This is a genomic window from Verrucomicrobium sp. (assembly GCA_028283855.1).
Lineage (GTDB): Bacteria > Verrucomicrobiota > Verrucomicrobiia > Methylacidiphilales > GAS474 > GAS474.
Genome location: JAPWJX010000001.1, coordinates 168,741 through 223,010, shown reverse-complemented (window position 1 = coordinate 223,010; position 54,270 = coordinate 168,741). Strand labels below are relative to the sequence as shown.

At 64.8% G+C, this 54,270-nt stretch carries 60 protein-coding genes (2 of these 60 running past the window's edge); 28 read left to right on the top strand and 32 right to left on the bottom strand.

Annotated features, from left to right (window positions below):
- The 13 genes from PW734_01115 to PW734_01055 form a co-directional block, all read left to right on the top strand.
- Positions 1 to 363, top strand: the 3' portion of a protein-coding gene (locus tag PW734_01115) for a hypothetical protein (protein ID MDE1169803.1). It extends 222 nt beyond the left edge of the window; 363 of the gene's 585 nt are visible here — the last part of the coding sequence; the start codon falls outside the window, past its left edge; its stop codon occupies positions 361 to 363.
- A 151-nt stretch (positions 364 to 514) separates the two neighbouring features.
- Positions 515 to 1,564: an acyltransferase gene (locus tag PW734_01110; protein MDE1169802.1), complete on the top strand. Its 1,050-nt coding sequence runs from the start codon at positions 515 to 517 to the stop codon at positions 1,562 to 1,564.
- 60 nt (positions 1,565 to 1,624) lie between these two features.
- Entirely contained in the window at positions 1,625 to 2,170 is a 546-nt protein-coding gene (locus tag PW734_01105) for a hypothetical protein (protein MDE1169801.1), read from the top strand.
- 83 nt (positions 2,171 to 2,253) lie between these two features.
- Positions 2,254 to 2,754 (top strand): hypothetical protein, encoded by a 501-nt coding sequence (locus PW734_01100; GenBank protein ID MDE1169800.1) that lies wholly within the window; start codon positions 2,254 to 2,256, stop codon positions 2,752 to 2,754.
- A 61-nt stretch (positions 2,755 to 2,815) separates the two neighbouring features.
- Entirely contained in the window at positions 2,816 to 5,221 is a 2,406-nt protein-coding gene (locus PW734_01095) for a hypothetical protein (protein MDE1169799.1), read from the top strand.
- Positions 5,218 to 5,499 carry a hypothetical protein gene (locus PW734_01090; protein MDE1169798.1) on the top strand — a complete coding sequence of 94 codons (282 nt, stop codon included), beginning with the start codon at positions 5,218 to 5,220 and terminating at the stop codon, positions 5,497 to 5,499. Before PW734_01095 ends, PW734_01090 begins: the two co-directional genes overlap by 4 nt.
- Positions 5,500 to 5,570: 71 nt before the next feature.
- On the top strand, positions 5,571 to 5,804 hold the full coding sequence (locus PW734_01085; protein ID MDE1169797.1) for a hypothetical protein: 234 nt from the start codon (positions 5,571 to 5,573) through the stop codon (positions 5,802 to 5,804).
- Positions 5,805 to 5,923: 119 nt separating this feature from the next.
- Complete coding sequence (locus tag PW734_01080; GenBank protein MDE1169796.1) at positions 5,924 to 6,418, top strand: YrhA family protein; 495 nt, start codon at positions 5,924 to 5,926, stop codon at positions 6,416 to 6,418.
- Positions 6,415 to 6,984 (top strand): hypothetical protein, encoded by a 570-nt coding sequence (locus tag PW734_01075; protein ID MDE1169795.1) that lies wholly within the window; start codon positions 6,415 to 6,417, stop codon positions 6,982 to 6,984. Before PW734_01080 ends, PW734_01075 begins: the two co-directional genes overlap by 4 nt.
- Positions 6,985 to 7,002: 18 nt before the next feature.
- A complete protein-coding gene (locus tag PW734_01070) occupies positions 7,003 to 7,191 on the top strand; it encodes a hypothetical protein (protein MDE1169794.1) in 189 nt (62 codons plus the stop codon).
- A gap of 4 nt (positions 7,192 to 7,195) precedes the next feature.
- Complete coding sequence (locus tag PW734_01065; protein MDE1169793.1) at positions 7,196 to 7,651, top strand: hypothetical protein; 456 nt, start codon at positions 7,196 to 7,198, stop codon at positions 7,649 to 7,651.
- Entirely contained in the window at positions 7,651 to 8,196 is a 546-nt protein-coding gene (locus tag PW734_01060) for a superinfection immunity protein (GenBank protein ID MDE1169792.1), read from the top strand. The genes PW734_01065 and PW734_01060 overlap by 1 nt, the downstream gene beginning before the upstream one ends.
- Positions 8,197 to 8,260: 64 nt before the next feature.
- Positions 8,261 to 8,788, top strand: coding sequence for a hypothetical protein (locus PW734_01055; GenBank protein ID MDE1169791.1), 528 nt, complete (start codon positions 8,261 to 8,263; stop codon positions 8,786 to 8,788).
- Between the two features lie 63 nt (positions 8,789 to 8,851).
- Here PW734_01055 and PW734_01050 read toward each other — a convergent pair whose 3' ends face one another.
- The 8 genes from PW734_01050 to PW734_01015 form a co-directional block, all read right to left on the bottom strand.
- On the bottom strand, positions 8,852 to 9,328 hold the full coding sequence (locus PW734_01050) for a hypothetical protein (GenBank protein MDE1169790.1): 477 nt from the start codon (positions 9,326 to 9,328) through the stop codon (positions 8,852 to 8,854).
- Between the two features lie 31 nt (positions 9,329 to 9,359).
- Positions 9,360 to 11,846 carry a hypothetical protein gene (locus PW734_01045; GenBank protein MDE1169789.1) on the bottom strand — a complete coding sequence of 829 codons (2,487 nt, stop codon included), beginning with the start codon at positions 11,844 to 11,846 and terminating at the stop codon, positions 9,360 to 9,362.
- Positions 11,843 to 14,485: a DUF87 domain-containing protein gene (locus PW734_01040; protein MDE1169788.1), complete on the bottom strand. Its 2,643-nt coding sequence runs from the start codon at positions 14,483 to 14,485 to the stop codon at positions 11,843 to 11,845. The genes PW734_01045 and PW734_01040 overlap by 4 nt, the downstream gene beginning before the upstream one ends.
- A 2-nt stretch (positions 14,486 to 14,487) precedes the next feature.
- Entirely contained in the window at positions 14,488 to 14,787 is a 300-nt protein-coding gene (locus tag PW734_01035) for a hypothetical protein (protein ID MDE1169787.1), read from the bottom strand.
- A 27-nt stretch (positions 14,788 to 14,814) separates the two neighbouring features.
- Positions 14,815 to 15,474 (bottom strand): hypothetical protein, encoded by a 660-nt coding sequence (locus tag PW734_01030; GenBank protein MDE1169786.1) that lies wholly within the window; start codon positions 15,472 to 15,474, stop codon positions 14,815 to 14,817.
- Between the two features lie 100 nt (positions 15,475 to 15,574).
- The gene (locus PW734_01025; GenBank protein ID MDE1169785.1) at positions 15,575 to 15,940 is read right to left on the bottom strand and encodes a TrbC/VirB2 family protein; all 366 of its coding nucleotides are present in this window, start codon (positions 15,938 to 15,940) and stop codon (positions 15,575 to 15,577) included.
- Positions 15,941 to 16,125: 185 nt separating this feature from the next.
- The gene (locus PW734_01020; protein MDE1169784.1) at positions 16,126 to 17,616 is read right to left on the bottom strand and encodes a hypothetical protein; all 1,491 of its coding nucleotides are present in this window, start codon (positions 17,614 to 17,616) and stop codon (positions 16,126 to 16,128) included.
- A 6-nt stretch (positions 17,617 to 17,622) separates the two neighbouring features.
- Positions 17,623 to 18,300, bottom strand: coding sequence for a hypothetical protein (locus PW734_01015; GenBank protein MDE1169783.1), 678 nt, complete (start codon positions 18,298 to 18,300; stop codon positions 17,623 to 17,625).
- Between the two features lie 170 nt (positions 18,301 to 18,470).
- Here PW734_01015 and PW734_01010 point away from each other — a divergent pair, with 170 nt between their 5' ends.
- Entirely contained in the window at positions 18,471 to 19,253 is a 783-nt protein-coding gene (locus tag PW734_01010; protein MDE1169782.1) for a sigma-70 family RNA polymerase sigma factor, read from the top strand.
- Between the two features lie 3 nt (positions 19,254 to 19,256).
- Here the strand turns inward: PW734_01010 and PW734_01005 are convergent, their stop codons facing one another.
- From PW734_01005 to PW734_00995, 3 genes are all read right to left on the bottom strand, one after another.
- Positions 19,257 to 20,369, bottom strand: a complete 1,113-nt coding sequence (locus tag PW734_01005; protein MDE1169781.1) for a hypothetical protein — start codon at positions 20,367 to 20,369, stop codon at positions 19,257 to 19,259.
- Positions 20,370 to 20,464: 95 nt separating this feature from the next.
- On the bottom strand, positions 20,465 to 20,998 hold the full coding sequence (locus tag PW734_01000; protein ID MDE1169780.1) for an ATPase, T2SS/T4P/T4SS family: 534 nt from the start codon (positions 20,996 to 20,998) through the stop codon (positions 20,465 to 20,467).
- The gene (locus tag PW734_00995; GenBank protein ID MDE1169779.1) at positions 20,988 to 22,514 is read right to left on the bottom strand and encodes an ATPase, T2SS/T4P/T4SS family; all 1,527 of its coding nucleotides are present in this window, start codon (positions 22,512 to 22,514) and stop codon (positions 20,988 to 20,990) included. Before PW734_00995 ends, PW734_01000 begins: the two co-directional genes overlap by 11 nt.
- A gap of 111 nt (positions 22,515 to 22,625) precedes the next feature.
- Between PW734_00995 and PW734_00990 the strand changes: the two genes are divergently transcribed.
- The 3 genes from PW734_00990 to PW734_00980 are packed head-to-tail and all read left to right on the top strand — an operon-like array spanning position 22,626 to position 25,533.
- Positions 22,626 to 23,387, top strand: coding sequence for a hypothetical protein (locus PW734_00990; GenBank protein ID MDE1169778.1), 762 nt, complete (start codon positions 22,626 to 22,628; stop codon positions 23,385 to 23,387).
- Entirely contained in the window at positions 23,384 to 24,346 is a 963-nt protein-coding gene (locus PW734_00985) for a hypothetical protein (protein MDE1169777.1), read from the top strand. Before PW734_00990 ends, PW734_00985 begins: the two co-directional genes overlap by 4 nt.
- Positions 24,343 to 25,533 (top strand): S41 family peptidase, encoded by a 1,191-nt coding sequence (locus tag PW734_00980; GenBank protein ID MDE1169776.1) that lies wholly within the window; start codon positions 24,343 to 24,345, stop codon positions 25,531 to 25,533. The genes PW734_00985 and PW734_00980 overlap by 4 nt, the downstream gene beginning before the upstream one ends.
- A gap of 7 nt (positions 25,534 to 25,540) precedes the next feature.
- Here PW734_00980 and PW734_00975 read toward each other — a convergent pair whose 3' ends face one another.
- Genes PW734_00975 through PW734_00965 form a run of 3 tightly spaced genes read right to left on the bottom strand, consistent with a single transcriptional unit; the run spans position 25,541 to position 27,365 of the window.
- Entirely contained in the window at positions 25,541 to 25,978 is a 438-nt protein-coding gene (locus PW734_00975) for a hypothetical protein (protein MDE1169775.1), read from the bottom strand.
- The gene (locus tag PW734_00970; GenBank protein MDE1169774.1) at positions 25,978 to 26,745 is read right to left on the bottom strand and encodes a hypothetical protein; all 768 of its coding nucleotides are present in this window, start codon (positions 26,743 to 26,745) and stop codon (positions 25,978 to 25,980) included. The genes PW734_00975 and PW734_00970 overlap by 1 nt, the downstream gene beginning before the upstream one ends.
- A gap of 5 nt (positions 26,746 to 26,750) precedes the next feature.
- Positions 26,751 to 27,365: a hypothetical protein gene (locus PW734_00965; GenBank protein MDE1169773.1), complete on the bottom strand. Its 615-nt coding sequence runs from the start codon at positions 27,363 to 27,365 to the stop codon at positions 26,751 to 26,753.
- A gap of 118 nt (positions 27,366 to 27,483) precedes the next feature.
- Here PW734_00965 and PW734_00960 point away from each other — a divergent pair, with 118 nt between their 5' ends.
- On the top strand, positions 27,484 to 27,750 hold the full coding sequence (locus tag PW734_00960; protein MDE1169772.1) for a hypothetical protein: 267 nt from the start codon (positions 27,484 to 27,486) through the stop codon (positions 27,748 to 27,750).
- 21 nt (positions 27,751 to 27,771) lie between these two features.
- Positions 27,772 to 28,338 (top strand): hypothetical protein, encoded by a 567-nt coding sequence (locus PW734_00955; GenBank protein ID MDE1169771.1) that lies wholly within the window; start codon positions 27,772 to 27,774, stop codon positions 28,336 to 28,338.
- Here PW734_00955 and PW734_00950 read toward each other — a convergent pair.
- On the bottom strand, positions 28,335 to 29,657 hold the full coding sequence (locus tag PW734_00950; GenBank protein ID MDE1169770.1) for an Nramp family divalent metal transporter: 1,323 nt from the start codon (positions 29,655 to 29,657) through the stop codon (positions 28,335 to 28,337). The two genes, PW734_00955 and PW734_00950, sit on opposite strands and share 4 nt — an antisense overlap.
- Before the next feature lie 123 nt (positions 29,658 to 29,780).
- Between PW734_00950 and PW734_00945 the strand changes: the two genes are divergently transcribed.
- Genes PW734_00945 through PW734_00935 form a run of 3 tightly spaced genes read left to right on the top strand, consistent with a single transcriptional unit; the run spans position 29,781 to position 32,858 of the window.
- On the top strand, positions 29,781 to 30,395 hold the full coding sequence (locus PW734_00945; GenBank protein ID MDE1169769.1) for a TetR/AcrR family transcriptional regulator: 615 nt from the start codon (positions 29,781 to 29,783) through the stop codon (positions 30,393 to 30,395).
- Positions 30,392 to 32,008 carry a DHA2 family efflux MFS transporter permease subunit gene (locus tag PW734_00940; GenBank protein ID MDE1169768.1) on the top strand — a complete coding sequence of 539 codons (1,617 nt, stop codon included), beginning with the start codon at positions 30,392 to 30,394 and terminating at the stop codon, positions 32,006 to 32,008. The genes PW734_00945 and PW734_00940 overlap by 4 nt, the downstream gene beginning before the upstream one ends.
- Position 32,009: 1 nt before the next feature.
- Complete coding sequence (locus PW734_00935; GenBank protein ID MDE1169767.1) at positions 32,010 to 32,858, top strand: HlyD family secretion protein; 849 nt, start codon at positions 32,010 to 32,012, stop codon at positions 32,856 to 32,858.
- Between the two features lie 9 nt (positions 32,859 to 32,867).
- On the opposite strand, the gene PW734_00930 is transcribed toward PW734_00935, so the two are convergent.
- On the bottom strand, positions 32,868 to 33,923 hold the full coding sequence (locus tag PW734_00930) for an alkene reductase (protein ID MDE1169766.1): 1,056 nt from the start codon (positions 33,921 to 33,923) through the stop codon (positions 32,868 to 32,870).
- A gap of 97 nt (positions 33,924 to 34,020) precedes the next feature.
- Between PW734_00930 and PW734_00925 the strand changes: the two genes are divergently transcribed.
- Entirely contained in the window at positions 34,021 to 34,335 is a 315-nt protein-coding gene (locus PW734_00925) for a helix-turn-helix domain-containing protein (GenBank protein MDE1169765.1), read from the top strand.
- 7 nt (positions 34,336 to 34,342) lie between these two features.
- Here the strand turns inward: PW734_00925 and PW734_00920 are convergent, their stop codons facing one another.
- The 10 genes from PW734_00920 to PW734_00875 form a co-directional block, all read right to left on the bottom strand.
- Positions 34,343 to 35,731 carry a sugar porter family MFS transporter gene (locus PW734_00920; protein MDE1169764.1) on the bottom strand — a complete coding sequence of 463 codons (1,389 nt, stop codon included), beginning with the start codon at positions 35,729 to 35,731 and terminating at the stop codon, positions 34,343 to 34,345.
- A complete protein-coding gene (locus tag PW734_00915) occupies positions 35,728 to 36,696 on the bottom strand; it encodes a glycosyltransferase family 2 protein (protein MDE1169763.1) in 969 nt (322 codons plus the stop codon). Before PW734_00915 ends, PW734_00920 begins: the two co-directional genes overlap by 4 nt.
- 59 nt (positions 36,697 to 36,755) lie before the next feature.
- Positions 36,756 to 37,697 (bottom strand): NAD-dependent epimerase/dehydratase family protein, encoded by a 942-nt coding sequence (locus PW734_00910; protein ID MDE1169762.1) that lies wholly within the window; start codon positions 37,695 to 37,697, stop codon positions 36,756 to 36,758.
- A gap of 1 nt (position 37,698) precedes the next feature.
- A complete protein-coding gene (gene rfbH, locus PW734_00905) occupies positions 37,699 to 39,195 on the bottom strand; it encodes a lipopolysaccharide biosynthesis protein RfbH (GenBank protein MDE1169761.1) in 1,497 nt (498 codons plus the stop codon).
- A gap of 11 nt (positions 39,196 to 39,206) precedes the next feature.
- Positions 39,207 to 40,322, bottom strand: coding sequence for a CDP-glucose 4,6-dehydratase (gene rfbG / locus PW734_00900; GenBank protein ID MDE1169760.1), 1,116 nt, complete (start codon positions 40,320 to 40,322; stop codon positions 39,207 to 39,209).
- Positions 40,323 to 40,331: 9 nt separating this feature from the next.
- Positions 40,332 to 41,105, bottom strand: coding sequence for a glucose-1-phosphate cytidylyltransferase (rfbF, locus tag PW734_00895; protein MDE1169759.1), 774 nt, complete (start codon positions 41,103 to 41,105; stop codon positions 40,332 to 40,334).
- A complete protein-coding gene (locus tag PW734_00890) occupies positions 41,102 to 43,117 on the bottom strand; it encodes a hypothetical protein (GenBank protein ID MDE1169758.1) in 2,016 nt (671 codons plus the stop codon). The genes rfbF and PW734_00890 overlap by 4 nt, the downstream gene beginning before the upstream one ends.
- 285 nt (positions 43,118 to 43,402) lie before the next feature.
- Positions 43,403 to 45,133 (bottom strand): hypothetical protein, encoded by a 1,731-nt coding sequence (locus tag PW734_00885; GenBank protein ID MDE1169757.1) that lies wholly within the window; start codon positions 45,131 to 45,133, stop codon positions 43,403 to 43,405.
- Between the two features lie 37 nt (positions 45,134 to 45,170).
- On the bottom strand, positions 45,171 to 45,608 hold the full coding sequence (locus tag PW734_00880; GenBank protein ID MDE1169756.1) for an Ohr family peroxiredoxin: 438 nt from the start codon (positions 45,606 to 45,608) through the stop codon (positions 45,171 to 45,173).
- The gene (locus tag PW734_00875) at positions 45,605 to 46,723 is read right to left on the bottom strand and encodes a DNA topoisomerase IB (GenBank protein ID MDE1169755.1); all 1,119 of its coding nucleotides are present in this window, start codon (positions 46,721 to 46,723) and stop codon (positions 45,605 to 45,607) included. The genes PW734_00880 and PW734_00875 overlap by 4 nt, the downstream gene beginning before the upstream one ends.
- A gap of 55 nt (positions 46,724 to 46,778) precedes the next feature.
- Between PW734_00875 and PW734_00870 the strand changes: the two genes are divergently transcribed.
- A complete protein-coding gene (locus tag PW734_00870; GenBank protein ID MDE1169754.1) occupies positions 46,779 to 47,813 on the top strand; it encodes an LLM class flavin-dependent oxidoreductase in 1,035 nt (344 codons plus the stop codon).
- Here the strand turns inward: PW734_00870 and PW734_00865 are convergent.
- Positions 47,779 to 48,177 (bottom strand): response regulator, encoded by a 399-nt coding sequence (locus PW734_00865; protein MDE1169753.1) that lies wholly within the window; start codon positions 48,175 to 48,177, stop codon positions 47,779 to 47,781. The genes PW734_00870 and PW734_00865 overlap by 35 nt on opposite strands.
- On the bottom strand, positions 48,174 to 48,590 hold the full coding sequence (locus tag PW734_00860) for a hypothetical protein (protein ID MDE1169752.1): 417 nt from the start codon (positions 48,588 to 48,590) through the stop codon (positions 48,174 to 48,176). The genes PW734_00865 and PW734_00860 overlap by 4 nt, the downstream gene beginning before the upstream one ends.
- 68 nt (positions 48,591 to 48,658) lie before the next feature.
- Between PW734_00860 and PW734_00855 the strand changes: the two genes are divergently transcribed.
- Positions 48,659 to 49,351: a RibD family protein gene (locus PW734_00855; protein MDE1169751.1), complete on the top strand. Its 693-nt coding sequence runs from the start codon at positions 48,659 to 48,661 to the stop codon at positions 49,349 to 49,351.
- A gap of 5 nt (positions 49,352 to 49,356) precedes the next feature.
- Positions 49,357 to 49,515, top strand: a complete 159-nt coding sequence (locus tag PW734_00850) for a hypothetical protein (protein ID MDE1169750.1) — start codon at positions 49,357 to 49,359, stop codon at positions 49,513 to 49,515.
- Here the strand turns inward: PW734_00850 and PW734_00845 are convergent.
- The gene (locus PW734_00845; GenBank protein ID MDE1169749.1) at positions 49,512 to 50,276 is read right to left on the bottom strand and encodes an SDR family oxidoreductase; all 765 of its coding nucleotides are present in this window, start codon (positions 50,274 to 50,276) and stop codon (positions 49,512 to 49,514) included. The two genes, PW734_00850 and PW734_00845, sit on opposite strands and share 4 nt — an antisense overlap.
- 122 nt (positions 50,277 to 50,398) lie before the next feature.
- On the opposite strand from PW734_00845, the gene PW734_00840 reads away from it, so the two are divergent.
- Both PW734_00840 and PW734_00835 read left to right on the top strand, forming a co-directional pair.
- Positions 50,399 to 51,274 (top strand): AraC family transcriptional regulator, encoded by an 876-nt coding sequence (locus PW734_00840; GenBank protein MDE1169748.1) that lies wholly within the window; start codon positions 50,399 to 50,401, stop codon positions 51,272 to 51,274.
- A gap of 41 nt (positions 51,275 to 51,315) precedes the next feature.
- Positions 51,316 to 51,885 carry a hypothetical protein gene (locus PW734_00835; protein ID MDE1169747.1) on the top strand — a complete coding sequence of 190 codons (570 nt, stop codon included), beginning with the start codon at positions 51,316 to 51,318 and terminating at the stop codon, positions 51,883 to 51,885.
- Here the strand turns inward: PW734_00835 and panE are convergent, their stop codons facing one another.
- The 3 genes in view from panE to PW734_00820 are tightly spaced (each overlapping or abutting the next) and all read right to left on the bottom strand, a layout consistent with a single transcriptional unit that may run on beyond the window.
- Positions 51,886 to 52,812, bottom strand: a complete 927-nt coding sequence (gene panE / locus PW734_00830) for a 2-dehydropantoate 2-reductase (GenBank protein MDE1169746.1) — start codon at positions 52,810 to 52,812, stop codon at positions 51,886 to 51,888.
- Entirely contained in the window at positions 52,809 to 54,071 is a 1,263-nt protein-coding gene (locus PW734_00825) for a sodium:proton antiporter (protein MDE1169745.1), read from the bottom strand. Before PW734_00825 ends, panE begins: the two co-directional genes overlap by 4 nt.
- Positions 54,068 to 54,270: the end of a Tex family protein gene (locus PW734_00820; GenBank protein MDE1169744.1), read on the bottom strand. It continues 2,074 nt past the right edge of the window; 203 of the gene's 2,277 nt are visible here — the last part of the coding sequence; its start codon lies beyond the right edge, outside the window — the gene reads right to left on this strand; its stop codon occupies positions 54,068 to 54,070. The genes PW734_00825 and PW734_00820 overlap by 4 nt, the downstream gene beginning before the upstream one ends.

Below are 54,270 nucleotides of genomic sequence, written 5' to 3'. Positions count from 1 at the left end.
CTCACCGTCCACGATCACCTGCCCGTGGTCAGCTCCTGGGGCAACCGCCGCCAGCAGATGGAAGCGGCCGTCCGCCTGGCCGCCCAAACCCTGCACGCGGAAGGGAAAGCCCCCTCTCCCCACGCCGAAATGTGGGAAATCTTCCGTTTCCGCGATTTCCACCAGCAGATCATGGAGATCGACCGCCTTCAGCGGGAAACCCCCGGCGTCACGCCCATCGACTCCCTCTCCAAGTTCCAGCGCCAGGGAATCCTGGACTACCACCACGCCCTGCAGCAGGCCTCCCCCTCCTTCCAGCGCGCCTCCGGTCCCGCACCGGTCATTCCATTTCCGAAATTGCAGCCTGATCACTCCAGATCCTGATTTCGATTGGGAAAGGGACGCCCGCTTTCAGGCTCACCCCTGCAGGGTTTTCCCCTAACCCGCGCCTAGCAGCCGATATAAAGCTCCTCGACACCTTTCTTCCTAGGTTGCGAGCCGGCCGATAGAGGACTATGACTTTTTGGAAAAGAACATGAACGCGGGCCTTTCTTCCGCAAAGCCAAAGTGGATCTCCTTGCAGCTTGTGCGGGGAATTGCGGCGCTGGCAGTCGTCATTTCCCACCTCCCTTACTGGATCAATGCGGCTACTTGTGATGAGGAAATCGAAAAAACTTTCGTGGTCCGCATGGGCGGAGTGGCTGTCTTCGTGTTCTTTTGCTTGAGCGGCATCGTGATATCCCTTGCCCACGAAAAGGAACTCCACCTATCCACCGTCAAAAAGCGCAGCAAGTTTCTTCCTTTTTGGATCAAACGCTTTTTTCGAATCTATCCGGTCTTTTGGCTGCTCGCCGCAATCAACCTGCTTTTCTTTTCCTGGGGATGGGCAACGCCCGATTCATTCGTGTCCTCCCTTCATTCGGCAACGGACCTCATCAAAGGATTTCTCCTTCTCTCCACCCAAACCCCCTTGGCGCCCGCATGGAGCCTTTTCCATGAACTGCTCTTCTACTGCGTCTTCAGCCTCTTTTTCTTCTCCCGTCGGCTGGGCTTCCTTGCGGCGGGAGGATGGCTAGGACTCACGCTGTTGGCGGCAATCGGCGCCTTGCGCGATCGGCCTTCGCTGAGCCTGTGGCACCTTTATTTCCTCGCGGGCGCCATTCTGGTTCTCCTTCGTTTTCGCATTCGCCTTTCCCCCCTTCAGCGCCGCCTTTGTCTCGCCTCGTTTTGGATGCCTTTGACCTTCGTCGCCCTCTATCCAGGAGAGTCTCTTCCTGCCATCGGCTTTGGCCTCACGGGAGTCATTCTCCTCTTCCTGCCGCTGTTGGAGCATCGGGACATGCCAGAATCCACGTATAACTCCCCATGGCAGCGATTCGGATCGGGGCTGGGAGATATCAGCTACTCCCTCTACCTCGGTCATTTTCCTGTCCAAACCCTGCTTTATCACTTCATGGGCCCTCCTGGGGAAATCTGGAAGATGGCTCTTTACGTGGCCGCTCCCATTACTGTCGCCCTTTTCCTATACAAAACTCTAGAACGTCCCGTCACCGATTACGGTCGCCGGCTTTCCGGTTCATTCTAAGTAGATTCCCTGGAAGCGCTTCGGCACGCGGCCTGCTTATTTATTTCCGAGCAGCCAAAAATGAACAAACGTTCGTGCAAAACGCAATCTGAAATCGATCCCCGCATCGTGGAATTTGCAGGACTTTTCCTGAAATACGATCGGGAACTCGACGCGCAGGAGCGGGAACTCACTAACGGATACGCCAGCCTCGTTGGTTTCGATACTTCCGCGAAAATGGAGGTCGTGAAAGCCCACCGCATCGGGGCTCTGGAAAAGGTCTGTACCGTCCTGGCCCAGCGCGGCATCCCGATGGCCCGTTTTGAGCAGGCCCTGTCCAGCGCCGGGGCCAGCAGCCTGGACATCCGCCGCTTCTGGGAAACCGTGGGCATGGAGGAAACCCAGCGCAAACAGCGCAGCTCCGCCGAGCGCCTCTTCATGCAGGCCGCCGATTCCTTTCTGGGCGCCCACCTCAAAGGCGTCTTCACCCCTTCCAAAGTCTCCACGCTGGAGCCTCAAGCCATCGAGACCCTTCCTCCCCAACGGCTGGCCGCTTCCAAGAAACGGGATAAAGTCGAAAAAGCGGTCCGCCACACTGCCCAGGCCGCCCCCGTCATCACCCCTTAAAGGCCTCCTCCGCCGCCCTCTCCCGGGCGGTTTTTTCGGGTCCTTGACTTTTTACATAAAAATATGTAATTTCTTTGGGTAGAATGGCCGATAATCTAGGCAAGATGATCGACCTGGCCCCTCGGGAAGCGGCGATCGAAAAGAGCCTGGCCAACTGGGCCCGTTTCCATTTGACCCTCGATCGCGCCATCGAAGCCGAGGGAGACGCCGAGGCGCAGGAAACCTACTCCGCCCGCCAACTCTTCGAGTTCGGAAAAGTCCTGGCCTGCCAGACTGCCTGCCCCCTCACCCGCTCCCATTTTGAGCATGCCCTGCGCGCCGCCGGGGCCGAACCGGAGGCCGAAGCCCGTTTTTCCGATCGTTATGCCGAGCTGAAGCTCCAGGTCATCAAAGCCCGCACGCTGGAAACCGCCTGCGCCTACAAGCACACCCGCCGCCGCGCGGAAGAGCGCGTGGCCGCCGCGAAAACCCCGGGCGGCTTTTTCCCCCTTCAGGTCATGGAACAGGCCAAGCGGTGGCTCGTCCGCCGCCCCGCTCCCGTCCTTCCGGCCGCCTCGGACCCGGGCTCTTCTCTCCTTTCTTAGGTTTTTACGTTTTCCGCAGGAGAATACTTCTCTGGCGTTAAACTTGCTTCCGAACGGGGCCATGCCTCAGCCGGATTTGACCCCCGCCTCCCCCTCTCCGCTTAAGGATTGGGCACACCGCTACCTTCAGCAGGATCGCCTGGCGGCCGCCGATCGCCGCCGCTATTTGGAGCCGTTCCTGGCCGATATGCGGGCCACGCCCACCCAGTTCGATGCCGTCCTGGAGACGCAGCGCCCCGCCTTCGAGGCGTGGACCGGCACCAGCATCGTAAAGCGGGACGAGCTGGAGGCGGAGTTCTTCCAGGACACCGTGGCCGGACGCAACCTGCGGAATGACCTTAAATGGGTGAGCCGCTATTTCCTGGCCTTTGACGCCGTGACGGAGGATTCCGACCTGCGCCGCCACTACGTCGACCAAGCCGTCCGCCTGCGGGCGCTGCTGCAGCCCGGCGAGCCGACCTTGGAACAGATCCTTCTGGATCAGGGCGCCCAGCCGGACGAAGTGGCACGCTTCCAGCGCAGCCTGACCCAGCACCCGCTGACCGAGTCCGCCCAGTCCCGCCATGAGCGCGCCGGGGCCAACATCCGCCGCCTCAACTTCTACCAGGAGAAGATGCGGATGATGGGCTTTCTCTCCCTCAACGCCGCGCCGGCCCCCTCTCTCGCCGCCGCGCCGGAGCCGGAAATCGCCCCCGTCCAGGCCACCCTCTTCCCGGCTCCCACGCCCGCCATCCAGCCGCCCACTCGCGCGGAAATCGAGGATCTGCTGAAACTCCACCTCGACGACTTCCTGAAGCTCGACCGCCGCCTTCAGACCGCCTCCGTGCAGGAAGAGATGAGCCCCACTATCCGCGACGCGCGCCGGGAGGAGGAAGCGGGCCGCATTCATTCCCTGGCCGCCTCGTACCACATCGGCTCGGAAGAGCTGAAGGCCTTCTACAAAGCCGCCGGGGCCGAACCGGGAGAAATGAGCCGCTTCGAGTTCGCCCTCGCCTCCGCCATCGCGCAGAAGGGCGTGCCCGCCCCGGTGTCCACGCAATTCCCCACGGTCCAGGAAGCGGCCCTGCGCTACCTTCAGTTTGAGCAGGCTCTGGCCTCAAAGCGGGAGCAGCACCTCGGCGACCTGCTCCAGGGCCATTCCCTTTCCCGCAAGACGCTGGTCGACGCCATCGACGCGGAGCGCCCCGCCTTCCCCGCGCACCGGGAGGAATACGCCGCCCGGATCGACCGGGGAGACGCCCCGCTCACCGCAACCTGGGCGGCCCGGCGGCACCTCCTCAAGGAAGTGAGCCAAAACGAAGAGCGCGTGGAGGAAGCCTCCCGCATCCTCGTGGAAATCCTGGACCCCGCCGGCCACACCTCCGAGGATCTGGAAGCGGCCCTCCAGCAGGAAAACGCCACCCCGGCCCAGCAGGACCACCTTCACGAAGCCCTTGTCACCGCCCAGGTCCGCCTGGCGCAAACCCGCCAAGTCCAAGCGATGCCCGATCATGGCCCGATGCCCTACGGCGTCAGCGCCCCCCAAAACGCCCACATCGAAAAGCTCCTGGCGGAGCGGATCGACAAGCTGATGCGCCTCGACACCCGCATCGAGTTCGACCGGGAGGAAACCTTCCAGCGGGAGGTCCGCGAGCAGAAGCTGACCGCCTACGAATACCGCGCCACCCTCCTGCAGGAACGACGCGCCTTCGACGACAAAAAGCGTGATTGGGAAGGCCTGCAAAAGGAATGGGACAAGGAGCGCCAGCACGACCTGGAGACAACCTACGGCGAGGGCTTCGCCAGCTACCCCGAGCTGAAGCGCAAGTGGATCGCCCGCGAGAACCTGAAGCGGGAGTTCCAGTCCTCCACCTCGCATGAGCGGGAAAACCAGCTCCGCGGCCTGGTCAAGTTCCAGGACTTCTTCCGCGTGCCCCAGCCGATCCTGGAAAAGGTTCTCGACGAGAAAGGCGCCGTGCCCGCCGTGCAGATGCGCATCCTCTCCGGAATGAAGGAAGCCCGGGAAACTCCCGCCATCGTCACCGCGGTGCGCCAGCAGCCGGCCACGGCCTTCGCCGCCAAGTCCGCCGACCAGCTCAGCCTCCCCTCTCCCGCGAAGGACCCAGCCGCGGAGCTGGAGGAATACCGCCTGGAACTCTCCAACCAGCGCCTCGCGAACGAGCATTGGAACCTGCGCAAGAAGCTGACGCTGGAGGAACTCCGTTTTCAGCACGGCTTTGCCGACTGGGCCCGCAGCCAATACACCTCCGCCCAGGCCGAACCTCTCACCCCCGCCCAACAGGCGGCCAAGGCGGAAGTCGACGCCGACATGGCGAAGATCCGCGAAGAAGCCCTGGACGCCGCCGCCAGCGACTTTGCCCACCCGGATGTCTTCAGCCGCCGGATGCGCGTGCTGCACGGAGCCCCCTTCCGCCGTCCGGCCCGCCCGCAGGATTCCGGCCACGAAAAGGAAGGCCTCACGCAGTGACCCCTTTTCAGCACGAGGAGCGCCGCTGGAGCCGCTCCATGACCACCTACATCAAAGGCCTCCAGGCCCAGCGAGCCCGTGAAGCCCGGCTGGACATCGCCCAAAACGGCCCGCGCCCAACCGGCCCGCAGGCGGAGGCCCTGGACAAGGCCGCCGCGGACTTTGCCCAGAATATACGCTCCCATTGGGGCAGCCTCTACGGCAGCGCCCCGTTCGAGCGGCCGCCCCGGAAACAGGCCCCCCCGGGACCCGCGCCGGATCAATCCCAAGAAATTTGAGAAAAAGCGGGTAATGCGCCCGGGAATAGCCGAATAATATTCAACCTCAACCCCAGGAGCGCCTTATGTCGATGCAAGAACCGGTCCGGATCAACGCCCGCAACAATTTTGAAGACGGCTACGCGGAGCCCTACCTTCCCCAGCCCGCCACCCGCATTCCGCAGCCGGAACTCCGCGTCACCCCGCAAACCAACGGCTGGGCCGCCTTGGCCGCCCGGGAAGCCGCCGGCGCCTACGAGTTTTCCCGCGTCCCCGCCGTCACCGACAAGCCCCGCCCTCAGGAGGGCCGGGAAGCCGGCTCCTGATCCTGCGCCAGGCCGCAAAAAAAGCCCGAATCCGCCCTGCCGGTTTCGGGCTTTTTTTTGCATCGTAAAAAATTTTCCAAACCCGGCGTTTGTGCTATAAGAACATTATCGCCAAAGAGATGAGCGAAGGCCCTTCCTACACCCCTTTCCTCGACCTGCTGAACGAGACGCTGCACGAGCAAGGCGGCGCGCTCTACCGCGCAGGCGTTGCGGAGATCGAGGCTTTCCTGCCCCGCGTCCGGCGGCAGCTCGGCGCCGACCTGCCCCCCGATTACGCCCACTTCCTGCGGGAGGCCAACGGCTTCCTTTATTCCGGCTCCTGCTTCTACGCCCTGGATGAGGAGAACGAGGCCGATCAGGAAATCCCCGGCCTCATCGCCAAAAATCTTTCCCTCGGCGTCCTCTTCAAGGCCCGTACGCCCTACCTCATCCTGGGCGAGTCCGATCTCTGGCTCTACGCCCATCACGCGCCCAGCGGCACCTACCACGCGCTGTGGAAGGACCGCCACGAGTCGATCGAGCAGTTTTCCGATTTTTCCGAGATGATGGAGAACGCCCTCAAGGAGGCCCTGGGGATCCCCCTGGACGAAGCCGCCGGAGCCGAGCTGCCATGATGAATCGGACCGGCACGGAAACCCTTTTCCTTTGCGACGCGCGCCACGGCGACGAAGCTCCCGTGGAAAGCCTGCGCGCCCAAGGTCACGCCTTCCTGCCCTCCTCCACCGTGCAGCAGGACCTCCTCCGCCTGGTGGAGGGCGAGGCCGACCTGATCGTCCTGCGCGGCGCGGGCTCCTGGTCTCCCTCCGCCCGGGGATGCCTGGAAGTGCTGGCCGGGCTTAAGGGGGGCTGCGGTTTCGCGGCCGCCGAGGAAGGCCCGGAGGGCTGGTTCCTGCAACCTATCGCCTCCGCCGACGTCGTCACCCTCCTCCGCCAAACCCCCGCCTTGGCCGACCTGAATGATCCCTACGAAGTGCCCCTGCCCTCTTCTTCCCTGCCCGGCAGCTCCTCTCGAGCCATTCCCCTGGGCGGCCTGAGCTACCGCCGCTCCTCCCTCCGGCCAAAGAAGAAGGCGGAAGGGACGGTTTCCGGCGGCGGTCCCAGCCTCGACGACGAGGTGGACAACAAGGACAGCGAAACGGTCTGCGAGCCGATCCTCGTATTCGAGGGGCGCGCCGTCTAGCGCTCCTCCCTCCCCGCCATGAGCCTTTCCTTCACCGTCACCGACGTCTCCGATCCCGTGGAAAAAACGGAGCTGGCCATGGTCGTGGAGCTTTACCGCAGCCTCTCCCCGGAGCAGCAGAAGGAAATCCTCCAGCACCTGCTGGAGGCCTCCATGGAAAACCCGGCCAGCGAGCCGCGGGGCATCTTCTCCCACCTGGAACGCTGAAGCCATGGACGCCAATAGCCCCTACGTCGTCCAGCCGGAGGAGGTCTATATCTGGTCCGACCTGAAGAATTACTTCCGCCAGCGCCTGGGGGCGGAGTTCATGGAAATCCCGGCGCTGCGGCTGGCCCGCTTCGTCTACGCGGAGTTGAACGCCGCGCCCGCCGGCCCCTTCTACCGGATGAAGCAGGAAGACCCCGTCGCCGCGCGGGAACTTTTCGTCGTCTTCGAGCAGGACCGCGCCGCCTCCGTCATCTTGACCTTCAACATCGAGAAGCCCGACGTCGGCTCCGCCGTCTGCGCCTTCTTGCGCCAGAACGGCAGCACGCAGACCCACGTCGACCTGGCCCGCTCCCTGCAAAACCTGGCCCAGGCCTGCCAGGAGCTGCACCACCGCTGGCAGGCCCGCCCCGTCCGTTACGACGTGCCGAACCTGGCCACCCTTTCCAACCCTCCGCACTAATGCTTCCCTTCCTGGCGCAGGCGGCTCCGGCTCACTCCGTCGCCGCCATTCCCATTCCGCACTCGCCCGTCGTCACCCATCCGCCGCCGACGGCTGCGGGCGGCGGCATGCTGGTGGGGATTCTCCTGCTTTGCGCCGTCTATTTCTTCCCCACCATCCGCGCCTGGATGGGCAATCACCCGAAGAAATGGCCCGTGCTCATTCTCAATTTTTTGGGGGGATGGACAATCATCGGCTACTTCGTGGCCCTCAAGTGGAGCGCCCCGATCACGAAGGCAGGCACGGTCCTCCTGTCACCGGAAGCGGCCGCCGCGGCGGCTCCCAATCCCGTCTTCGCGGAAGCGCGCACCGCCCCCTCTCCAGCTCCCGCGCCGCAGCCCATTTACATCACGGTGCCTTCGGCTCCGGCTCCGCCCCCTTCGGAATCCCTTTCCACTCCCAGCCAAGACGATGTGGAAAAATTGGCGAAGCTGGGAGCCCTTTACGAAAAGGGCCTTCTAAGCGCCGAGGAATTCCAGAAGGCCAAGGAGCGGATTCTTTCTTAATGGATCTTAAGGAAAGGCCTCTTCGTTCGGCGAATAGCCGAATTATCCATTAGAGACCTTCTCCATGAAACCCCTCCCCCACGGCACTCAAGGCAAGCCTCTCGATCCCACCCAGCTGAACGAGCTGACGAAACTCCGTAAAATCGGCGAACTGATGGACGATCGGGCCGAAGATCAGCTTCAACGCTTGGAACTTCTCTCTCCGAACGTGGCGCACACCAATCCCGCTTTTCAACAGTTGGCGGAAGCCGTACAGCAGGAACGGTCCGCCCGCCTTTCCCCCACTACCGGCCACACGACGCAGGCGGCGGTGAATCTGGAGCGGTACAATCTTTTGGAAGTTCGCCGGGAAATTTCCGATGCGAAAGTCGAAGCCGAGCGCTTGCATGAGGAAAAGCGGGCTCCGGCCTCCGCCGTTACGGTTTCCTTTTTAACCCATCCTCCCCACCAAAGCGCGGGCCAGGAAAACATCCTGGGCTCGGTACGCCGTTCCACGGAGGTCCGCCGGGAAATCGAGGATCTGGAGGAAGAGGAGGCGCTGCGCCGCCGCCGCAGCCGGGCCCAAGGCGAACAATATTTCGACGCGGCCTAATATTTTCGGGCACGAAAAAGGGGAAGCCTTGAGGGCTTCCCCTTTTTCGTTTTCCCAAAGGAATCAGGGATAAACCGGCACTTCCTGATAGCCGCCGGGATAGGTCACCCCGTTGATGCTGCGGCTGTGGACGTATACGGGGCGGTAAACCGGTTGGAGGGCGGAAACCTGGGAGCGCGGCGCGTTATAGACAGCCTCCCGCTTCCACTGGTCGATCGCCTGCTCGGCACGGGCCATATTGGCACCGTCTTCCATGCCCACGCGGTAGGCCTCTTTCCGTTTGGCGTTGGCAAAGACGTCGAAGCCGATGCCCGCCGCCGCGCCTGCCAAGGCGCCCAGGGCGCCCGCCGTATCGGAATGGCCCATGGCCCGTCCGGCAAAAAAGCCCGCCGCGCCCAGCGCCAAAGGCCCGCCGTATTCGACGCCCGCGTCGGTGATTTGGCTGGTGGTGCTTTGCCGCGAGGCATAAGGCGCGCTGGAACACCCAGCCAAGGCAAGGAGCAAACCGAGGGAGACTATCAGGCGTTTCTTCTGGTCCATGTGGGGGGATTCAAGGAATGCGGTTATGGAGCTACTGGGAAAGGTATTTGGCGCAAAGGGAATCGAACTGGTCGCGATAGCCGCCGGAAGGATCGGCGATCATCTGCTCGAAAAAGACCTGATTGGCGGCGTCGGCGTTCATAAGTTCCTTACGCCAAGCTGCTAGGCGATCGGCGGAACCGTCATTCCCGGCGCTCTGCTTGGCAAGGCCACTCATGATATAAGAGACGGTATTGAGGTCGGAGGCAAACACCTTTTCGAGCTCGTCGGCCCAAATTTTCTGCAATGCTTCGCTCCGGGCGACCAGGTCGGCCGCGGCGGTCCCCTTTCCGGCATAGAGGATGGCGGAGAAGAGGGAGTTGCGCCACGTGTTCCAAATTTCCTTGTTCCGCATCATGTCGACGACCAGGGGGCGCACCTCCGATCCCGCCTGGAGCAGGCTGCGGATAAGCTTGGCGCGGCCCGCCTCCCCGGGGGAATAGCCGCTGAGATTGACCCGGGCGATGCTCTGGTCGACGGGGCCGGGGACCTTCTCGATCGCATCGGCCAGGGCCAGGGCGCCGGCGGAATAGGGATTGCCCAAGAGCGCGCCGCGAGTCAGCTCCTGCTGGAAAGCGGAAACCAGCTCGCTTTCCGGCCGCAGGAACATGGCGCGCCAGATGGGGACCATGGCATCTCCGATGGCCAAGTTGCCGTGTTGGGCCCCGCTAAGACAAGCCTGGATGAAGTTTCCTTGCCGCAATAGGACAATGCTATCCCGTGCGAGAATGCCACCTTTGTCCGGAGGGAGGAATGTGGCCATGTGCCGCCAGGTTAGGTAGGTGTCCACATTCTCCGACCATCCGTTGGTGAGGAGCTGCCGCACACTTTGATTAACCCCCCAGATTTCCAATTCCAGGTGCATGAGGACGGCCGATTGTCCCTCTCCCGTTTGAACCCAGCTCCCCCAAATCTGTTTAAATTTCCCCACCTGCGGGTTGACCGTCTCCGTAGCATGCGCCTGGATAAAATTGAGCCATTGCTGCCCCTCCTCCGCCGTGCGAATGGCACCGTTCTGAATGGCGAAACGCAGGAAGCGCTGCTGTACCATGGCGTCGCCATGCAGCATGGTGCCGCTCCACGCCATCACCATCTGGCTGGAGGATTGCATGGCGGCGGCCATCGCTTTGGAAAAGAAAAGGCTGCTGCGCGGAGCGTCGCTCAAAAGCCAGCGGGCGGCATCCGGATCCTGCTCCAGCACACGGGCCATGCCGCTGCCAAAAGAAAGCCAATCGGAGGCAGTGAGGCGTCCTGCCGCTTTCAATCGTTGAAATTCCCGCGGATCACGTACGACCTGGGAGATCCAATCGGGATGCGGCTGGTTTTGGTCTTCAATCGAGTTATATGCGATCTGAGCAAGGTCCTGCATGCCCGAAAGTTGTTCACCGATCGAATGCAAGGTAACGCGGGCCAGGCTGGAAGCAGGCCGGGTTAAATGCCACAGAAGGTAATTGCACCAAACCTTGTCACTGGAAACCTGACTTGCCCAAGTTCCGATCATCCGGCTGCGGGGAGTACTATCCATCTCAACCGAATGCCCTGTCTGACCCGAAAGCAGCTGGAAGATGCGCTGGTAGCGGCTTTGAGGAATCTGGCTGGCACGCAGGTATTGCCGCATCAAAATGTCGCCCGTGGTGCTCAGCGACTTGGCCAAACAGGCCTGCAAACCGTCGTACACCGTCGTCGATTGCTGAAGCCGGTTTATCATCTCCTGGAGAAGAGGCTGCTCAGAGGCCACCTGGGCGGTCCATCGAGACCAGAACAGGAAATAAGGGCTCTGGAGACTTTCCTGGGCGTTGGCTCGCAGGATGTCGGTGAAAATATTCGGGCGGAGGAGTTCCGGCTCGACCAACTCATTGAGCTTCCAGCGGGCGGTGGGATCTCCCGCCAGCACCTGGTCCCATTCCGATCCGGAAAGGAATTGCTGGAAGCGCTCGCGTAGCAAGCGCGTGATCCGCAACTGGGGCTGGCTCCAGAACCGGCTCAAGCCAGCGACGATGACAGGATAGTTTTCCGGCGTCTGGACCATGTAGTCATAAAGGCTCTTGCGGCAAACTTCCTGGGTGGCCGCGGTCTGCATGATTTGGGCCACGTCAGGATTGAGACGGCCGCCGGAGGAGGCCATTTTCGCCAGGAGAGTTTCCGTCGCCTGCTGGCTCATGTTCAAGCTAAGGAGAATCTGCCGCATGGTGCGAGCCAGACGGTAGTCCCCTTCCCAAAGAGCCAAGCCGATGCCACCCTGAAATTCCGGAAGGACCATGAGTTCCGCCACGATGCTCAAGGCCATGGAGGGAGAAAGCTGCTGGCCGACCTTGGCGGAACTCAAAAGATATTTGCTGGCCCGGTCGAAGCCCAGCGGCTGGGTGACCTGCGGATCGACGTCCAGGAGGGTGACCTGGTCGTTCGTGAAGGCGCGCAAGGGCGCCGCCAGGAAAATCCAGGCAAAGAAAATGGCAAGGACGCGCGCGCCGCTGCTCATGCCCCCTCGGACGGCGACGCCTCTCCCTCAATGGCCTGCCCCGCCTCTCGCGGATCGAGACCCAGGGGATACTTGAGAGCCAGGCCCTTGACCGCCAGCCAGCGGTCCCCGCCGGCGGCTTTCATGGCGTGCTCCCGCAGGGCCATTTCCCGGCCGGTGGTGGTGTGCAGCCACAGGTCTTCCGGCATCAAGGAGGTGCGCAGGCGTCCGCTTTCCCGCTGTTCCCCGGAGCCGCGGACGAAGAGCATTTCCCGGAACATCTCCGGCTTGCCGTCGTCGGTGATGCGGCGGGAGGAACTCAGGGTGCGGAGGACTTCCTGCTCGCCCAGGGTGAGCTTCAGCTGCTCTGCCACGATCTTGCGGTTGTCTCCGTCGCCCTGGTCCAGGAGGAACCAGGTCTGGGCGTTCTGGACGACGGCCTTGGCCATGCGGGCGTTTTCCAAGAGGTCGCCCATGGCCTGGGAGACGCCGATGACGGCCGCGCCGAGCTTCCGGAAGGTCTTGAAGGAATCGATGACCATGTCCATGACCTTCGGATTGCCGACGTGCTCCCACATTTCCTCGAAGACGAGAATCTTCGGCACGTCCTTGTCCCGGACGCAGAGGTCGTCGATCAGGCTGACGATGAGGGGAATGAGGGCGTCGGCCAGCTGCTTTTGCTTCTTGATGCCGCGCAGGTCGACGATGAAGGCCTTCGAATCGACGTTCCATTCCGTCGGCCCGTCGAACCACTGGCCCCATAGCTCGTTCTTGAGGAAGGGGCGGATGCGCTCGGCGATCTTTTTCCCTTCGGCGAATTTGGAGACGCGCTCGGTGAAGTCGCTCAGGGTGATGTAGGGCTTCCGGCGCTCCGCGCCCCAGGCGAAGGTCTGGGCGACGCCGACGTCGACGACGGTGCGCAGCTCGCTGGGCAGGCAGCCGTTGGGGTCCTCCGGCCGGGTGCAAAGAGCCTCCAGCGCGTTGACGAAGCGGGAGCGGAGGGCCGACTTCGGCTCGGAGACGGCGGCGCTGATGCTGTCCCCGCTCTGGCCGAGGACCTGGAAGATATTGAGGCAGGCCGGGCGCTGGGGATCGAGGCGGAAAACCTTCGCCCCCAGGATCTCGGCCAGGGAATCGTAGCTGCCGCCGACGTCCAGGATGATGACGCGCGTGTCCGCCAGGGCGTGGCTGGCGATGAGGTGGTTGACGGTGACCGATTTTCCCGAGCCGCTCTTGCCGGAGACGAAGGCCATCGGCGCGGTGACGCGGCTGGTGTCGAAGAGGTTGATGGGGACGATGCCGCCGGTGGCGTTGGCGAACATGGCCACGGGGCGGTCCTGCGTCTCGAAGCCGCGGTTGAGAGGGATCATGTCGGCCGCCATGCGGCTGGAGATCTTCTTCGGCTCCAGCATGGGGCCGCCGGCCGCCGGCAGGCTGCCGAAGAGGATGGGGAGGATGCCGTCCTTCTCGTGGTAGCCGCGCGCGTTGCCGACTTCCGCCATGCGGACCTGGAGGGTGGAACAGCGCTGCTGAAGCTCCTGCGGATCGCGGTGCCAGAGATGGAAAATAAGCTGGGTCTGCACCAGGATCTCTTCGCCGGTGCGGATCTTGGCGATTAGCTCGTTGGCCTCGCGGATCTGCTCGTTGGCCTCGACGTTGTTGGCGCCGCTGTCCCGGTCCTTCCCGTAGGGGTTCATGGCCCGGTCCAGGAAGTTGAGCGGCATGGTGCGGATCTGGTCGGCCTTGTCGCGGGCTTTGACCAGGAGATCCTTTTCCTGGAGCTGGTCCAGCCGGCGAACGCGGAAGGTGGCCCGGCACTGGCGGAAAGGCAGCGCGGCGGTGACGACGTCCATGATCCGCGGCTGGGTCTCCAGCGGCTTGCCCGACATGCTGATGACGGCGTGGTAGTAGTCCCCCCAGCGGATCATGCCCTGGAGGGGGCCTTCCGGCCCCATGGGAGCGGTGTCGATGGGCTGGCAGAGCCAGGCGTCGATCCACGGGGTGCGCTCCGCGTCGAAGCGCGGCGGGATGCCCATGTCGACGGCCTGCTCCGGGTTGAGGAGGCGGTAGAAATATTCGGCCATCGCCGGGCTTTCCAGCTTGTTGAGGACCATGCCGGAACGGTCGGTGACGGCGCGCAGGCTTTCCTCCGCCAAGCGCAGGCGGTTGGAGACGACGCGGAACTCCGCCTCGTCGACCGGGCGGCGCAGGTCCTTGACCCCCTGGCGGGCCATCGCCACCGAGCCGACGGTGATGTGCGTGGCGCAGGCGACCAGCTTCCCCTTCCGCACCTCTTCCTGAAGGCGCCCCGCGCGGGTGCGGCGCAGTTCGTCGAGGACGGGATTCTCGTGCCGCAACGCGGCATGGTTGCGGATGACGGGGGTGTAATCCCCATTCGTGGTGAAGGTGAACTCGATCTCGTCGATCCCCTCGGGAAGGCGGGTGACCAGTGTGGAAAGGGAGTCCTGCAGGTCGTTCAGCCGGGAGGGGCTGAAGACGTCGGTCGTCGGCGCCTGCAGCTCATACATCTCGTGCACGCCGCCGTAGGCGTCGAGGAGGGCGGTCCCCACCACGTCCAGCGGGCTGGCCAGCTGGACGGGATCGATAAAGCGGGCGGCGGGCACCATGCCGAACTTCGGCCAGCGGAATCCGTTCTTCATGCCTACCATTGGCGGAAGCGGGGGCCGTCCCCGCGGTGGCGGTAGAGCTTTGGCGCGCGGCGTTCCCAGATCCAGTAGAAGATGTAGTGGGAAGGCTTCCCGCGCAGCCAGGAGCGCATGATGAAATAGAGGACGCCGGCGAAGATAAGGGCCAGGAAGAAGTTCTTCGTCATCGCCTGGATCACGGCGAAGGAACCGAGGACGGCGAAGATGGAACCACCAGGAAGGCCAAGAAATTCACCCTTGTCCTCAGTGATGATGCTGGAAGTGGTCCTGCGCAGTTTTTCGCCTTCTTCGATCATGAAGAGATAAGGAGCGACTCCTTTACCTCACCCATTAAAGACGGAACTGAAGACCTGCACAAGAAAAGGTGAACTCATCACGACGATAACGCCAATGATGAAGGAATTAAGACGGGCCGAATCGAGACCGCCTAAAAGAGCATCGATACCCAAAAGAGTGCCGTAAAGGGCGCAAAGGATAACGGAAAGCCCTTGAACGGTGTTTTGGATGCGGATGATGACGTAGGCCACAACGTATTCAATGGAAGACGTATCCGTAATGTAAGAGGGCACGTCTACTCCGGCCGTGCCTACCCCGCCGTATCCATCCGGAACTGCATTGCTGATCAAACCGACAAACGCAGGGGCCCCGAAGAGAACAACGGAACCTACTAGTGTGGCGATGGCAAACTGAGGCCGGCCGCCCATCCAAAACAGGCCTGCAACAACGATGCCGATCGCCATCAGGACGATGCCGAAATTGTGAAGGGAGGCGAGGAGGTTAAAAAACTGATTCTTTTGAACCCCGGTCGCTTCTGTCCCTTGGAGGGGGGTCGGATTACCTCCCGCCGCAAAAGAACCCACCACCTCAGCCGTCTGGCTAGTGGTGAAATTGGTATCGGACTGCGCTTGCGCCCTGGAAAGAGGCGCAAATAAAAGCCCCCCAAAGAGCGTGAGGCACATCATGGCCGAAAGAGGAAAACGCATAATGGGGGGGGGGAGAGAATTCAGAAGGGTTTTCCGCAAACCTTCCGCGGCGCCCGCAACCGGGCGACGCGGAAGGATTCCGAGCAGAAAACCAGAGGACTTAGTAGCCGACGCCGCCAGTGACGCCGCTGCCGAGACCGCCGTTGATGAGACCGACCAGGTAGGGGCCGCCGAAGACGACCGCGGAACCGATCAGCACGCCGATGGCAAATTGAGGCTTGTTGGCCATCCACAGCAGGCCGGCGATAACCACGCCGATAACCAGGAGGATACCCGCGAAGTTCTGAATCGCCTTGAAGAGGTTGGCGAACCAGTAGTTAGCAGTGGTGCTCTCCAGCGCATCGGTGACATTCAGCTGACCGGCGCCCTGGGCCATGACGGAGTCCGTCAAAGACAGAACCACCAGGGAAAGGGTCAGATAGAAAACGACCCGATTAAGAAAGCGAACATTCAATAACTTCATCATATGGTGTTGGTGTTGGGTTTTGGGGGATTGCCAAAAAAAGCGCTTAAAGACTGCCAAATTACTTATTTATTTAGAGCCGTTAATAAACTTTTCAAGGCGGTTTTGCTGCTCGGGGAAAAGAGGTGGCATTGGTTCCAATACTCTACAGGAGGATAAGCTTAAACAACGCCAAGTTGGGGGAAAAATTATGTTTTGGAAGTTCCCGGTGCGGGGGAAATCCGCCACACCACCTCGCCGGAATTGATGAGAAGCTGCCGAAGTTCTTCATTGTTCAGCTCTTCCGCCAAAGGAGCACGGCAACCGTTCAAGGCGGTCCCGATCCACCGCCACACTTCCACGGTATCTCCTTTAGTAAGGCGGATTCGCCACATTCCCTGCCCATCGGCTGGAGTGATGAGAGTCTTCATGTCCCCGTTTTTCTCCCGCAGGACCACAGCCATCGAGGAACCTTCCGCAATCCAGCTGTTATCGACCCACATCATGGAAACAGCCTGTTTAATGATGATTTGCCGGTTTTCGATGGTGGGAAGGCGAGCGATCAAAATCGCGGCAGGAAATCCGGCGGGAGAACGCCGCCAAGGAACCACCACTCCTTCCCCTCCCCCGGCCGGCCGGCCGATGCGAATGGAAAGCAGCTCCGGAGACCACCAAATGCGGCTCAGGTCCAAAGAACGGGAAGCGGCCGAAATGGTAAAGGGAGGGACAATGGACTCTTTGGCGACATTCTTCAGAGCGGCCGAGGCTCCAGCGGGGGGGAGGGCCTGCCAGCCGGAAGCGGGGGCTCGGTCAGCTGCCGAGCGGCTTCCGCCCGCTGCTCCGGTGTTGCGTAGGGCCTGGAGCGCCGCGGCAAGGGCGGCATTGTAATCGGCCGGGATGCTTCCGCCACTATTCACGCCGTTGCCAGAAAAGCCCTGGGAAAGTTGAGCCGTCCCAGGAGGTGTTGCCCCTCCGTAGGAGGCAGGCATGCCCACGCCGTTCTGCGAGGTAATTCCCGGAAGCCCTCCGGCACCACGAACAACCCCCTGTCCGGCGTAGGGGTTTTGACCATAAACAGGAGCCTGGCTGCCAGGCCCGTAAGTTGTGATGGCGCCAGACGGAAGCTGCCCCAATCCGTTAGGCCCCGCAATGACCGGAACCTGGGCGGAGCGCTGGGAGGCGTTCAAATCGACGGTGGGCAGGCCGACTTGGCTCGCATTGGCCGCCGCGGCCGTGCCCGTCGCGCGAAGATTCCCGGAGGTAGCCGCCGTTGCGGAGGCGCTTGCCGCTCCATCGCCCACAACCTGATTGGGGTAGGGATTCTCGTTGGCGTATGGATTCTGACTGGAATAGGGGGTGAACACGACCGGCACGGGAGGCCGCATGATTTCCTTGAGACCACGGTTTTGCGCATCCCGCTCCTCGTTTAGGATGCTGCTGGTCTGCGGTCCTTCGGGATTGCCGTAGTCCGTGACGGAAGGGAACAAGGAGGTTTGAGGAACGGTGGTCAACGCCGGACTGGGAGTGGGCATGCCATTCGGATTGGCCTGGCCGGGAGTCGTCGTGATGTTGGAGGCCGTGGGCAGGGCGGCGTATTGGTCGGTTTGCGGATAGGCCGGGGCGGTTTGCCCCCAGCTGGCCGGAGCCGCCGACAGCACCCCCGCGCACAAAAGACAGAGGGAGAAGCGGAAGCGGATCATGCGCGGCTATTGGGATTGGGAGGGCAGCGGCGTCTTGGAGTTGGAAAGGCGCTCCAGGACGGAGATGTCCTGCAGCAAGGCGCGGCGGCGGTCTTCCAGCTTCTGGACTTCCTGGCGCATCTGCATGGCCACGGCGTCCGGACTGCGGGTGCTGACGATGATGACGTCTCCTTCTCTCTTCACCAGGAACTCGGGATCGCGCGCCAGCGGGACGATGAGGTCTTCCGTGGTGATGCCGACGGGGTCGATGGAAATGCGGATGTCGCCGCCCGCCTCATGGGCCGCCTGCTGGAGGAGGATCAGCTCATGCAGGGCCAGGCGCAGGCGGAGGACGCCTCCCTCCCCGGGAACGGGGGCCGGGGCGCTGGAAGGAGACGGCTGCGGCGCGGGGGCCATTTGGTCGCCAAGCGTGGGGCTGTCAACCATCGGCACGTCGGCCGGGACCAGGCCGCGGGTGGCGCCGGTTTGCCCGCTGGGCACGGTGACGGTGCTGACCGGCGGCGTGGGGGTCAGGGCGGCGGGTGCCAAATTCGGGCTGGCCGGGTTGGGCTGCACGCTGAGGATCTGCGTGGGCGCGTCGGCATCGCCGTTCGCGTTGGAATTGGTGTTCCGGGAGTTGGCGTTGGCGCGCCCTGTTTGCGCTGTGGAGCGGGATTGCGCAGAGGCAAAGGTTCCACTGGTCACAAGGACCAGGACTAAGAAAAATAAACTCCAATGCCGCCGAAACATAGAGACGGACTCTTATGTCACTTCATTTCGCATTTGCGAAGCATTTTTTTACGGAAAATATATTTCTATTGTAGGGAGATTACTTAGGCCACGGGACTTGGCATGCACGAAGCTGCTTCCAAAGCATGGCTCACGCCCTGCCTTTTTCGGCCGAACAGCGCGCCCGCTACCACGGGCTGGTGGAGGAGGAAGCGCCCCGGGTGGAAGCGGCACGGCAAGGTTCCGCCGAGGCGCTGGAGTGGCTGGCGCGGCTGACTCTGCCCGCGCGGCGCAAGGTGGCGGAGTATTTCCTGGGATCGAAAAGCCTCTTCCTGGAGGACGGCATCCAGCACGGCTGGTATGGCGTGATGCGGGCGCTGGCCAAGTATGATCCCGCGCGGGGTGTCCGCTTCACCGATTACTGCGTGCCGCAGGTTTACAATATGATCGGGAAGTTCCGCTTCGACATTCCGCAGCCGATCCGGATCCCGGCTTGGGCGCACGAGGCGCGGCGCAAGGCGGGCAAGGAAAGCCGCAATGCCGCCGAGACGGTGGAGAAGTTGGTGGCCGGCGGTATGGCGCGGCATGTGGCGGCGGTCGTCGGGGGGATGAGTTTCGCCATTATCCAGGAGGAATTCACGGAGGAGTACGCGGCGCCGCGCCAGAGTTACGCCAGCCCGGCGGACCCCGCTCCGGACATCGCGGAGACGGCCTGCCGCCACGAGGAGTTTACCTGGATCCACCACGCGCTGGGGCTTTTGACGCAAAAGGAGCGGCAGGTGCTGGAGGAGGAATTCGGCCTGGAGGGGGAGCCGGCCCGGCATCGCCGCGCCCGTATGGGCGCCCGGCGGCAAAAGGCCTATCTTTCCGCGCTGGGCCACCTGCGCACGATGGCGGAGGCGGACGACATCCGCCCGCTGGAGAGTTAGCCGTTAGCGAGGAGAGGCGTCCATCCAGGCTTCCTCGGCGGGGACGATGTTGATGAGGAGCTGCCCCTTCCGCAGATCCTGCTGGGGGATGATGGCGATGAAGTGGCTGGGGGTCTTTCCGACGGAGCGGGCGTAGATGCCCGCCAGGACGTCCAGGGGGGCGCGGAAGCGCTGGGCGTCATACCAGGTGTCCAGCATGGGGCTGAAGAGTTCTTTGACGGTGACGACGCTGACCGGCCCCTGCACGTCGACGTCGATGGGCCCTTTGCCGACGCGCGGCGGGTCCCACCAGGGGCGGTCGGTGATGACGATTCTTTCGACGCGGGCGCCGCGCATGCCGATGTCGGCCTCCGGGAGGTGGCGGTGGCCGGGGAGGAAGTCTTCGTCCAGGCGTTCCAGGCGGCCGCGCACGAGGCCCAGGGTGGCGTTGATCATTTTGCGGTCTTCCCGGTAGGTGGCGATGAGGCGGGGGTCTTTCATCTTTTCCGGCACGGTGTCGCTCACCTTTTGCAGGTTATGGAGGTCGTCCATGACCTGAAGGAGGGCGACTTGAAGGGCGGTGACCTTTTCGTGCGGGGTGCCGTTGGGGCCGCCGTCGAAGATCGGCTGGGCGACGACGATTTCCCCGCGCCCGCGCGAGGGCAGCGGGGCGACGGAGGAGGTGGAGAAGGAAAGGTCTTCGACCTGGGGGCCGACCTCGATGACGGAGTAGTCCGCGGTCTTCAGCTTGTCGTTGAAGCGGGTGACGAGGCAGTCCGCCACGCCGTTCTGGGTGCGGACGGTGACGCGGACGGGGCATTGGAAGGCGCTTTCCATGCTTTCCTGGATGAGGCGGGCCAGGCGCCGGGCGGCGTTGGGGTTGATCGGCTTGTTGAGGAAGGGCTGGAGGCGGCGCTCCAGCTCGTCCCGCCGGGGGCGGAAGACTTCCGGGAGGGTGATCCCCTCCTCCACGCGCGGGTAGACGACGACTTGGCCGGCGGTGTGCTGGGCGTCCTGGAGGGTGCCGTCGGCCTCGGGCGGGAAGTTGAGGCCGTCGAAGAGGCGAATGCTGCGGATCAGCTTTTCCGTGGGGGGCGGCCCGGCGATTTCCGCCGCGGGGGGAAATTCCTGCGCCACCCCCAGGGAAAGGGAGACCAGACAAAAAACGACCGTTAGAGCTAGAAGACGCCCCACGGCGTTCTTATAGTCTCATGCGTAAAAAGTAGCAACGGTCAAATTTGGGCCGTGGGGAGGAGGAGCTTGGCCTCGGCGAAGGTGATTTCGCCGGTTTGGGCCAGGATGCTGGCCTGCTGGCCCAGGGGCATGAAGCCGCGTTCCCGATTCCGGGCGCGCAGGACGCTGGCCGGTTCCCGGTTTTCCACCAGGGCGACCATGACGGGATCGAACATGAGGACTTCCGCGATGGCGACGCGGCCCGCGTAGCCGGTGTGGCGGCAGGCGGGGCAGCCGACGCGGCGGGCGGAGACGGGGTTGGCGATGTCGGTCTCCGGGAAGAAGCGGAGGTCTTCCGCCTTGGCCGGGGTGACTTCCTTGCAGAGGGGGCAGAGGCGGCGGACGAGGCGTTGGGAGAGGACGAGCTTCAGGGCCTGGGCGGCCGTCATGCGGTCGACGTTGAAGCTCTGGCAAAGCCGCTCCAGGACGCCGACGGGGTCGATGGCGTGGATGGTGGAGAAGACGCTGTGGCCGGTGAGGGCCGCGTTGATGGCGATGGCGGCGCTTTCGTCGTCCCGGATTTCACCGATCATGAGGATGTACCGGGTCCTGGCGGACGACGGCCTTGAGGGCCGCCTTGAAGGTGATTTCGCCGTCCTCCCGCACGTCGATCTGGACGGCGCCGGGCAGGTGCTTTTCCACCGGGTGCTCCACGGTGATGATCTTCAGCTCGGGCACGTCGACCTTGGAAAGGCAGGCGTAGAGGGTCGTCGTCTTGCCGCTGCCGGTGGGGCCGGTGATGACGAACATGCCGCCGTCGCCCTCCAGGAACCAGTCGATCGCGCGGCGGCTGGCGGCGTCCAGGTGGACGTCTTCCAGCTTCGGCAGCTTGCGGGAAAGGAGGCGGATGACGACGGCTTCCGCGCCGCCCTTGACGACGGCGATGGAGTAGCGCTGCTCGGTCACCTCCCCTTCGTCGGTCTCGAACTCGCCGGAACCGTCCTGGATGGCGCCCTTGACGTCGTGGCGCATGCCGGCCTGCATCTTCAGGCGGCGCAGGAGGATCTGGTGGAGGTGGAGGTTTAGCGGGGCCTGCTCCGTCAATTCACCGTGGATGCGGAAGCGGACGCGGACGCGCCGCTCCTTAGGATCCAGGTGGATGTCGGACGCGCCGGCGCGGACGGCGGCGCCCATCAGCTTGCGGTAAAGCTCGATGCCGGCCAGGTCGGGATCGAGCTGCGGGTCGATGTCCCAGGCGCTGGTGGCCCGCACGTCGCTCTCGACGACGATTTGCGGGACGAAGGTTTCCTTCAGCCGCCGGAAGTCCTCCGGGGGGATGGCAAAGGGGATGACCCGCATGCCGAGGTGCTGAAGCGCGCTGTCGACGATGCGGCGGTCGTGCGCGTGGGCGGTGACGAGCCACGCCACGGTGTCGGAGCGCTGGACGACCATGGCTTCCTCGATCCCTTCGATGGGGACGGCAGAGACCAGGAAGTCCGGCGGCAGGGTGTCCATGAGGAAGGACTCCGCGATGGTGCCCGCCAGGTCCTGCCAGGTGGAGACGCCTTCGGGATTCATCTCGCACAGGGCGGCCCAGGCGGCGACGTCGACTCTGCTCGGCCGCGGCAGCGGGGGCGGCACCGGGCCCTTGTCCGGGTCCGGCAGGCCCTGGAGATGGGCGCGGCAGGCGTCGATGAAGTGGGGGGAAACGGTGCGGACCTCCAGCTGGACGCCCGGCGTCTGCGGCAGGTGTTTCTGGCACCAGGCGCGCAGGGCTCCTTCATTGAAAGGATCGATGACGCCGAGGATGGGAAAGGGCTTCCATTGGAGGAGGACGGCGGGATGGCTCTTGAGCAGCAGGCGGCCGGGGCCGTTGAAGGTTTCTTCCGGCAGGGAGGAAGGAGCGCCGGAGGGCCAGTGGCGGGGCATGCCCGCGTCACTGCCGAACTGCTCCCACCACGTCCGCTCCTGGATGAACGCGGACCGGGCGACGAGAAGCTCCGCGGCGGAAAGGTTGGGGGTTTGATCGACCCAGCGCTTCAGCGCGTCGATGAGAACGATGCCGTGGCGGACGACGTATACCGAAAGGGCCTCTTTATCGGCGGACATGCTTCTTACGTATTCTCATAGCCTATCCCGCGCGCGTTGGCGACAAGTTTGCTGCGGCGCGCGTCGCCATTGACTTGGGAAGCGGCTCTTGTTTAAAACCAATCCCCAGGGATGGCACCGATTTCTTCACGGCGAGGCTCCGGCCCTTTCTGGATTACTACCGTCATCGTCCTGGCGCTCGTGGCCGGACTCGGCTGGGCGTGGAAGCGCCAGGCGGCGCGGGGCGGCGATCTCCCCTCCGGCCGCGCTTTTCAGGTTCCCGGCGGCGCCCTTTCCACGGAGAAACCGGAGGAGCTCTCCTTCTACAGCGGGCAGGTCATCCTGGCCGTGCTGCGCGGAACGGGCAGCTATTACGATTACTCCGTCTTTCCCGCCTGCAGCATCATTCAATATCCCCCCCGGCCCACCCGGGCCACGGGAAATCCCAGCGGCACCATCCTGCCGCCGGCGGGCAACGCGGCCCACACGCCCGGCACGAGCTTTGCCGCCCAGACGCCCTCCTCTTCCAAACCTTCCGCTCCCAAGGCGGCGAACGGCAAGGAGGGCAAAGCCCTGCCGCCCGCACCGCCGGGACCGGTCAGCCAGCACCCGAACACCCGCCCCCGCCCCGCCAAGACCCAGCCCCAGCCCGGCCGCTGGGCGCCGGACGAGGCCCTTCGTTTCTTCACGGAAACCGACCTGCCGTCGAATTCCAAGTTCATCGACGCCAAGACGCTGCTGCGCACCTCCAACGGCGCGATCGAGGTCATTATCGCCAAGTGCAAGGGCCAAACGCTGACCCGCGCCCAATGGGAGGCGATCAAACCCGACTCCACCCGCGCGGCAGTGGTCGTCGACGAGGACTGGAACCCCATCTCCCGCATCACGCCATGAAGCGCGCCGCCCTTCTCCTCCTTTTCCTGGGTGCCGCGGCCGTAGCCGCGGAAAAACCCGCTTCCGCCCCCAATCTGGGGACGCCCCGCGGATCCGACCCGGAAGAAGTAAAGTCCCTCATCAAGTCCCAGCTCGACTCCCGCTGGACCGTCGTCCGGCAGGTCGACCTTTCCACCGGCTACTGCGTCGACCGCGTGGTGGAACCCCAGGGCACCGCCGAAAGCGTCTGGCCGATCGACCCTGCGGGCTCCCGCTTCGACCTTTACAGCATGCCGTGGGGACACACCCACTGGACGCTCATCAACAGCCGCACCATCTTCCCCGGGGGCGGCTTGGCGCAGATCGACTTCGACACGTCCGACGCGACCCGCTCCGGCCGGACGGAACACGGCGCCCCGCTCTTCATCAACGTGCAGGTGCCGAAGCAGGGTGAATACTTGCTGACCGCCGACGGCGAGGACCCGCTGGGCACCCCGCTGGAACACTATAATTCCTGGAAGTTTTCCCATTATTTCTCCGTCACGGTGAAGGCGGAGAACCTGAAGGGCCGCGACGTTTTCCGCCTTTTCGAAAAGCGCAACGGCAAGTGGGTGCTCCTGGCCAAGAACGGCATCGAGGTTCTGCCCAGCCCGCGCATCGGCTGGAATCTGGGGGACCATCCCGTCCTGCACAGGCCCCTGCCCACCCTCACCGTCATCGGCCGCAACCTGCACCCGGAAGGCGTCGCCCACGTCGACCTGGTCCGCACGGTGGCCGGCGTCCCCGTCCACCGCCAGGTGCTGATGGAATATTCCAAGCGGGAAGACTTCGACCTATGGAAGGAGCTTTCCTCCCTGAAGCTGGAGCCCGGCTCCTACCGGGTGGAAGTGATCTACAAGTCCCCCATCGGCGAGGCGAGCCAGCGGCCCGAGAGCTGGAAGGAACGAACGCTGTTCCACGAGACCTTCCAGGTCCGATGAAGGGGCTGGCCCTTCTCTGCCTTCTCCTCCTTGCCGCACGCCCGGCGCGCGCCGCCGAAGCCCCCCTCGATTACCCGCGCCTGGCGGTGGAAATCACCAACCGATTCTTCGACCAGGACTTCTTTTCCGACCGCCCCCTGGACGCCGCGAAATGGCGGGATCTTTTCTGGGAGGAAATCGGCCACTATTACCCGGCCGTTTCTCCGGAGGTGAAGGAGGCCTCCCTCCCCGCCTTTCAAGCGGGGGAAAGCGGGCTGCGCCAGGGCCAAATCGACTTCGCCCGCAAGCTGGCCGCCGAAGCCAAGGCGCCCGTGAGCGACTCCATTCTCTTCAGCGCCCTGATCAACGGCTGGCTTAAAGGGCGGGACAAATACGCCCTGTGGGAAACGGCGGGCGACAGCCGCCAGTGGAACTCCTACCTCTCCGGCCGCCTACACGGCATCGGCGTCCGCTGGGCGGAGCAGCGGGGCCCCGGCGGCAGCCTGAAGGTGGAGATGGTCGTCCCCAAGGCTCCCGCGGAAGAGGCGGGCCTCAAGCCCGGCATGGAGGTCATCGGCCTTCTCATCGACGGCCAGGCCGTCGATCTGCCCTCCACCCGGGGGGCCGATCTGGCCGCCCGGATCGGCAACGCCCGGCAGGTGACGTTGCGGACCGCCACCCAAAGCTACACCGCCTCCCCGCGGGACATCGTCTTCCAGGAAGCGCAGCCGAGCCTCGAAAAGGAAAAGGGCGCGCCGGTCCTGCGGGTTCCCCACTTTGACCGCGGCACGGCAGGGACCTGCGGCACGCTGCTGGCGCCCGTCGCCCAGGCGCCGACGCTGATCCTGGACCTCCGCGAGTGCGGCGGGGGCTACACCGACGCGGCGATCGACCTCCTGGGCATGCTGGAAGGTCCCGGCCCCATCGGCGTGGTGTGGAAATACCGGGACGAAGTGGGCCGCGTCCGCGAGAAGCCGATGTCCACCCAGGCCGACCGGATCTGGAAGGGGAAAAACCTGGTGGTCCGCGTGAGCCAAAACACCGCCTCCGCGGCGGAGCTCATGCTGATGTCCCTGCGGCAAAAGCCCGGCGTGAAAGTGGAAGGCGGCGCCACCTACGGCAAGACGACGAGCCAGGACATCCTCCGCACGGGAGGAAATTCCGAGCTGCGCCTGAGCGTTTCCCAGTTCAGCCCGGCGGAAGGATAGGTCCCGGCTAGGAAGCCGGCGGCGCGACGACGCTCCACTGCAGGTTCACACCGCCCGCGCCGCCGGAATTCTTGTCCAGGATCAGGTTGCCTGTGGGCGGTTGAGGCGGCGATCCGCCCTGCTGCACCGTGATGTCGTTGATGTCCACCCAGGAGTAGCCCGCCCCGGCGAAGGTGCCAACGTCCAGCCCCTCTCCACCGAAGTTTCCCCACCCTCCCACCGACCCCTTCGTGATCAGTCCGTTGGTGGTCAATACTTGGCCGGTTATGGGCGTGGCCCCGTAGTTGGCCGTTCCGGCTGAATAGCTGCATGGGGTGAAAAGGTAGCCTCCGGAGAAGTAACCGTACACGGACTGGCCCTGCAAAACGTAGGAAGTAGCAGCCCTAACCGGCACCGGCAGGAGCAGGGCGGCGAGGGCGACGGTGAGAAATGCGGCGTGTTTCATTATTCGACGCTCCAGTGATAGGAAACGGGGGTTCCGTTCTTGGCTTCTCCGCTCAACAGGGAAAGCGTGCCGGTAGGAATCGGCTGGGGAGCCTGGTTGGTGGGGCAGTCGCCAAAGTCGATGAACATGCCGCACGGGCCGGGCACCACGCCGTAAGAACTGCTGGGGTTGACCCCAAGATAGCCGCCCCCCGTGACGACGCCCCCCAACATGGGCGTGGAGGAAGTGGCCAACAAAGTGTTCTCATAAACCAGGATACCGCCGGCCGCGCTCGTCTGGACGCTGACGTTAGGCATCTGCTCTTGAGGATCCGGAGCCGTTCCAACCTGGATGTAAGGACCGTAATTGGTAACGACCTGCTCCCCCGCTTCTCCGTAATTCGTCGACACGTCCACGTACGCGTAGTCGTAGATCTTATTGGCTCCCCACGCGCTGTCATTTTGGGAATGGCAGCTATTGGCGGCGGAAAACCATCCCGGCCCGGCCCCGCTCATAGTCCGGCCGCTGCCGGCATAGGTGACGTTCACGCTCACCCCGTCATGGAGCGTGGTACATTCTCCCGCCCCACCCGTCGGCCCGTAGCCGATATACATGTCGCTGCCGCCCACGACGTAGCTCCCCCCGTTGGAAAGGCTCACGGTGGCGCCGTTGTTGGCCACGCTGGACATTCCCGCATAGATCGTCTGCCCTTGGACGGCGTACCCCGCCGCCATCGATGCCACGGGAAGCGCCCCACATAGGACGCCCGCCAGAAGAAGTTTCAGCACGCCGTTCATTGCAGTCTCCAGGTGACGGCCAGGTTATCGTGCTCCGCAGGCTGGACAGCCAAATTGCCCAGGGGAAGCGGCGCATCGGCCGAATTCTTGGTCAAGTCGTTCAGATCCACCCAGGCCGCCGGGACCACGGTGGGATGGGTTTCCCAAGTCGTATTGAAAGAGCCGGAGGTGGAAGAATACAGCGTGGTCATCGTATAGACCAACATGCCGTTACTGGTGATCTGGCGGTTGCCGAAGCCCGGAAAGCCGTGGGAACCGAACCAGCCCGAATCGACATTGGTCGTCACGCAAGTTCCATAGGGGACGTTGCTGGAGCCGTGCGCTTCGGACGTGGTGATGCCGACGCCTCCCGCCGAGCCGTACCCAATGTAGCGCGCGTAGTCCGCCTGATAGTAAGAGACCGGCATGCCCGAGTTGTTTTGGGTATTAAAATAAATCTGGCTGGAGCCGATGTAGACCGACTTGCCCTGGACAGCAGGATTGCTAGGCAACGAGTTGGAGGAGGGAGACCATCCCGTAAACGACGGGATGTACCAATATATCGTGCTGTATGCCCATCCCGCGCTGGGCAGAAGCCCTAGTAACGCCGCACACAATAACCATTTTTTCATGCGTTCCTTTCGCTGGATTTTTATAGGTTTGAGGGGGTAAAAGCATAAAGCAAGCCAGCGCCGGTTTATTTTTTACCAAGCTCTCTTTTCACGGCACTGAACTTGCTTTCCCGCCGTCATGAAGCTCACTTCCGAACAAAACCGCAATCTTCAAGAATGGTACGGCTCCGGGGAACTGGACGCCCGCAGCGCCGTGGCGTTGGAGCTTCCGCCCCAGGCCTTCAAGGATTTCCTGGCCTCCCACCGCGTGCCGGAAGATACCGTCACCGCTTTTCTGGCGGATCTGAAGACCCGGACCGACCGGGCCTCCCTCAGCGTCATCCAGCATCGCCCGCCCGCCGCCACGCTGCAGGCCGCCACACAGCAGCTTCAGCAGCTGGCTTAAAAGACGGATAACAACTCTCCCATGTCCGCCCCTTTTCCCCGCTCCCCTCGGGAGCAGGCTCTCCTGGATTGGGCCCTCCGGTTCCGCACGGCGGAATTGGACGAACAGATCCTGGCCTCCTCCCTGGTCAACGCGGAAAAGGCGGCCAACGCCAGCACCCCCCTCACCGCCAAGGTCCTGGGCGAAACCGACGCGCACGCCGACCGCCAGGCGGCCGAGCTGGCGGCCCGCAATCAATTGATCCGCACCAAGGGGGACGGCGCCGCGCATGACCAAAACCAGGTCATGCTGGCCGTGGCCTACGCCAGCCACCTGGACGACCGCAAGGCGCTCATCCGGGACGGAGTGGCGCTGGCCGAAAAACACGCCTTCTCCTACGGGGATCTGGACCGGGCTTTAAGCTCCGCGGGCCTCACCCCCCAGCAGGTGCACGGTTTTCACCAGGACCTTTCCCAGCTCCTCGAAAAAGGCCCCCAGGGGCCGGAGCACCGCTACGGCGTCAGCTTTCAGCGGGTGGAAAACAAGCAGCAGCCCGCCGTCCACCGGCTACTGATGGTCCCCGCCGTGAAGCAGTCCCGGCAGGCCTAGCTCCGACCCGTAAAAAGGTCGAAGAGCAGCTTGCCGTTCAACACCAGGATCGCCGCCAGGATCGTCCAGGCCAGCGCCGCCATCCACGGCCCGTTGGCGAATTCCCCCATCTTCTTCCTATCCCCGGTGAAGCGCAGCAGCGGCCAGACGGCGAAGCCCAGCTGCATGCTTAAGACCACCTGGCTGGCGATGAGGAGGTTCCCCGCCTCCCCTTCCCCATAGATGCCGATGATGAGCACCGCGGGCAGAAGGGCGATCAGCCGGGTCACCAGCCGCCGAATCCAGGGCGGCAGGCGGAAGTGGAGAAAGCCTTCCATGACGATCTGTCCCGCCAGCGTGCCGGTAAGGGTCGAATTCTGCCCCGAGGCCAGCAGGGCGACGGCGAAGACGGTGCTGGCCGCGCCGAAGCCGAGCAGGGGCGAGAGCAATTGATAGGCGTCCTGGATCTCCGCCACGTCCCGATGCCCGGTCCAATGGAAGGCGGCCGCCGCCAGAATGAGGATGGCGGCGTTGACCAGCAGGGCGAACATGAGCGCCAGGCTCGAGTCGAAGGTCAGGAACCAAATGGCCTCCCGGCGTCCGCGGGACGTTTTCTCAAACGCGCGGGTCTGCACGATCGAGGAGTGCAGATAGAGGTTATGGGGCATGACCGTGGCCCCCAGGATGCCGATGGCGATGTAGAGCATCCCCGGATTGTGAAGGATCTCCGCCGTGGGCAGGCAGCCGCGCAGGATCAGGTCCGGATGCGGCTTGGAAAAGAAGAGCTCGACGGCGAAGCATCCCGCGATGGTGGCGATAAGGACGGCGACCAGGGCCTCGATGTAACGGAACCCTTTGTTCTGAAGGAAAAGGATGGCCAGCACGTCGAGGGTGGTGATGAGACATCCCCAGATAAGGGGTATGTGGAAGAGAAGCTGAAGGCCGATGGCCGAGCCGACCACTTCCGCCAAATCGCACGCCGCGATGGCCAGTTCCGCCAGGATCCAAAGAAACCAGACCACCGGCATGGGATAATGGTCCCGGCAAGCCTGGGCCAGGTCCCGGCCGGTCGCCACCCCCAGCTTGATGCAGAGGTGCTGGAGCAGGATGGCCATGAAGTTGGACAGAATGATGACGCACAGGAGGGAATAGCCGAACTGCGCGCCCCCCTGCAGATCGGTAGCCCAGTTTCCCGGGTCCATGTAACCGACAGCGACGAGGAGTCCCGGCCCCAAAAACGCCCAGAGCTTACGCCAGGCGAAAGGCCCCTGCGGCACGTCGATCGTGCCGTGAACCTCCGGCAGGGAGACGCCGGCCTGACGGCGCCAGGCGGCACGCACCCCTTTCTTTTCCGCGAAAACCATCCACCGGACATAAAGCAGCTAATTAGTGTGTCAAGACAAAGTTAGCCATAGCTACATAAACCATCCCCCCCTTGACGTCCGGGGAAAAGGCGGATTAGCATGCAAGTGATTACTTACATGAGCACCTCCACGACGAAAGCCAAGGGCGACACCCGCGCCCGCATCCTCCTGGCCGCCCGGGAAGTCCTGGCCCAGGCCGGCTGGACGGGAGCCACCACGCAGGAAATCGCCCGCCGCGCGCAGGTGAACGAGGTGACGCTCTTCCGCCATTTCCGCACGAAGCAGGCCCTCTTCGAGGCGGTGCTCCTGGGCTTTCTGAAAGGGCGGAGGCAGATCATCGACTGGGCCGAGGCGGAGGACGTGCCGCTGGAGGAGATGCTTTCCCGCTACGCGGCGCACTACCGGAAAAGCCAGAAAAACTCCGCCGACCTGATCCGCACTCTCCTGGCCGAGTACAATCGCCAGCCGGGCACGCTCCGCCAGGTGATCGAGGAGGCCGCCGCCCCCCTCAAGGCCGATTTCCTGGCCTACGTGAAGCGCCGCCAGGCCCGCGGGGAGATCCGCCGGGACGTCGACTGCGCCGCCTTCCTCGACCTCTTTTCCGGCCTCCTCCTGGCGGAGACGATCAAGCCCTGCATCGGCAAGCGCGGCTACAGCCAGGCGGCTTATGACAAGCTGCGCATCGACGTCCTCATCCGGGGGGTCCGCCCGTGAGCGGGGCCGCGGCCATCGCGGAGCACCGCCTGCCGGGGGCCCTGGCCCGCCGCGCCGCCGCCGGGGGCTGGCTGAAGTGGGCCATCCTCCTCTCTGCCTCCTTCGGCGCCATGCTGGAGATTATCGACACCAGCATCGTCAACGTGGCCATGCCCTACATGCAGGGAAACCTGGGGGCCACTCTTTCGGAGATCGGCTGGGTCTCCACCGGCTACTCCATGGCCAACGTCATCGTCATCCCCTTAAGCGCCTGGCTGGGCCAGCGCTTCGGCAAGAAGCAGTATTTCCTCTTCTCCCTCGTCGCCTTCACCATCGCCTCCGTGGCCTGCGGCCTGGCGACGAACCTGGCCACCCTCATCATCGCCCGCGTCTTCCAAGGCCTGGGCGGCGGCGGCCTTTTGGCCAAGGCGCAGGCGATCCTCTTCGAGACGTTCCCCCCTTCCGAGCAGGCGGTGGCCAGCTCCGTCTTCGGCATGGGGGTCATCGCCGGGCCCGCCATCGGGCCCGCGCTGGGGGGATTCCTGACGGACAACCTGAACTGGCGCTGGATTTTCTTCATCAACATCCCCTTCGGCATCCTGGCGGTGTGGATGATCTCCACCTTCATGCCGCATGACGAGGTGGACACGGAACACCCCGCCCATACGGCCGACGTGGACTGGCTCGGCATCGGCCTATTGGCCGTGGGCCTGGGCTGCCTCCAGGCCGTGCTGGAGCAGGGCCAGCAGGAGGACTGGTTCTCCTCCGACTTTATCCGCTCCATGTCGTTCTTCTCCGTCACAGCGCTGCTCCTCTTCGTGTGGCATGAGTTCCACACCCCTCACCCGGCGGTCGACCTGCGGGTGCTGCGCCACCGCTCCCTGGCGGCGGGCAGCCTCTTTTCCGTCCTGTTGGGGATGGGGCTCTACGGCACCCTTTTCGTCGTCCCCATCTTTGCCCAGGGAGTCCTCAATTTTACCGCCACCAAGACGGGCGTCATGCTCATCCCGGGGGCGATCGCCTCCGCCGCCGGAATGATTATAGCGGCGCGCCTCTCCAAGGTGCTCGACCCCCGCGCCACCATCGGCATCGGCGGCCTCATGACCGCCCTGGTCATGTTCTCCCTGGCCAACCTGAATCCGGACACCGGCGAGGATCAGTTCTTCTGGCCGCTCATCTTCCGCGGCTTGGGCAGCGTCCTCATGTTCCTGCCGCTTTCCATCGCCACCCTCGGCGCCCTGCCGAAAAATGACATCCCGGCCGCCGCGGGCTTCTTCAGCCTGACCCGGCAGCTGGGAGGATCGATCGGCATCGCCTTCATCACGACGCTAGTTTCCAAGCGGGAGATGGTCCACCGCTCCCAGCTGGTCTACCACGTCAGCGAGCTGAACCCGGACTACGCCGGGCGGCTCAATTCCAGCCTCTCCCTCTTCCACTCCAACACCGGGGACCCCGTCATGGCCCAGCAGCAGGCCTTGGCGGCCATCGACCGCTCCGTGAACCTCCAGGCGGGGCTGCTCAGCTACATCGACATCTTTCACGCCGTCGGATTCCTTTTCATCATCACCCTTCCCCTGCTCGCCCTCCTGAGCCGGGGCGGCAAGAACCAAAACGTGGAGGCCGAAGTCCATTGATATGACATCCGTTCCCAAGAAACAAAACGCCTGGCAGAAGCTGCCGCCGGAGCGCCGCCGGAAGATCCTCATCGTCCTGGGGGCGGTCGCCGGCGCGGCGGTCCTGGTCTGGGCCCTCGATCTCTTCCTCCATGAGGAGACGGACGACGCCTACGTGACCGGCCACGTCCACTACGTCTCCGCCCGCATCAGCGGCACGGTGCAGGAGGTGAAGGTGGACGACAACGAGCTGGTGCAGGAAGGACAGGAGCTGGTGAAAATCGACCCCGCCGAATACGACGCCACCCTGCGCCAGCGCAAGGGGGAGGAGGAGCGCGCCCGCCTCAACTTTGAGCGGGACAAGTCCCTGCTGGAGGGAGAGGCCGTCTCCAAGGAGGAATGGGAGCAGGACAAGAGCACTTTGGAAACGGCGCAGGCCCAGCTGACCTGGGCCCAGCTGCAGAAGGACTACACGACTGTCCGCGCCCCGGCCTCCGGCCGGGTGGGCCGGAAGAACGTGGAGGTGGGCCTCCACATCGAGGCCGGGCAGACGCTCCTGGCCGTGGTGGAGCCGGACCTGTGGGTGGTGGCCAACTTCAAGGAGACGCAGCTGGCCCACATGCGCGCGGGCCAGAAGGTGAAGATGACCATCGACGCCATCCCCGGCCACACCTTCACCGGCGTGGTGGACAGCTTTTCCCCGGCCAGCGGCAACCAATTCGCCCTGCTCCCCGCCGACAACTCGACGGGGAACTTCACGAAGATCGTCCAGCGCGTGCCGGTGAAAATCCGCTTCGACGCCGAGTCGACGAAGGGTTACGAGGACCGGCTGCGCGCCGGCCTCTCCGTCATCGTCAAGGTGCGGACCTGAACGGGGCTATTACAAGGACTGGTAGTCCGTGTAGCCCTCTTCCGGGTGGCTGTATTGGTAGAAGGTGTCCGCGTTCGGCGTGTTGAGCGGGGTCTTCTCCCGGAAGCGGCGCGGCAGGTCGGGATTGGCGATGAAGAGCTTGCCGAAGGCGACGGCGTCCGCCGTGCCGGAGGCGACGATCTTCTCCGCCTCTTCCCGGCTGAAGGCCTCGTTGGCCACGTAGGCGCCGCCGAATTCCTTCTTCAAAAGCGGCCCCAAGCTGTCCGGGCCGGTCTTTTCCCGGGCGCAGAGAAAGGCGATCTTCCGCTTCCCCATTTCCCGGGCGACGTAGCCGAAGGTGGCGGCGGGATCGGAATCCCCCATGTCATGCGCATCCCGGCGGGGAGCCAGATGCAGGCCGACGCGGCCCGGCCCCCAGACGGAGACGGCGGCGTCGACCGCCTCCAGCATGAGGCGGGCGCGGTTTTCGACCGGGCCGCCGTAGTCGTCCGTGCGCCGGTTGGTCTTGTCCTGCAGGAACTGGTCCAGGAGGTAGCCGTTGGCCCCGTGCAGCTCGACGCCGTCGAACCCGGCTTCCTGGGCGTGCTGGGCCGCCTTGCGGTAGGCCCCGACGATGCCGGGGATTTCCTCCCGCCCCAGGGCGCGGGGGGTGACGAATTCCTTGATCGGCCGCACCAGGCTGACGTGGCCTTCCGGCCGGACGGCGCTGGGGGCCACGGGCAGCTCCCCGTTCAGGTAGAGAGGATCGGAAATGCGGCCCACGTGCCAGAGCTGGGCCAGGATGACCCCGCCCGCGGCGTGGACGGCGCGGGTCACCAGCTTCCACCCTTCCACCTGCTCCGCTGACCAGAGGCCGGGAGTATCCGGATAGCCGACGCCGATCGGATCGACCGAGGTGGCTTCCGAAAGGATCAGCCCGGCGGAAGCCCGCTGGGCGTAATACTGGGCCATGAGGGCGTTGGGCACCCGGCCCGTGGAGGCGCGGCAGCGGGTGAGCGGAGCCATAAAAACGCGGTTGGAGACGCGGAAGTCGCCGAGCTGGAGGGGATCGTAGAGGGAGGGCATAGGTATTCTTGTTCTTGTTTAACGAACAACAGAACTATTGATAACGCAAGTCATTTGAATTATCTTCCTAAGCATAAGACCATTGCAACACCCCCGAATGGAAAGCGTGACGGTGGCGGGCCTCCTCCATGCCCTCTCCGATCCCGTCCGCATCGCCATCGTCGCCGAGCTTCTGAAGGAGAAGAAGAAGTGCGGGGTGAACTGCGTCCAGACGATGAGCCGGGCCAAGCTTTCCCTGCCCAAGTCGACCTGCTCCCAGCATTACCAGATCCTGCGGGAGGCGGGCATCATCTTCAGCGAGCGCAAGGGCGTGGAGCTGGCCAGCCGCATCCGCTGCGAGGAGCTGGAAGCCCGCTTCCCCGGCCTGCTCAAGTCGATCATCAAGGCCTACCAAAAAGAGGCGAAGAAGTAGGACCGCCTCAGGCGGCCGTCACTTCCTCCACCTCTTCCAGGGAGGTCCCCTTCGTCTCCGGGAAGAAACGCCAGACCACGACGATCTGGACGATCATCATCAGGGCAAACACCGCAAAAGGCAGCCCCGCCCCGGGCGTGCCGGCGGGCCTGGCGAAAACCGGGAATCCCCAGGAAATGAGCGCCGCCATGACCCAGTGGGTCGTCCCGCCCAGGGTCTGGCCCTTGGCCCGGACGGCGTTGGGGAAAACCTCCGAGATATAGACCCAGACCACGGCCCCCTGCCCGAAGGCGTGGCAGGCGATGTAGCCGACGAGGAGCCAAACGAGCAAGTCGTGGCGCGCCGGACCGCTGAAAACCGCGGCGATTCCCGCCAGGCAAAGGCCGCAGCCCAAAGTCCCCCAAAGAAGGAGCGGACGCCGCCCGACGCGATCGATCAAGGCCATGCCGACCACGGTGAATATCAGATTGGTCCCCCCGACGGCGACCGACTGGAGGTCGCCCGAGACCTTGGAAAATCCCGCCATGGCGAAGATGGGGTTCAGATAATAGAAAATCGCGTTGATGCCGCCCGCCTGGTTGAAGAAGGCGACCAGGACGGCCAGGAAGACCGGCTTCCAGTGCGGGGCACGGAAAAGGGGCTCCGTCTGGAAACCCTGCTGCCGGTGGACGGAGCGGCGGATCCGCCCGACCGTCCGCTCCGGGTCTTCCTCCCCGATGAGGCGCAGGACGTGGAGCGCCTCCGCGTCGTGCCCCCGCATGACCAGCCAGCGCGGGCTGCGCGGGATGAGCCAGAGGAGGACGAAGAAGAGGAAAGCCGGGACGACCTGCACGCCCAGCTTCCACCGCCATTCGTGGGCGCCGAAATCCCCGAGGCCGACGAGGTAATTGCTCAGGAAGGCCAGGAGGATGCCGAAGACGACGTTGAACTGGAAGAAGCCGACCAGCCGCCCGCGCCACCGCGCGGGGGAGATCTCCGCCAGGTAGAGCGGCCCCAGGACGGAGGAGGCGCCGACGGCCACACCGCCCAGGAAGCGGAAGAAGACGAGGGAGGCCAGGTTCCACGCCAAGGCGCAGCCGAGGGCGCAGGCCAGGTAGAAGACGCCCGCCACCTTCAGGGAATCGCGGCGGCCATAGAGGTCGCCCGGCTTGGCCGCGATGAGCGCGCCCAGCACCGTGCCGACGAGGGCGACCGCCGTCACCATCCCCTGCTGGAAGCCGTCCAAATGGAAGAGGTCCCGCAGCGCGTCCTGCACGCCGGAGATGACGGCCGTGTCGAAGCCGAAGAGGGTTCCGCCAAGGGCGGCGACGAGGCAGGTGCCGATGAGGACGCGGTTGGGTTTCATAAAAGGTGCGGGCGGGACGCCGGGCCTTCCGAGAACCCCCGGCCCGGTCAGAAGCCGATCTTTTCGTCGACGATGTAGAGCGGCCGCTGCTTCCCCTGGTTGTAGACGCGGGCCAGGTATTGGCCGACGATGCCCAGGAAGAGGGTGTTGAGCCCCAGGTTGAGGAGGATCAGGAGGACGATGGTGGTGACGCCGAGCGGCGGCGCGATGTCGGCGGGCAGCGGCAGGCCGAGGGCCGGAGCCAGCTTGAGCAGCAGGTAGAAGAACCCGAGCGCGACGGAAAGCAGGGTGAAGAAGAAGCCCAGGTAGGTGGCGATCTGGAGGGGCTTGGACGAGAAGCAGAAGACGGCGTTGAGGCCGAACTTGACGCTGGTCCAGATGGGATACTTGGTCTCCCCGTGGACGCGGGGGCTGCGGTCGTAGGGGATGCCGGTCTGCCGGAAGCCGACCCAATGGACGAGGCCGCGCAGGTAGCGGTCCCGCTCCCGCAGCTGGCCCAGGGCGTCGAGCACCTTGCGATCCATCAGACGGAAATCGGTGGCGTTCTCCGGCAGGGCGATGTCGGCCAGGCGGCGGAGGAGGCCGTAGTAGATCTTCGCCCCGACGGTCTTGAAGAGGCTGTAGTCGTTGCGGCGGCGGACCAAGCCGTAGACGACCTCGTTGCCCTCCTCCCACTTGGCCGCCATTTCCGGGATCAGCTCCGGCGGGTCCTGCAGGTCGGTGTAGACGAAGACGGCGGCGTCTCCGCGGGCGTGGTCGAGGCCCGCCAGCATGGAGGCCTCCGCGCCGAAGTTGCGGGAATAGCGGAGGTAGCGGTAGCGGTCGTCCTGCGCGCACTTTTCCCGGCAGAGGGCGGAGGTCCCGTCGGTGCTGCAATTGTCCATGAGGAGGAATTCGACGTCATACCGGGGCTGCAGGACGGCGGCCACGGCCTCCACGCGGCGGAAGACCTCGGGGAGATTCGCCGCCTCGTTGTAGGCGGGCAGGAGGAGGCTGATGGTTTTGCGGGCGGTCATCCGGAAAAGGCGCGAATGCGAGCGAAGCTACCGGCGCGCACAGGATGCGCCAAGGCAAATCAGCCCTGGCGGAAGTAGAACGCGTGGTAGGCGTCCCAGAAAGCCTGGGCATCCCACGGATAGACGGAGGTCAGCAGGCTCTCCGTGTTGCGGCGGTCCTGCGGCTCCTCCTGGCTGGACTGGGTGGAGGCGTCGACACTGAAGGCCTTCCCCTCCCGGCGGCCGAATTCATCGGCGAGGCGCTCCGCGAAGGCCCCGACGCTCTCGACGAATCCCGAGGGGCGGAAGATCGCGGCGGGGGTTTCCCTAGGAGCCAAGGCAACCCGCTCGCAGAACTGGGCGTAGCCCTCCGCCATCAGGTCGATGGGCAGGTGGTCCCGCACGTAGAAGGGGGTCTGCAGAACGGGCGTCTCCCCCGCCTTCCAGCGCGAGACGAGGTAGGCGGCCAGCCGGGGCTCCTCCAGCGCACCGAAGGGGGTCGGCATCACAAACTTGGCCGGCAGGAGGCCCGCCCGCTCCGAGGCGTGGCGCAGGATGTGCCAGCTCAAGGTCTTGGAGAGGCCGTAGGCGTAGATCGCCCGCTGGTCGTCCCGGGGCGTGCCGCCTTCCTCCGCCTCGAAGTAGGAGCCGGTGGCCAGGAGGGCGCGGCAGCCGGAAGCGGCCAGGGCCTGGCAGGCGGCCAGCGCGTCGCCGGTGTTGCGCCGCGCGGCGTCCAGGAAGTCGAACTGCGGGTTGCGGTAGTCACTGATCTCCGCGCCGTGATGGCAGCAGAGGTCGAAAGGCCCTTCCCGCTCCAGCGCGGCGAGGAACCCGGGCGAGCCGAATTGCAGCCGGGTCAGGACCGGCCCGTCCCACTCCTGCAGCCGGGCGCGGCGCAGGCCGTCGTATTGGTCGAGGCTCGCGCGCGTCACACCTCCCCACACCTCGTGCCCTTTCCGCCGGAGGGCCTGGGCAAAACGCAGGCCGCTCAGGGAGGAGAGCCCCGTGAGGAGGATCTTCATCCTACCCCTTCGCCTTTTTGACGAAGGCGCGGACGGTCTCGATCTCGTAGTCGAGCATCGCCTCGGAGAGGCCCGGGTAGGTCCCCAGGAAGAGGGCGGAGCGCATGATCTCGTCGGCGCCGGCCATCTCCCCGACGACGCGGAAGGCCTCCGGGCGGTCCTTCCGCAGCTGGACGAAGGCGGGCTGCCGCAGCAGGTTGCCGCCGAAGAGCATGCGGTTGCCGATCTTCTTCTCGTCCAGGTGGCGGGCCAGATCGGTGTGGGTGAAGGGCGCGCCCGCCTTGATCCGGATCATGAAGCCGAACCAGGAGCAGTCGGTCCGGCAGCCGGTGGCGTCCCAGGTGAAGCCCTGCGGCGTCCAGCCCGTGGCGTGGGTCGGCAGGGAGAAGTCGAAGACGTCGGCGCAATCGGCCAAGCCCGCGCGGAGGCGCTCCCAGTTTTGCTTCCGCGCCTCGACGAAGGCGGGGAGCTTCTTCAGCTGGCGGCGGCCGATGGCGGCCTGCGGATCCAGGGGCTTCAGGTTATAGCCGAAATGGCTGTAGATGTACTTGTGGTCGTAGCCCTCCGGAAGCTCGCCCAGTTGCCAGCCGAAGCGCTTCTGGCAGGTATTGTCCTTGCCGCTGGGGCACCAGCAGTCGCGGCCCCAATCGCGGAAGCTTTCCGCGTAGGTCTTCAGCGGCGGGCGGGAGACGATGCTGACCGCGCCGCCCTCCCCCATCGTCAGGTGGTGCGGCGGGTAGAAGGACTGGGTGGAGAGGTCCCCCCAGGTGCCGGTGTAGCGGGTGATGTGGGTGCCGTCCGCCGGGATGCCGGGGGAGTTCTCCGTGAAGCCGAGGGCCTTGGCCCGCTCGATCGGCATCGAATAGGTGCAGCCCAGGGCGTCGCAGTTGTCCTCGATCAGCCAGAGGTCGTGCCTGCGGCAGAACTCGAGGACGGCGCCGAGGTCGAAGGGGTTGCCCAGGGTGTGGGCGATCATGACGGCCTTCGTCTTGCCGGGGACGAAGGCCTCCTCCAGCCGCTCGATGCGGAGGTTGCCGGTGGCGGGGTCGTTGTCCAGGAAGACGGGGACGGCGCCGTTCTGCAGGATGGGGGCGACGGTGGTGGGGAACCCGGCGGCGACGGTGATGACCTCGTCCCCCGGGCGGACGCGGCGCGCGGGCGGCAGCTTGTGGCTGGTCAGGGTGGCGAAGGCGACCAGGTTGGCGGAGGAGCCGGAGTTGACCAAAAGGGAGTATTTGACGCCCAGGTAGCCCGCCAGCTCCTTCTCGAAGGCCTCGCCTTCCGGCCCCAGAGTGAGCCAGAAGTCGAGCGTCGCGCCGACGGCGGCCTCCACCTCGTCCTCGTCGAAGACGCGGCCCGCGTAGGGGACGGTGGTCTGGCCGGGGTGGAACGGCGCGGCGTTCTCGACGCCGGGGCGCTGCGCCTTGTGGGCCAGGGCGGAATATTCGCGGGTCAGCCGGAGGATCTCGGCCTTGATTTCAGCGGCGGAACGGGACATGGGCCAGTCAGCTAACCTGAAGTGGCCGCCCACGCCAAGCCCTGAGAACGGGCGTCCGCCTCGTAAGCAGCGATTTGCCCGCGGGTGAAGGCCAAGGCGTCGAATTTGCCTTCCCGGGCCTGGCGGTACCAGGCGATCGTCTTTTCCACCGTGGGGGCAAAGGCCCAGACGGGCCGCCAGTCGAGGACGTGCCGGGCCTTATCGACGGCCAGATTCAGGAGGGAGGCCTCATGCGGGGCGGCGGGATCGGTGCCGTCCTCCCAGCGGCCGGGCCAGTGGCGGAGGATTTCCTCCACCAGCTCGGAGACGGGGCGGTTGGAGTCGAGGCCGGGGCCGAAGTTGAAGCCCTCCCGGACGTGCTGAGGCAGGCGGGCCAGCTCCGGCTTGGCCAGGCAGGCGCCGAGCCACAGGTAACCGCCCAGCGGCTCCAGGACGTGCTGCCAGGGACGGGTGGCCAGGCGGTTGCGGACGGGGATCGTCTTTCCGGCGACCAGGGCCTTCACGCAGTCGGGGACGATGCGGTCGGCGGCCCAGTCCCCTCCCCCGATGACGTTGCCCGCACGGCCGGAGGCCAGGCGGACGGGGGAATCGGGCGCGGAGAAGAAGGAGCGGCGGTAGGCGGCGATGACCAGCTCGGCGGCGCCCTTGGAGGAGCTATAAGGGTCCCAGCCGCCCATGGGGTCCTCTTCCCGGTAGCTGTGGACCCACTCGCGGTTCTCGTAGCACTTGTCAGTCGTCACGGCGACGACCGTGCAGGGGCGGCCCGCCTTGCGGACGGCGTCGAGGACGTGGGCGGTGCCCAGGACGTTCACGGCGTATGTCTCCACCGGTTCCTGGTAGGAGTAGCGGACCAGCGGCTGCGCGGCCAAATGGAAGACGAAGTCAGGCGCGGCTTCCCTCACGGCGGCCTCGACCAGGGCCTGGTCCCGGATGTCGCCCAGGCGGTGCTTCATCCGCCCGGCCAGGCCCAGCTGGTCGAAGAGGGCGGGATCGGTCGGCGGCGGCAGGGCCAGGCCCTCCACCTGGGCGCCGAGGCCCAGGAGCCACTCGGAAAGCCACGCCCCCTTGAACCCGGTGTGCCCGGTGACCAGGACGCGGCGGCCGCGGTAGACGTCAGCGAAGGCCATGGCCGGATCCTACCACTTTTTCCACGGCGCGGTGCCGGAGGCCCACAATTCTTCCAGGTGGAGCTTGTCGCGGATGGTATCCATCGGCTGCCAGAAGCCGCCGTGCTTGTAGGCGGAAAGCTGCCCCGCCCCGGCCAATTCCTCCAGCGGGCGGCGCTCCCAGACGTCCTTGTCCTCGTGGAGGTGGGAGAAGACCTCCGGCTCCAGGACGAAGTAGCCGCCGTTGATCCAGCTGCCGTCCCCCTGGGGCTTCTCCCGGAAGGTGGCGATGCGGGCGTCGCCGCCGATCTCCAGCGCGCCGAAGCGGCCCGGCGGCTGCACGGCGGTCAGGGTGGCGTGGGTCTTCTGTTTCTTGTGGAAGGCGACCAGGGCGGCGATGTCGACGTCGCCCACGCCGTCGCCGTAGGTGAAGCAGAAGGTCTCATCGCCGACGTATTCCCGAACGCGGCGCAGGCGGCCGCCGGTCAGGGTCTCCTCCCCCGTGTCGACGATGGTGACCTGCCACGGCTCGGCGCGGCGCTGGTGGACCTCCATCTTGTTGTGCCGCATGTCGAAGGTGACGTCGGACATGTGGAGGAAGTAATTGGAGAAGTACTCCTTGATCATGTACCCCTTGTAGCCCGCGCAGATCACGAAGTCGTGGATGCCGTGGGCGGAGTAGGTCTTCATGATGTGCCAGAGGATCGGCCGGCCGCCGATCTCCACCATCGGCTTGGGCCGGGTCGCCGTCTCCTCCGCCAAACGGGTGCCGAGGCCGCCCGCTAGAATCACCGCTTTCATCATTTGATCATCACTTGCGGTTTACTCTCCAAAACAGTGATTAAAGGCTCCGGCAAAACTCCTGGCACTACTTTAAGCTCTGGATCAAAAACACCAAAAGCGATGACACGGGTATCATTCGCCAATTGAAGGCGCTTGCCGGTAGTGTCGGTTCTCAATTGCAGAACGGTTTTTTCCTTTGCAGGAGTCCACCGTAAAACCACATAGCGACTCGCCGCCTCTGGCAAGCGAAGGGGCTCACCCACTTGCTTTCCATCGAGAAAAAAAATGATTTTTTGAGATTTCAGTCCATTCAATCGAAACGTAAGAACGACTGAACTCTGGGGAGTGCCCGCAAAAAGATGGAGCTTTGCTGATCTAGACGCCCACGACCACCGCGATCCCGCTTTTTTTTCAGTTTCCCATCCATAAAAATCTCCGCCCAAAACAAGAGTGGGATTGGTTGGAAACGGCACCTCGGGATGACCTTCAGGCGTCAATCGGTAGGCTACTAACTCACGGTCCGGCGAATCAACAAGCACGCCTATTCCCGCCTGTCGAAGTCCACGCTCTATTTCCGCGCCATTATCGCAATAAGCTTTACGTTCGATGACTAGGGCGGAAAAACCCGCCTTTTCCAGACGGCGGATCATTTCGACCGGAGGTTGTTGGGCGGCTTCGCTTTGCCATTGCTCCCGCCTTCGACCGCGGTCGGAACCGTAGCTAAAGCGCAAATGATCCGACCACACATAGGTTCGGAAGTGATCATAATCTGGCATGTCTCCCTGAGGCACGGCCTCCGGAAAAACCCAAACCGGCAATAGGAAAATAGCGGCGCCGCGCGGCAGAAGCCCTTCCAATTTTTTGGAGAAAACACGATCAGAGTGAACGCGCGGGCCAATTTCCCTCCAAGCCGGAAGAAAACTCCGTTGAAGCATTGTAATTTCCCCCGCGCTTAATAACAGCAAAAGAATCAAGCAAGCGTATTTCGTCAGCTTAGGGAGGCGTGGGAAAAGACGAGCTGATAAAAAAATTAGTACACAGGTCAATATAATGATGGAGTAACGATTCACGCTTCTCAGCAGCACGAAGCCAAAGCTGCCCATGAGATAATCCAGCCCCCCCAATGTCGCGAAAGCCATCGCGAATGCAGCAGCCCATCCCTCCACGGGAACAGGTTTTCCTCGTGACGCCTTGACGAAGCACGCGCAGGTCAAGCATACCAGGCCCAAAACCCCCGCGATGCCAAGGAAAGGACTAATCCCCTCCCCAATAGGCCATGCTTGAGAAAAATAATGACGAACAGCAAAATCCGACCACGGTCTGATATAGTGAAATGAAGGCCAAATAAGGCTGGGAAGCCTCAGCCCGTTTTCCAAAATGGCATTCAGTGATCGACTGACCGCGTCATGATTTGACCCATGACGCCAAGCGTTGAGGTAGTAATCTGTCTGACCCAGGAAAAATATAACGACAGATCCTGCCATGCAACCCAAGGCATACACCCCTTCTCCTGCTGAGCCGCGCGCAATCCATACCAAGCCGATCAGTCCGGCCATCGCCAGGAAAAAAAACCAGTAATAGGGATTAAGCAAAGCAGAAGCTGCCGCGATTCCTGCCGCCCCCCATACGGCCCAAGGTCGCCTATGTGCTCGCTCTTTCAAGGCCTGATCAAAGATCACCAGCATAAGAGGGAGATGCCCATAACAACTCAACACAATGTGGCCCCATCCCCGTATGAAAATGTAATAGGAAAGGGCATATAAAAGGGAAAAGCCCACCGCCAAAATGCAGTCGGCCCCAAAATAACGGGCCGCAATATAGAAACCAAAGCCACAGAAGAGATGCGCGCATATCAACCCCACATTGGCAGCAACTCCCGGATCCAAAAAACGATCCAGCAAGCCTAAGGGATAATAAATTAGCTTTTCCGTCATGGGATAATCATCCCAATTTGCCGCAAAAGGCGCACCCAGGCGTCGAATTTTTAGATGCCAGGGGGGCGGCACTTCACTAAATCCTTTTGCCGCCCCCATGATGAGAAGAGCGTCCCCCTGATAGTAGGGAGGAAGCCGAAAACTATCCGTTGCCGGCCATCGTCCATAATAGAGACACCAGCTCAATATGATTAAAAGCGAGAGGACTGAGACAGCGCCAATTTCACGCCGAAAAAGCACTTTGGAGAAAGATGTAAAAACCGGGGCCATGGCGCGTCATCCAAGGTTGAGCCATTATCTTTAGCAATCTTATTTTGGATGCACGCTCTCCGTCGCAGAAAGAATCGAAACTTGCCACCCCTTTTCTTTCTTTCACAATTCCTCTCAAGGTTTGATTTTCCAATCAGCAAGACCTCCCTCAAAATCATCCAAGCGAATTATCTTGTGACTGGGAGAAAGTGATGTCTCCCTGAAATCCTTCAGCGCTTTCGGATAAACTCGGCGATCGATCCCGCTTTTCCCGGCCGGATTGGCGAAAATCCAGATCGACCCCTTCACCACCGGACCGGAAGGCCAGGAAGCCAGCCGGAGGACGGCGCGGCTTTGTAGGGGATTGGAAAGGGTGTCGTCCAGGCTCAGGAGGTAGTAGTTCTCTCCCGGCTGGAGATGCTCCGGCGCCTTTTCGAGGAAATCGACCCGGACCGCCGGAAGGCCGAGAATCCGCGCCTTCAGCTCCCGGTAGACGCCCAGCCGCTTCATGCCCGGCAGATTGCGGAATTGCGGAGCGACCACGTGACACACGCGGTCCGACGGGAAAATGTCACCGCGCCCGGCCAGGCTTTCAAAGAGCGACCAATGCCCGCTCAGGCGGGTGATCTCCGCCAGGTAGTAGCGGGAGCTGAGGCCGCTGGTCACGGCGTTTAGCCCGATGAAAACCAGGAGGGCCACGACCGCCCACTTCCTCGTCCGGACCCGCCAAAAGAGCAGGACGGCAATGACGCAGAGCGCTGCATAGCCGTAAAAGCTGTAGAGATAATAGAAACCGTGATGGGCGGAGCGGAACCATTCCCGGTACTTCGGCGTGACGGCCAGGGGGATGTTGTTCAGCAGGACGCCGATCGCCAGGCCCCAGATCAAGGCCGTTTCCTTCGCGAAGGACGCGGGCTCCCGGTTTTCCTTCCGGCTTCCCTGCAACAGGAACCAGGCGGCGCCGACGCACGCGGCGGCGAAGGCGGCCAGGAGGGCGATCCACCCCGGATGATGCCCCAAGACCAAAAGGAATCCTCCGAACTGCCGCCCGTGCATGACCGTCAGGCGCAGGAAGTCGTAGCCCGGCAGCTGGGAAACGGAGATGTTCCGCCAGGTTAGGAAGGAGTGCCACGGCTCGCTCAGGGAGAGCATGGTCCCCTCATAGCGGGAGGGGAACCAATGCCGGAAGCCGACGAAGCAGAGAACGAAGAGCGTGGAGCCCAGCACGGGCACGGCACACTCCCGGAGGCGGTCCTTCCCGCGCAGGCAGAGAAAGCGCCCTCCGGCCAGTCCCAGGACGAAGAGAACCATCGCCTCGTTTCCCAGGCAGATGGCCAGGAAATAGAACAGCGCCGCCCAGAGCCGGAACGGGCGACGCTCGCAGGCCAGCGCAGCGCCCCAGAAGGCGAAGCACACGGCGAAGTTGGGCCAGGTGTCGAAGAGGTGCCCGTCCAGGTTCAGCGTGACGCCGGACATGACGGCCACGAAGACGAGCCCTCCGGCGAGGGCCGATTCCAGATAGGCTCCGACCCCCCAGCTGAAGACCGCCAGGGAAAGGAACGTCGTCAGGCCGAAGAGAGGCCACCACGCATTGGCGTCGGGGCTCAACTTGAAGTCGATTGCGCAGAATAGGAGGTTACAGACGATCTGGAGAAACGCTTGGAAGCGCCCCATCTCCACCATGCCGTGCCAGATATCGGCCCAGAAGGCCGAAGGGCCGTCTGCCAGCCACTTGGCCCCGTTGACGTGGCAGGTCAAGGAATCCCAAAAGAAGAGGCCCATGCCCCAGAATCGCGCCAGGGCAAGGACCCCGATCGCCGCGAACAGGACGGCCAGGATGGCCCCGTATCTAGGCCGGGAAAACATGGGGGCTATCCAAGGGAAGCCCCCCGTTTTTGCAAACCTAATCCAGGGTCAGGCGGACGTCGACGTTGCCGCGCACGGCCTTGGAATAGGGGCAGGTCGTGTGGGCCTGGTGGAGCAGCCGCTCCGCCTGCGCCTCCGGGATGCCGGGCAGGCTGGCGCGCAGCTCGACGCCCAGTTCGTAGCCGCCCTGGTGGTCCTCGTAGAGGGTCACGCGGGCGGTGACGGTGGAGCCCTTGATCGGGAAGCCCGCCTTCTCCGCGGCGTTGTCCAGCGCGGCGTGGAAGCAGGCGCCGTAGGCGGCAGCGTAGAGCTGCTCGGGGTTGGTCCCCTCGTGCCCGTCCTCCGATTGGGACGGCGGCACCAGGGAGACGCGCAGGCCGCCGTTTTCGGACTCGGCGGTCCCCTCCCGGCCTCCCTGGTTCACCACCTCGGCGGTGTAGACGACTTTTCGTTCATTCGCGGTTAACGCACTCATCCCTCCAGGCGTGCAGGATGTGTGCCGCGGCCTTTTCCTCTCTTATGCAGCAGGGAAATTCCCTTCCCCTTCCCTGCAATTTGCGCGGCGCGGAGCCGCTTCTGCAGAAGGGCCAGCACCGCCGCCTCCACCGGGCGGAGGCGGCCCAGGGAACGGCCCAGGTCCTCCCCGATGCGGCGGGAGACGGCCTGGAGGGTGGCTCCCTCCACATAGGCGTCGAAGATCTCCGGGTGGATATAGCATTTCCGGCAGACGGCGGGCGTGTTTCCCAGCACCTTGGAGACGCTCTGGACGACGGCGGCGATGTTCTTCCGGGCCTGGCTGGCGGAGGTGACCTCTTCCAATTCCCGCAGGGCGACGGCCGCCAGCACGGTGCCGATCCAGGTGCGGAAGTCCTTGGCCGTGTAGTCCCCGCCGGAGGCGGCGCGCAGGTAATCGTTCACGTCCTGGGAGCCGATGTCGCGGGCGCGGCCCTCCCCGTCCAGGTAGCAGAAGAGCTCCTGGCCGGGCAGCTCCTGGCAGCGGCGGACGATGCGGGCCAGCCGGGGGTCGTCGACCTCGATGCGGTGCTGCTTGCCGCTCTTCCCCCGGAAGGCAAATTCGATGCGCGGCCCCCGGACGCGCGCATGGCTGTTGTGCAGGGTAGTCAGCCCGTAGGAGTGGTTTTCCCGCGCGTATTCGTCGTTGCCCACCCGGATGAGGGTGGTCTCCAGCAGGCGGACGACGGCGGCCAGCGCCTTCTCCCGGGGCAGGCCGGATTGCCGCAGGTCCCGCCGCACGCGGCCACGGATGCGCGGGAGCACGCGGGCGAAGGCCATCATGTGGCCGTATTTGTCCCGGTCGCGGTGGGCCCGCCAGGCGTCGTGGTAGCGGTATTGCTTCCGGCCCCGCGCGTCCCGGCCGGTGGCCTGGATGTGGCCGGAGGGGGAAGGACAGATCCAGACGCCCTCCCAGGCGGGCGGCAGCACCAGGGCGGCGATGCGGCGGAGCGTCGCCGCGTCGCGGACGGGCTTTCCGTCCGGCCGGAAATAGGCGAAGGCCTTCCCCTGCCGCCGCCGGGTGATGCCGGGACCCTCGTCGGAAACGTAGCGCAGGCCGGGAATGGCGGGTGCCATGCCGCACTATCGCACAAAAATGGAAAAACGCCGGGGAAGAGGCTACGTTTTCCGCATGGCCGCCCTCGCGCTCTCCGTCCTGGACCAGTCGATCGCCGTCGCGGGCCGCCCGCAGGACGTCTCGATCCGGGAGACGATCGAGATGGCGCGGCGCTGCGAGGAGCTGGGCTACCGGCGCTTCTGGGTCTCCGAGCACCACAACCTGGACAGCATCGCCGGGTCGGCCCCGGAAATCCTCATCGCGGCGATCGCCGCCACCACGCGGCGGATCCGGGTGGGCAGCGCGGGCGTCCTTTTGCCCCACTACTCCTCCCTGAAGGTGGCCGAGCAGTTCCGCGTCCTGGAGGCGATCGCCCCCGGCCGGATCGACCTGGGCGTGGGCCGCGCCCCCGGCGGCGACATAAAGACGGCCCGCGCCCTCAATCCCGATTTTCCCGGCGCGGGGGACGCCTTCCCCGCGCAGATGGACGACCTGCTGAACTGGGTCTCCGGCCTGCCCCTGGCGAAGGACCATCCCTTTCACGGCGTGAAGGCGCTGCCGGAGGGCCCCTTCACGCCGGAGGTCTGGATGCTGGGAAGCACCACGGACGGGGCGCGGCTGGCGGCCCGCTTTGGCCTCCCCTTCTGCCTGGCCCACTTCATCTCGGAAGGGCGCGGGGCGGAAGAGGCCTTCGAGGATTACCACCGGCTCTACCGGCCCAGCGCCCGGCACCCGCGGCCCTACGCCTCCGTCTGCGTCTGGGCGCTGGCGGCGGAGACGGAGGAAAAGGCGCGGCACCTCTTCCGCACGCGGGAGCGGTGGCGGCTGAACCGGGATCGGGGCGTCTTCGGCCCCCTCGTTTCCCCGGAGGAGGCCGCCGCCGAGCCCCGGACGCGGCAGGAGGAGGAATACCTGGAGCGGCTGCGGCAGGGCGCCCTGATCGGCACCGCGGCGCAGGTCGGCCGGCGGCTGCGGGAGATGGCGGCCGCCTGGAAGCTGGACGAGGCGGCGATCCTGACCTGGACCCACGACCCCGCCGCGCGCGCCCGCTCCTACGCGCTCTTCGCGGAAGAATTCAGCCTGGCAGGATCGTCCGCAGCTTCGCCTTGAGCTGGCTCGGCTCGAAGGGCTTGGCCAGGAAGTCGTCGATCCCCGCCTCCCGGAAGCGGGCCAGGTCGTCCGGGCGGGTGTAGGCGGTCACGGCCACGATGGGGACGCGTCGGCCCTCTTCCTTCCCTTCCCGCGCGCGGACGCGGCGGGCCACCTCGCAGCCGTCCAGGCCCGGCATCTGGATGTCCAGGAGGATGGCGGCGTAGTCTCCCTCCAGCGCCTTGGCCAGCGCGGCGGTGCCGTCGCGGACGATGTCGCACTCGATGCCGAAGCCTTCCAGGAAGGCCTGGGCGACGAGGAGGTTCAGGCCGGAATCGTCGGCCAAGAGGACGCGGGGAGCCGCGGGAGTTTCTTTGGTTTTCAAGAGTGGGAACGGCCCGCGACGCGGCGCCAGAGCCAGGAGCGGAGCAGCGCCTTGGGATGGGGCAGCCCGGCCAGCGCCAGGATGGCGGCGCCGAAGAGGGTGCCCGCGATGGAAAAGGGCAGCCCGGCCAAAAAGGCGCCCAGGAAGGCCTTCCCCCAGGCGGCGGCGCGGCCGTTCCCCGCCCAGCGCGTCTGGATCAGGTAGACCAGCGCCAGGGAGGAAAAGAAGGCCAGGACGCACATGAGCGGCGTGTCGAGGAAGCCCGTGGCCGCCTCCGACCCGAAGGCGAGGACGTCGATGCCCAAGATCGCCAGGCCGCTGGCCGGGTGGTAGAAGGTCTTCCGCCCGCGCGGACCGGCGGGATCCTCCGGAGGGAGGACCTCCACGGGGATCGGTTCGGCGGGCGGTTTCACTTCCCCACGTTAGCACAAAGCCGCTCCCGTTGACAGGGGCGCTTCCCCCCTTACGTTAAAGCCATCCCATGAGACCCCACATCATCTGCTTCATGCTCAGCTCCGTCGACGGCCGCATCCAGTCCCGCAACTGGGGCATCGGCGACACGGCGAAGATCTACGAGGGCCGGGGCGCGAAGATCAAGGCTGACGGCTGGATCGTGGGCCGGGTGACCATGCAGGAATTCTCCAGCAAGAAGCCCTACCGCGCCCCCAAGGGGACCTTCCGCATCCCGAAGACCGACTACGTCGCCCCGTACAATGCGAAGACCTTCGCCGTCGCCATCGACCCGCAGGGGAAGTGCCACTGGGATTCCGGCATGGTCGACACGGAGCACGTCATCGCCGTGCTGACGGAGCGGGTCCCCGCCTCCTACCTGGCCCACCTGCGGGAGAAGGGCGTTTCCTACGTCTTCGCGGGGAAATCGTCCCTGGACCTCGCGCGGGCGCTGGCCAAGCTGCGGAAGCTTTTCCCGATCAAGACCCTCATGCTCCAGGGCGGCGGCGGGGTCAACGGCTCCTTCCTGAAGGCGGGCCTCATCGACGAGCTGCGGCTCCTCCTCCTGCCCGTGGCCGACGGTACGATGGGAACCCCCACCCTCTTCGACGCCGAGCGGGGCTACACCGGGCGGAAGGGCGTCAAATTCCGCCTCCGCGCCCTGCGCCGGCTGCCGAAGGGCTTCGTTTGGCTTGAATACGTGGCCCTCCACGCCAAAAAGTAGGGCCCATGCATTCCGCCACCTCCACCGGCATCAGCCTGGGCGCCGCGATCGCCGTCACCGTCTCCTGGTCCATCTGGCACTCGCTGCTCTGGGCCATCGTCCACGGCGTCTGCGGCTGGTTCTACGTCATCTACTACGCCCTCGGCTTCGGCCACGGCGTCTAGATAAAGAGCCCGCCGGAGGCCTCCACCCGCTGCGCGTTGACCCAGCGCCCCTCCTCCGAGCAGAGGAAGGCCACGACGCCGCCGATGTCGTCCGGCACGCCCACGCGGCCCAGCGCCGTCTGGCCGGCCAGGAAGTCCTTGAAGCCGGGGCGGCCCAGGGACTCCTTCGTGAAGTCGGTCTCGATCGGCCCGGGGGCGACGAGGTTGACGTTGATCCGGCGCGGCCCCAGCTCCTTGGCCAGGTAGCGGGAGAGCGTCTCCACCGCCCCCTTCATCGCCGCGTAGGCGGAGTAGCCGGGCACGGTGAAGCGGGCCAGGCCGGTGGAGAGGTTCACGATCCGGCCGCCGTCGTTGAGAAGGGGCAGGAGCTTCTGGGTCAGGAAGTAGACGCCCTTGAACTGGACGTTGAGGAGGAGGTCGAACTTCTCCTCCGTCATCTCCGGGAAGGGGGCGGTGGAGCCGACGCCCGCGTTGTTCACCAGGAAGTCGAAGCGTTCCCGGCCCCACTTTTCCTTCAGGACGCGCGCGACCTCGGCCGCGAAGGCGCCGAATCCGGCGGTGCTTTCCACGTCCAGGGGCAGGGCCGCGGCCTTCCGGCCCAGGGCCTCGATGGCGGCGACGGTCTCCTCCGCCTCCTCTTTCTTGCTCCGGTAGGTGAGGAGGACGTCGGCCCCGGCGCGGGCCAGGTGGAGGGCTGCGTTCCGGCCCAGGCCGCGGCTGCCGCCGGTGACCAGGGCGATCTTGTCGTTTAATCCGTTCATGGAGCCACCTTAAGCCCGTTTCCGCGCGGACGCCATACACGCTCCTGCGGAAGACATGCCTGATTCTTCAACTCATTGCATTTGAGTTCGATTTCCCAGCTGTTTTCGTGCTTAATCCTTCCATGAAGGAATCCCTGGCCGAGGCGCTCAAAAGCCTGGCGACGATCGACGGCTTCGGCCCCACGGCCCTGGCGGACGTGCGGGTGATGTATTCCCCCACGCGGCACGACTACGGCCCCGTCGCCTACGATCCCAGCGTCGTCATCATCGCGCAGGGGCGCAAGCGCGGTCGGCTGGGCGGGCGCACCTTCGTCTACGACGCCCGCAACTACCTGGTGCTGGCCCTTCCCCTCCCCTTCGAGTGCGAGACGATCGGCACGGCGAAGGAGCCCCTGCTGGGGCTGGCGGTGCGGATCAGCCCCCCGGTCGTCGCGGAGCTGCTCCTGGACCTGGAGACCCCCGCCGACGCGGGGAAGCTCCGCGCCGTCGACGCCAGCCGCCTGACGCCGGAATTGGAGGACGCCGCCCTGCGCCTGGCCCGCGCCCTCCGCTCCCCCGTGGAGGCCCGCATCCTGGGCCCGCAGATCGTCCGGGAGATCACCTACCGGGCGCTGCGCGGCGGCCAGGGGGCGGCGCTCCAGGCCCTCGCCTCGCCCCAGGGGCGCTTTGGCCGGATCGCGCGGGCGCTGCGCCGCATCCACGCCGACTACGCCCGGCCGCTCGACGTGCCCCTGCTGGCGCGGGAGGCGGGGATGAGCCTCACCTCCTTCCACACCCATTTCAAGGCGCTCACGGCCAAGCCGCCCCAGCGCTATCTCCAGGCCATCCGCCTCCATAAAGCGGAAGCCCTCCTGGCCGCCGGAACGCCCGTGGCGGAGGCGGGGCGCCAGGTCGGCTACGAAAGCGCCTCCCAGTTCAGCCGGGAGTTCAAGCGGTTCTTCGGCCTGCCGCCGAAGGAAATCCAGGCCGGGCGCCGCGCGGGCGTCACGATGTTCTAAATCGGCATTTGAATTCCCGGGCAAGTAGGCCACCTTTCCGCATGCGCCTTCTCCTGCTCTCGCTGGCTCTGGGCCTTTTCCCCTTCTGCGCCCGGGCCGACGTCGCCCTGCATGTCCCGGACGGAAATTACGCCCACCGCTTCGGCGGCGGCGTCCTGAAGGACCCCGACGGCAAGACCTACACGGCCGGGCAGCTGCGCGGGAAAGTGGTGGTGGCCATCTTCTCCGCTCCGAACATAAGCCAGGGCGGCACGCAGGAACGGTGGGCCGACGCGCTGGCCACCAACCCGGCCACGAAGGTGCCGGACAGCGTGGCCCTCTTCCTGGTGGAGGACATGACGCAGGCGGGCATGTTCGCCGGGATGGCCCGGGACAGCATGAAGAAGAGCTACACGCCCGGCACCCGCCCAATCCTGGTCCTGGACGAGACCGGGGCGGTCTTCCGCAAGTTCGGCGTGAAGCGGAACGCCACGGAACTCCTGATCTACGATCCCCACGGCGCGCTGCGCGACGTGGAGACCGACCTTTCCGACATCCCCGCCACCGCCAAGCGGGTGCGGGCGATCTGCCGCATGCTGCAGCGGGAAGCCGACCAGGAAAGCGCTCCCTAGCTAGACGCCCTGACGGGCCGCCTCGTAGATTTTCAGCCGGGTGTAGGCCAGCTCCAGCAAGGGAAAGCGGCCGCCCTTCATCCCGCCGCGCACCAGCAGGTCGCCGACGATCTGGTCGGCCTCGATCGGCGCGCCCTTTTCCATGTCCCGGAACATGGAGGCGGTCAGGGAGGAATGGGCCTCCGTCAGGGTGTTGCGGACGGTCTGGAGAAAGGGCGGGCGCGGCGGATGGCCCGCCCCCTGCGCGATGGCGCAGCACTCGTCGATCAGGCCGTGGATCATCTCCTTCCCGCCCGGCGCGGCGCAGATCTCCCCGATGGAGGCGCGCATCAGCGTGGTGGCGGAGGCCAGGGAGGCCAGGAGCACCCACTTCTCCCACATCTCCTGGAGGACCGCCTCGCTGGCCACCACCTCGAAGGAAGGGGTGCGCAGCGCCTCGGCCGCCTTTTCCACGCGCGGCGTGAGGCCGCCGCCCTGCTCGCCGAAGGCGATCGACTGGACGCCGGTGAGCTGCTGGATGGCCCCCTGCTCGTCCAGGGTGGTGCTGACCCGGCAGCGCCCGCCCAGGACGCGCTCCGCGCCGAAGGCGGCGGAGAGGATGTCGAGGTGCCGCATGCCGTTGAGCAGCGGCAGGATCAGGGTCTCCGGCCCCACGGCGGGGGCGATGGCGGCGATGGAGGAGTCGAGGTCGTAGGCCTTGCAGGTGAGCAGGACCAGGTCGAAGGGGGCGCGGACCCACTCCGCCAGGACGGTGGGCGGATGGGAAAGCGTCCGGGGATCGACGGCGCTCTGGATGACCAGGCCGTGCCGGGCCAATTGCTCCGCGCGGCGGGGCCGCACCAGGAAGGTGACGTCGCGGCCCGCCTGGAGGAGGCGCCCTCCGAAATAGCCGCCGACCGCGCCGGCGCCGAGGACGAGTATCTTCATCGGCTGACTTTGTAGTGGGTGAGGAGACGCTTCATGGTGAGGCCCTGGATGAGGATGGAAAAGAGAACGACGCCGTAGGTGCAGCTCAGGAGCAGCTCCTTGTGCCGGAAGGCGGGCAGGGAAAGGACCATCGCCACGGAAAGGCCGCCCCGCAGGCCGCCCCAGGTGAGGATGGGGATGATGCCGTTGGGAAAGCGGCAGCGCACGCGCAGGAGGAAAACGGGCAGGGCCACGGAGGCCCAGCGGGCCGCCAGGGCCAGCGGGATGATGGCCAGCGCCGCCAGGACCAGGCTGCGGCTCCAGGCGATCGTCAGCACGTAAAGGCCCAGGAGGAGGAAGAGAGTCGAGTTGAGGATCTCGTCGGTCATTTCCCAGAACACGGTGACGTGGTGGGCGCTGGTTTCGCTCATAGCCCGGCTCCTCCCCCAGCTGCCGATGAGGATGCCCGCGACGACGACGGCGATCGGCCCGGAGGCGTTCAGGGCGAAGGAGACGGCGTAGACGAACATCGCCACGGAGAGGGTGATGAGCAATTCCAGCGCGGGATGGTCGATGGCCTTGAGCGCGCGGCAGCCCAGCCAGCCGAAGAAGAGGCCCAGGAGCGCGCCTCCCCCCACTTCCTCCAGGAAGAAAAGGATGGCCTTCGTCCCGGGGGAGGTTTCCGGGCCGGGATCGGGGGTCGCCCCCAGGCCCGCCATGGGAAGCAGGGAAAAGAAGAGGACGATGCCGACGCCGTCGTTGAAGAGGGATTCCCCGGCGATCTGCGCCTCCAGGTCCCTGGAGGAGCGCAACTGCTTGAGCATGGAGAGGACGGCGATCGGGTCGGTGGGGGAGATGAGCGCGCCGAAGAGGAAGCAGACGGGCATCGACACCGCGAAGCCGAGCCAGGCGAAGAGGGGGCGGGCCATGAAGCCGATGAGCACGCAGGAGAGAAGGACGCCTACCGTGGCCAGGATGACGACGGGCAGCCGGTTGGCCTGGAGGCTCTTGAAGTCGACGGTGAGCGCCCCGGCGAAGAGCAGGAAGCAGAGCATCCCGTGGATGAGCGCCTCGGTGAAGTCGATCTGCTTGAGGAAGCCGGACGCCCAGCCGTGGACGTTCCAGGGGACCAGGCCGTTCACCAGGAGAAGGAGCAGGGAGAGGCCCAGCGCCATGCCCAGGATGCCGATGGTGGGCGGCAGCCTCAGGAAGCGGTGGTTCAGGTAGCCGAAGAAGGTGGCCAACGTCACCAGCACCGCGGCGATGTCGAAGAAATTCACCTCCGCTGGCCCTTGCTGAGGGCCTCCGTGAACCAGTCGACGGCGGCGGGCTGGTTCGTCCGCCCTCCCCCGCCGCCGTTCCCCGCCGGACGCGGCGCGCCGGGGGAATTGCGGCCGGAGGAGGAGGCCGCGCCGATGACGGGGGCCGCCTTCATGGAAAGGGCGATGCGCTTGCGCGGCAGGTCGACGTCCAGGACGG

Excerpts from the sequence above, each read along its gene's own strand:
- PW734_01110 (MDE1169802.1), top strand. The coding sequence starts at position 515 with ATGAACGCGGGCCTTTCTTCCGCAAAGCCAAAGTGGATCTCCTTGCAG.
- PW734_01105 (MDE1169801.1), top strand. The coding sequence starts at position 1,625 with ATGAACAAACGTTCGTGCAAAACGCAATCTGAAATCGATCCCCGCATC.
- PW734_01100 (MDE1169800.1), top strand. The coding sequence starts at position 2,254 with ATGGCCGATAATCTAGGCAAGATGATCGACCTGGCCCCTCGGGAAGCG.
- PW734_01095 (MDE1169799.1), top strand. The coding sequence starts at position 2,816 with ATGCCTCAGCCGGATTTGACCCCCGCCTCCCCCTCTCCGCTTAAGGAT.
- PW734_01085 (MDE1169797.1), top strand. The coding sequence starts at position 5,571 with ATGCAAGAACCGGTCCGGATCAACGCCCGCAACAATTTTGAAGACGGC.
- PW734_01080 (MDE1169796.1), top strand. The coding sequence starts at position 5,924 with ATGAGCGAAGGCCCTTCCTACACCCCTTTCCTCGACCTGCTGAACGAG.
- PW734_01075 (MDE1169795.1), top strand. The coding sequence starts at position 6,415 with ATGATGAATCGGACCGGCACGGAAACCCTTTTCCTTTGCGACGCGCGC.
- PW734_01070 (MDE1169794.1), top strand. The coding sequence starts at position 7,003 with ATGAGCCTTTCCTTCACCGTCACCGACGTCTCCGATCCCGTGGAAAAA.
- PW734_01065 (MDE1169793.1), top strand. The coding sequence starts at position 7,196 with ATGGACGCCAATAGCCCCTACGTCGTCCAGCCGGAGGAGGTCTATATC.
- PW734_01060 (MDE1169792.1), top strand. The coding sequence starts at position 7,651 with ATGCTTCCCTTCCTGGCGCAGGCGGCTCCGGCTCACTCCGTCGCCGCC.
- PW734_01055 (MDE1169791.1), top strand. The coding sequence starts at position 8,261 with ATGAAACCCCTCCCCCACGGCACTCAAGGCAAGCCTCTCGATCCCACC.
- PW734_01050 (MDE1169790.1), bottom strand. The coding sequence starts at position 9,328 with ATGGACCAGAAGAAACGCCTGATAGTCTCCCTCGGTTTGCTCCTTGCC.
- PW734_01045 (MDE1169789.1), bottom strand. The coding sequence starts at position 11,846 with ATGAGCAGCGGCGCGCGCGTCCTTGCCATTTTCTTTGCCTGGATTTTC.
- PW734_01040 (MDE1169788.1), bottom strand. The coding sequence starts at position 14,485 with ATGAAGAACGGATTCCGCTGGCCGAAGTTCGGCATGGTGCCCGCCGCC.
- PW734_01035 (MDE1169787.1), bottom strand. The coding sequence starts at position 14,787 with ATGATCGAAGAAGGCGAAAAACTGCGCAGGACCACTTCCAGCATCATC.
- PW734_01030 (MDE1169786.1), bottom strand. The coding sequence starts at position 15,474 with ATGCGTTTTCCTCTTTCGGCCATGATGTGCCTCACGCTCTTTGGGGGG.
- PW734_01025 (MDE1169785.1), bottom strand. The coding sequence starts at position 15,940 with ATGATGAAGTTATTGAATGTTCGCTTTCTTAATCGGGTCGTTTTCTAT.
- PW734_01020 (MDE1169784.1), bottom strand. The coding sequence starts at position 17,616 with ATGATCCGCTTCCGCTTCTCCCTCTGTCTTTTGTGCGCGGGGGTGCTG.
- PW734_01010 (MDE1169782.1), top strand. The coding sequence starts at position 18,471 with ATGGCTCACGCCCTGCCTTTTTCGGCCGAACAGCGCGCCCGCTACCAC.
- PW734_01000 (MDE1169780.1), bottom strand. The coding sequence starts at position 20,998 with ATGATCGGTGAAATCCGGGACGACGAAAGCGCCGCCATCGCCATCAAC.
- PW734_00995 (MDE1169779.1), bottom strand. The coding sequence starts at position 22,514 with ATGTCCGCCGATAAAGAGGCCCTTTCGGTATACGTCGTCCGCCACGGC.
- PW734_00990 (MDE1169778.1), top strand. The coding sequence starts at position 22,626 with ATGGCACCGATTTCTTCACGGCGAGGCTCCGGCCCTTTCTGGATTACT.
- PW734_00985 (MDE1169777.1), top strand. The coding sequence starts at position 23,384 with ATGAAGCGCGCCGCCCTTCTCCTCCTTTTCCTGGGTGCCGCGGCCGTA.
- PW734_00980 (MDE1169776.1), top strand. The coding sequence starts at position 24,343 with ATGAAGGGGCTGGCCCTTCTCTGCCTTCTCCTCCTTGCCGCACGCCCG.
- PW734_00975 (MDE1169775.1), bottom strand. The coding sequence starts at position 25,978 with ATGAAACACGCCGCATTTCTCACCGTCGCCCTCGCCGCCCTGCTCCTG.
- PW734_00965 (MDE1169773.1), bottom strand. The coding sequence starts at position 27,365 with ATGAAAAAATGGTTATTGTGTGCGGCGTTACTAGGGCTTCTGCCCAGC.
- PW734_00960 (MDE1169772.1), top strand. The coding sequence starts at position 27,484 with ATGAAGCTCACTTCCGAACAAAACCGCAATCTTCAAGAATGGTACGGC.
- PW734_00955 (MDE1169771.1), top strand. The coding sequence starts at position 27,772 with ATGTCCGCCCCTTTTCCCCGCTCCCCTCGGGAGCAGGCTCTCCTGGAT.
- PW734_00945 (MDE1169769.1), top strand. The coding sequence starts at position 29,781 with ATGCAAGTGATTACTTACATGAGCACCTCCACGACGAAAGCCAAGGGC.
- PW734_00935 (MDE1169767.1), top strand. The coding sequence starts at position 32,010 with ATGACATCCGTTCCCAAGAAACAAAACGCCTGGCAGAAGCTGCCGCCG.
- PW734_00930 (MDE1169766.1), bottom strand. The coding sequence starts at position 33,923 with ATGCCCTCCCTCTACGATCCCCTCCAGCTCGGCGACTTCCGCGTCTCC.
- PW734_00925 (MDE1169765.1), top strand. The coding sequence starts at position 34,021 with ATGGAAAGCGTGACGGTGGCGGGCCTCCTCCATGCCCTCTCCGATCCC.
- PW734_00915 (MDE1169763.1), bottom strand. The coding sequence starts at position 36,696 with ATGACCGCCCGCAAAACCATCAGCCTCCTCCTGCCCGCCTACAACGAG.
- PW734_00910 (MDE1169762.1), bottom strand. The coding sequence starts at position 37,697 with ATGAAGATCCTCCTCACGGGGCTCTCCTCCCTGAGCGGCCTGCGTTTT.
- rfbH (MDE1169761.1), bottom strand. The coding sequence starts at position 39,195 with ATGTCCCGTTCCGCCGCTGAAATCAAGGCCGAGATCCTCCGGCTGACC.
- rfbG (MDE1169760.1), bottom strand. The coding sequence starts at position 40,322 with ATGGCCTTCGCTGACGTCTACCGCGGCCGCCGCGTCCTGGTCACCGGG.
- rfbF (MDE1169759.1), bottom strand. The coding sequence starts at position 41,105 with ATGATGAAAGCGGTGATTCTAGCGGGCGGCCTCGGCACCCGTTTGGCG.
- PW734_00890 (MDE1169758.1), bottom strand. The coding sequence starts at position 43,117 with ATGGGGGCGGCAAAAGGATTTAGTGAAGTGCCGCCCCCCTGGCATCTA.
- PW734_00885 (MDE1169757.1), bottom strand. The coding sequence starts at position 45,133 with ATGTTTTCCCGGCCTAGATACGGGGCCATCCTGGCCGTCCTGTTCGCG.
- PW734_00880 (MDE1169756.1), bottom strand. The coding sequence starts at position 45,608 with ATGAGTGCGTTAACCGCGAATGAACGAAAAGTCGTCTACACCGCCGAG.
- PW734_00875 (MDE1169755.1), bottom strand. The coding sequence starts at position 46,723 with ATGGCACCCGCCATTCCCGGCCTGCGCTACGTTTCCGACGAGGGTCCC.
- PW734_00870 (MDE1169754.1), top strand. The coding sequence starts at position 46,779 with ATGGCCGCCCTCGCGCTCTCCGTCCTGGACCAGTCGATCGCCGTCGCG.
- PW734_00855 (MDE1169751.1), top strand. The coding sequence starts at position 48,659 with ATGAGACCCCACATCATCTGCTTCATGCTCAGCTCCGTCGACGGCCGC.
- PW734_00850 (MDE1169750.1), top strand. The coding sequence starts at position 49,357 with ATGCATTCCGCCACCTCCACCGGCATCAGCCTGGGCGCCGCGATCGCC.
- PW734_00845 (MDE1169749.1), bottom strand. The coding sequence starts at position 50,276 with ATGAACGGATTAAACGACAAGATCGCCCTGGTCACCGGCGGCAGCCGC.
- PW734_00840 (MDE1169748.1), top strand. The coding sequence starts at position 50,399 with ATGAAGGAATCCCTGGCCGAGGCGCTCAAAAGCCTGGCGACGATCGAC.
- PW734_00835 (MDE1169747.1), top strand. The coding sequence starts at position 51,316 with ATGCGCCTTCTCCTGCTCTCGCTGGCTCTGGGCCTTTTCCCCTTCTGC.
- panE (MDE1169746.1), bottom strand. The coding sequence starts at position 52,812 with ATGAAGATACTCGTCCTCGGCGCCGGCGCGGTCGGCGGCTATTTCGGA.